At 65.5% G+C, this 52,981-nt stretch carries 64 protein-coding genes, 1 tRNA gene and 2 rRNA genes (1 of these 67 running past the window's edge); 25 read left to right on the forward strand and 42 right to left on the reverse strand.

Annotated elements, in window-relative coordinates; all coding sequences use genetic code 11:
- Positions 1-264, forward strand: partial view of a ParA family protein gene (locus tag ABIR17_RS06725; RefSeq protein ID WP_348003608.1) — the 3' end only. The gene continues 549 nt to the left of window position 1, outside the view; only the last 264 of its 813 coding nucleotides appear in the window; the start codon falls outside the window, past its left edge; its stop codon occupies positions 262-264.
- Positions 265-315: 51 nt separating this feature from the next.
- On the opposite strand, the gene ABIR17_RS06730 is transcribed toward ABIR17_RS06725, so the two are convergent.
- The 4 genes from ABIR17_RS06730 to ABIR17_RS06745 form a co-directional block, all read right to left on the reverse strand.
- The gene (locus tag ABIR17_RS06730; protein WP_348003609.1) at positions 316-879 is read right to left on the reverse strand and encodes a MerR family transcriptional regulator; all 564 of its coding nucleotides are present in this window, start codon (positions 877-879) and stop codon (positions 316-318) included.
- 212 nt (positions 880-1,091) lie between these two features.
- Positions 1,092-1,739, reverse strand: a complete 648-nt coding sequence (locus ABIR17_RS06735) for a MerR family transcriptional regulator (protein WP_348003670.1) — start codon at positions 1,737-1,739, stop codon at positions 1,092-1,094.
- Positions 1,740-1,792: 53 nt separating this feature from the next.
- Positions 1,793-2,260 (reverse strand): FHA domain-containing protein, encoded by a 468-nt coding sequence (locus tag ABIR17_RS06740; RefSeq protein ID WP_348003610.1) that lies wholly within the window; start codon positions 2,258-2,260, stop codon positions 1,793-1,795.
- A gap of 9 nt (positions 2,261-2,269) precedes the next feature.
- Positions 2,270-2,875, reverse strand: coding sequence for a CDP-alcohol phosphatidyltransferase family protein (locus ABIR17_RS06745; protein WP_348003611.1), 606 nt, complete (start codon positions 2,873-2,875; stop codon positions 2,270-2,272).
- A gap of 35 nt (positions 2,876-2,910) precedes the next feature.
- On the opposite strand from ABIR17_RS06745, the gene ABIR17_RS06750 reads away from it, so the two are divergent.
- Entirely contained in the window at positions 2,911-3,723 is an 813-nt protein-coding gene (locus ABIR17_RS06750; RefSeq protein ID WP_348003612.1) for a DUF1295 domain-containing protein, read from the forward strand.
- Positions 3,724-3,795: 72 nt separating this feature from the next.
- The gene (locus tag ABIR17_RS06755; protein ID WP_348003613.1) at positions 3,796-4,212 is read left to right on the forward strand and encodes a hypothetical protein; all 417 of its coding nucleotides are present in this window, start codon (positions 3,796-3,798) and stop codon (positions 4,210-4,212) included.
- Here the strand turns inward: ABIR17_RS06755 and ABIR17_RS06760 are convergent.
- Positions 4,186-4,680 carry an NUDIX hydrolase gene (locus tag ABIR17_RS06760; protein WP_348003614.1) on the reverse strand — a complete coding sequence of 165 codons (495 nt, stop codon included), beginning with the start codon at positions 4,678-4,680 and terminating at the stop codon, positions 4,186-4,188. The two genes, ABIR17_RS06755 and ABIR17_RS06760, sit on opposite strands and share 27 nt — an antisense overlap.
- Positions 4,681-4,718: 38 nt before the next feature.
- On the opposite strand from ABIR17_RS06760, the gene ABIR17_RS06765 reads away from it, so the two are divergent.
- Entirely contained in the window at positions 4,719-5,087 is a 369-nt protein-coding gene (locus ABIR17_RS06765) for an RNA-binding S4 domain-containing protein (RefSeq protein WP_348003615.1), read from the forward strand.
- 65 nt (positions 5,088-5,152) lie between these two features.
- Here ABIR17_RS06765 and ABIR17_RS06770 read toward each other — a convergent pair whose 3' ends face one another.
- Positions 5,153-6,142 (reverse strand): prohibitin family protein, encoded by a 990-nt coding sequence (locus tag ABIR17_RS06770; RefSeq protein WP_348003616.1) that lies wholly within the window; start codon positions 6,140-6,142, stop codon positions 5,153-5,155.
- A gap of 37 nt (positions 6,143-6,179) precedes the next feature.
- The gene (locus tag ABIR17_RS06775; protein WP_348003617.1) at positions 6,180-6,686 is read right to left on the reverse strand and encodes a glutathione peroxidase; all 507 of its coding nucleotides are present in this window, start codon (positions 6,684-6,686) and stop codon (positions 6,180-6,182) included.
- Between the two features lie 400 nt (positions 6,687-7,086).
- Here ABIR17_RS06775 and ABIR17_RS06780 point away from each other — a divergent pair, with 400 nt between their 5' ends.
- Positions 7,087-7,368, forward strand: a complete 282-nt coding sequence (locus ABIR17_RS06780; RefSeq protein WP_348003618.1) for a GNAT family N-acetyltransferase — start codon at positions 7,087-7,089, stop codon at positions 7,366-7,368.
- A gap of 6 nt (positions 7,369-7,374) precedes the next feature.
- On the opposite strand, the gene ABIR17_RS06785 is transcribed toward ABIR17_RS06780, so the two are convergent.
- A complete protein-coding gene (locus tag ABIR17_RS06785) occupies positions 7,375-7,851 on the reverse strand; it encodes a nitroreductase family deazaflavin-dependent oxidoreductase (protein ID WP_348003619.1) in 477 nt (158 codons plus the stop codon).
- 75 nt (positions 7,852-7,926) lie between these two features.
- On the opposite strand from ABIR17_RS06785, the gene ABIR17_RS06790 reads away from it, so the two are divergent.
- Genes ABIR17_RS06790 through ABIR17_RS06800 form a run of 3 tightly spaced genes read left to right on the forward strand, consistent with a single transcriptional unit; the run spans position 7,927 to position 9,848 of the window.
- Positions 7,927-8,250, forward strand: coding sequence for a metalloregulator ArsR/SmtB family transcription factor (locus ABIR17_RS06790; RefSeq protein ID WP_348003620.1), 324 nt, complete (start codon positions 7,927-7,929; stop codon positions 8,248-8,250).
- On the forward strand, positions 8,250-8,789 hold the full coding sequence (locus ABIR17_RS06795) for an SRPBCC domain-containing protein (RefSeq protein WP_348003621.1): 540 nt from the start codon (positions 8,250-8,252) through the stop codon (positions 8,787-8,789). The genes ABIR17_RS06790 and ABIR17_RS06795 overlap by 1 nt, the downstream gene beginning before the upstream one ends.
- Positions 8,790-8,834: 45 nt before the next feature.
- Positions 8,835-9,848: an LLM class flavin-dependent oxidoreductase gene (locus tag ABIR17_RS06800; RefSeq protein WP_348003622.1), complete on the forward strand. Its 1,014-nt coding sequence runs from the start codon at positions 8,835-8,837 to the stop codon at positions 9,846-9,848.
- Positions 9,849-9,851: 3 nt separating this feature from the next.
- On the opposite strand, the gene ABIR17_RS06805 is transcribed toward ABIR17_RS06800, so the two are convergent.
- The gene (locus ABIR17_RS06805) at positions 9,852-10,388 is read right to left on the reverse strand and encodes a GNAT family N-acetyltransferase (RefSeq protein ID WP_348003623.1); all 537 of its coding nucleotides are present in this window, start codon (positions 10,386-10,388) and stop codon (positions 9,852-9,854) included.
- 39 nt (positions 10,389-10,427) lie between these two features.
- On the opposite strand from ABIR17_RS06805, the gene ABIR17_RS06810 reads away from it, so the two are divergent.
- Genes ABIR17_RS06810 through ABIR17_RS06820 form a run of 3 tightly spaced genes read left to right on the forward strand, consistent with a single transcriptional unit; the run spans position 10,428 to position 12,405 of the window.
- Positions 10,428-11,615, forward strand: coding sequence for an aminotransferase class I/II-fold pyridoxal phosphate-dependent enzyme (locus ABIR17_RS06810; RefSeq protein WP_348003624.1), 1,188 nt, complete (start codon positions 10,428-10,430; stop codon positions 11,613-11,615).
- Between the two features lie 44 nt (positions 11,616-11,659).
- Positions 11,660-12,160 (forward strand): DUF2975 domain-containing protein, encoded by a 501-nt coding sequence (locus ABIR17_RS06815; RefSeq protein WP_348003625.1) that lies wholly within the window; start codon positions 11,660-11,662, stop codon positions 12,158-12,160.
- Positions 12,160-12,405, forward strand: coding sequence for a helix-turn-helix transcriptional regulator (locus ABIR17_RS06820; RefSeq protein WP_348003671.1), 246 nt, complete (start codon positions 12,160-12,162; stop codon positions 12,403-12,405). Before ABIR17_RS06815 ends, ABIR17_RS06820 begins: the two co-directional genes overlap by 1 nt.
- Here ABIR17_RS06820 and ABIR17_RS06825 read toward each other — a convergent pair.
- Complete coding sequence (locus ABIR17_RS06825) at positions 12,351-12,932, reverse strand: mismatch-specific DNA-glycosylase (protein WP_348003626.1); 582 nt, start codon at positions 12,930-12,932, stop codon at positions 12,351-12,353. The two genes, ABIR17_RS06820 and ABIR17_RS06825, sit on opposite strands and share 55 nt — an antisense overlap.
- Positions 12,929-13,540, reverse strand: coding sequence for a dTMP kinase (tmk, locus tag ABIR17_RS06830; RefSeq protein WP_348003627.1), 612 nt, complete (start codon positions 13,538-13,540; stop codon positions 12,929-12,931). The genes ABIR17_RS06825 and tmk overlap by 4 nt, the downstream gene beginning before the upstream one ends.
- A gap of 45 nt (positions 13,541-13,585) precedes the next feature.
- On the opposite strand from tmk, the gene ABIR17_RS06835 reads away from it, so the two are divergent.
- Positions 13,586-14,611: an ATP-dependent DNA ligase gene (locus ABIR17_RS06835; protein ID WP_348003628.1), complete on the forward strand. Its 1,026-nt coding sequence runs from the start codon at positions 13,586-13,588 to the stop codon at positions 14,609-14,611.
- A gap of 3 nt (positions 14,612-14,614) precedes the next feature.
- On the opposite strand, the gene ligD is transcribed toward ABIR17_RS06835, so the two are convergent.
- Positions 14,615-15,643: a non-homologous end-joining DNA ligase gene (gene ligD, locus ABIR17_RS06840; RefSeq protein ID WP_348003672.1), complete on the reverse strand. Its 1,029-nt coding sequence runs from the start codon at positions 15,641-15,643 to the stop codon at positions 14,615-14,617.
- On the reverse strand, positions 15,643-16,071 hold the full coding sequence (locus ABIR17_RS06845; RefSeq protein WP_348003629.1) for a VOC family protein: 429 nt from the start codon (positions 16,069-16,071) through the stop codon (positions 15,643-15,645). The genes ligD and ABIR17_RS06845 overlap by 1 nt, the downstream gene beginning before the upstream one ends.
- A gap of 109 nt (positions 16,072-16,180) precedes the next feature.
- On the opposite strand from ABIR17_RS06845, the gene ABIR17_RS06850 reads away from it, so the two are divergent.
- From ABIR17_RS06850 to ABIR17_RS06870, 5 genes are read left to right on the forward strand one after another with little or no spacing between them, the layout of a single operon-like run.
- Complete coding sequence (locus ABIR17_RS06850; RefSeq protein ID WP_348003630.1) at positions 16,181-16,414, forward strand: helix-turn-helix domain-containing protein; 234 nt, start codon at positions 16,181-16,183, stop codon at positions 16,412-16,414.
- Entirely contained in the window at positions 16,411-16,926 is a 516-nt protein-coding gene (locus tag ABIR17_RS06855; protein ID WP_348003631.1) for a Clp protease N-terminal domain-containing protein, read from the forward strand. Before ABIR17_RS06850 ends, ABIR17_RS06855 begins: the two co-directional genes overlap by 4 nt.
- Positions 16,923-17,903: an ATP-binding cassette domain-containing protein gene (locus tag ABIR17_RS06860; protein ID WP_348003632.1), complete on the forward strand. Its 981-nt coding sequence runs from the start codon at positions 16,923-16,925 to the stop codon at positions 17,901-17,903. The genes ABIR17_RS06855 and ABIR17_RS06860 overlap by 4 nt, the downstream gene beginning before the upstream one ends.
- Positions 17,900-18,709, forward strand: coding sequence for an ABC transporter permease (locus ABIR17_RS06865; protein WP_348003633.1), 810 nt, complete (start codon positions 17,900-17,902; stop codon positions 18,707-18,709). The genes ABIR17_RS06860 and ABIR17_RS06865 overlap by 4 nt, the downstream gene beginning before the upstream one ends.
- 50 nt (positions 18,710-18,759) lie before the next feature.
- Positions 18,760-19,686 (forward strand): 5'-3' exonuclease, encoded by a 927-nt coding sequence (locus ABIR17_RS06870; protein ID WP_348003634.1) that lies wholly within the window; start codon positions 18,760-18,762, stop codon positions 19,684-19,686.
- On the opposite strand, the gene ABIR17_RS06875 is transcribed toward ABIR17_RS06870, so the two are convergent.
- Genes ABIR17_RS06875 through ABIR17_RS06885 form a run of 3 tightly spaced genes read right to left on the reverse strand, consistent with a single transcriptional unit; the run spans position 19,668 to position 21,911 of the window.
- Positions 19,668-20,270, reverse strand: a complete 603-nt coding sequence (locus ABIR17_RS06875; protein WP_348003635.1) for a hypothetical protein — start codon at positions 20,268-20,270, stop codon at positions 19,668-19,670. The two genes, ABIR17_RS06870 and ABIR17_RS06875, sit on opposite strands and share 19 nt — an antisense overlap.
- Positions 20,271-20,301: 31 nt before the next feature.
- Entirely contained in the window at positions 20,302-21,498 is a 1,197-nt protein-coding gene (gene rlmN, locus ABIR17_RS06880) for a 23S rRNA (adenine(2503)-C(2))-methyltransferase RlmN (RefSeq protein ID WP_348003636.1), read from the reverse strand.
- A 26-nt stretch (positions 21,499-21,524) separates the two neighbouring features.
- On the reverse strand, positions 21,525-21,911 hold the full coding sequence (locus ABIR17_RS06885; protein ID WP_348003637.1) for an ACT domain-containing protein: 387 nt from the start codon (positions 21,909-21,911) through the stop codon (positions 21,525-21,527).
- A gap of 58 nt (positions 21,912-21,969) precedes the next feature.
- On the opposite strand from ABIR17_RS06885, the gene ABIR17_RS06890 reads away from it, so the two are divergent.
- Positions 21,970-23,121 carry a hypothetical protein gene (locus tag ABIR17_RS06890; protein WP_348003638.1) on the forward strand — a complete coding sequence of 384 codons (1,152 nt, stop codon included), beginning with the start codon at positions 21,970-21,972 and terminating at the stop codon, positions 23,119-23,121.
- Here the strand turns inward: ABIR17_RS06890 and mgtA are convergent.
- Genes mgtA through ABIR17_RS06905 form a run of 3 tightly spaced genes read right to left on the reverse strand, consistent with a single transcriptional unit; the run spans position 23,093 to position 27,058 of the window.
- Positions 23,093-25,681 (reverse strand): magnesium-translocating P-type ATPase, encoded by a 2,589-nt coding sequence (gene mgtA, locus ABIR17_RS06895; RefSeq protein WP_348003639.1) that lies wholly within the window; start codon positions 25,679-25,681, stop codon positions 23,093-23,095. The two genes, ABIR17_RS06890 and mgtA, sit on opposite strands and share 29 nt — an antisense overlap.
- Positions 25,682-25,710: 29 nt before the next feature.
- Complete coding sequence (locus ABIR17_RS06900; RefSeq protein ID WP_348003640.1) at positions 25,711-26,562, reverse strand: aldo/keto reductase; 852 nt, start codon at positions 26,560-26,562, stop codon at positions 25,711-25,713.
- A 34-nt stretch (positions 26,563-26,596) separates the two neighbouring features.
- Positions 26,597-27,058 (reverse strand): DUF5997 family protein, encoded by a 462-nt coding sequence (locus ABIR17_RS06905; protein WP_348003641.1) that lies wholly within the window; start codon positions 27,056-27,058, stop codon positions 26,597-26,599.
- Between the two features lie 38 nt (positions 27,059-27,096).
- Here ABIR17_RS06905 and ABIR17_RS06910 point away from each other — a divergent pair, with 38 nt between their 5' ends.
- Together ABIR17_RS06910 and ABIR17_RS06915 are read left to right on the forward strand one after the other, a co-directional pair.
- Positions 27,097-27,645 (forward strand): LysR substrate-binding domain-containing protein, encoded by a 549-nt coding sequence (locus ABIR17_RS06910; protein ID WP_348003642.1) that lies wholly within the window; start codon positions 27,097-27,099, stop codon positions 27,643-27,645.
- A gap of 9 nt (positions 27,646-27,654) precedes the next feature.
- The gene (locus tag ABIR17_RS06915; RefSeq protein WP_348003643.1) at positions 27,655-27,873 is read left to right on the forward strand and encodes a hypothetical protein; all 219 of its coding nucleotides are present in this window, start codon (positions 27,655-27,657) and stop codon (positions 27,871-27,873) included.
- 52 nt (positions 27,874-27,925) lie between these two features.
- Here ABIR17_RS06915 and ABIR17_RS06920 read toward each other — a convergent pair whose 3' ends face one another.
- The 4 genes from ABIR17_RS06920 to ABIR17_RS06935 form a co-directional block, all read right to left on the reverse strand.
- Positions 27,926-28,501, reverse strand: coding sequence for a heme-binding protein (locus tag ABIR17_RS06920; RefSeq protein ID WP_348003644.1), 576 nt, complete (start codon positions 28,499-28,501; stop codon positions 27,926-27,928).
- 124 nt (positions 28,502-28,625) lie between these two features.
- A complete protein-coding gene (locus ABIR17_RS06925) occupies positions 28,626-29,045 on the reverse strand; it encodes a hypothetical protein (protein WP_348003645.1) in 420 nt (139 codons plus the stop codon).
- 243 nt (positions 29,046-29,288) lie between these two features.
- Positions 29,289-29,885 carry a hypothetical protein gene (locus tag ABIR17_RS06930; protein WP_348003646.1) on the reverse strand — a complete coding sequence of 199 codons (597 nt, stop codon included), beginning with the start codon at positions 29,883-29,885 and terminating at the stop codon, positions 29,289-29,291.
- A 59-nt stretch (positions 29,886-29,944) separates the two neighbouring features.
- A tRNA-Pro gene (locus ABIR17_RS06935) sits at positions 29,945-30,018 on the reverse strand.
- Positions 30,019-30,105: 87 nt separating this feature from the next.
- Between ABIR17_RS06935 and ABIR17_RS06940 the strand changes: the two genes are divergently transcribed.
- The 3 genes from ABIR17_RS06940 to ABIR17_RS06950 all read left to right on the forward strand — a co-directional run bounded on the left by ABIR17_RS06940 (position 30,106) and on the right by ABIR17_RS06950 (position 34,308).
- The gene (locus ABIR17_RS06940; RefSeq protein WP_348003647.1) at positions 30,106-31,335 is read left to right on the forward strand and encodes a DUF222 domain-containing protein; all 1,230 of its coding nucleotides are present in this window, start codon (positions 30,106-30,108) and stop codon (positions 31,333-31,335) included.
- 109 nt (positions 31,336-31,444) lie between these two features.
- The gene (locus tag ABIR17_RS06945; protein WP_348003648.1) at positions 31,445-31,984 is read left to right on the forward strand and encodes a diadenosine tetraphosphate hydrolase; all 540 of its coding nucleotides are present in this window, start codon (positions 31,445-31,447) and stop codon (positions 31,982-31,984) included.
- A gap of 26 nt (positions 31,985-32,010) precedes the next feature.
- Positions 32,011-34,308 (forward strand): excinuclease ABC subunit UvrA, encoded by a 2,298-nt coding sequence (locus ABIR17_RS06950; protein WP_348003649.1) that lies wholly within the window; start codon positions 32,011-32,013, stop codon positions 34,306-34,308.
- On the opposite strand, the gene ABIR17_RS06955 is transcribed toward ABIR17_RS06950, so the two are convergent.
- Positions 34,298-34,858: an MOSC domain-containing protein gene (locus ABIR17_RS06955; RefSeq protein ID WP_348003650.1), complete on the reverse strand. Its 561-nt coding sequence runs from the start codon at positions 34,856-34,858 to the stop codon at positions 34,298-34,300. The two genes, ABIR17_RS06950 and ABIR17_RS06955, sit on opposite strands and share 11 nt — an antisense overlap.
- Before the next feature lie 23 nt (positions 34,859-34,881).
- On the opposite strand from ABIR17_RS06955, the gene ABIR17_RS06960 reads away from it, so the two are divergent.
- On the forward strand, positions 34,882-35,988 hold the full coding sequence (locus tag ABIR17_RS06960; RefSeq protein WP_348003651.1) for a 5-methyltetrahydropteroyltriglutamate--homocysteine S-methyltransferase: 1,107 nt from the start codon (positions 34,882-34,884) through the stop codon (positions 35,986-35,988).
- Positions 35,989-36,183: 195 nt separating this feature from the next.
- Positions 36,184-36,540: a hypothetical protein gene (locus ABIR17_RS06965; protein WP_348003652.1), complete on the forward strand. Its 357-nt coding sequence runs from the start codon at positions 36,184-36,186 to the stop codon at positions 36,538-36,540.
- A gap of 8 nt (positions 36,541-36,548) precedes the next feature.
- Here ABIR17_RS06965 and der read toward each other — a convergent pair whose 3' ends face one another.
- From der to ABIR17_RS07055, 18 genes are all read right to left on the reverse strand, one after another.
- The gene (gene der / locus ABIR17_RS06970; RefSeq protein WP_348003653.1) at positions 36,549-38,078 is read right to left on the reverse strand and encodes a ribosome biogenesis GTPase Der; all 1,530 of its coding nucleotides are present in this window, start codon (positions 38,076-38,078) and stop codon (positions 36,549-36,551) included.
- Positions 38,075-38,773 (reverse strand): (d)CMP kinase, encoded by a 699-nt coding sequence (cmk, locus tag ABIR17_RS06975; RefSeq protein ID WP_348003654.1) that lies wholly within the window; start codon positions 38,771-38,773, stop codon positions 38,075-38,077. Before cmk ends, der begins: the two co-directional genes overlap by 4 nt.
- Positions 38,770-39,861: a prephenate dehydrogenase gene (locus tag ABIR17_RS06980; protein ID WP_348003655.1), complete on the reverse strand. Its 1,092-nt coding sequence runs from the start codon at positions 39,859-39,861 to the stop codon at positions 38,770-38,772. The genes cmk and ABIR17_RS06980 overlap by 4 nt, the downstream gene beginning before the upstream one ends.
- 4 nt (positions 39,862-39,865) lie before the next feature.
- Complete coding sequence (locus ABIR17_RS06985) at positions 39,866-40,666, reverse strand: pseudouridine synthase (RefSeq protein WP_348003656.1); 801 nt, start codon at positions 40,664-40,666, stop codon at positions 39,866-39,868.
- Positions 40,663-41,268, reverse strand: coding sequence for an SMC-Scp complex subunit ScpB (scpB, locus tag ABIR17_RS06990; RefSeq protein WP_348003657.1), 606 nt, complete (start codon positions 41,266-41,268; stop codon positions 40,663-40,665). The genes ABIR17_RS06985 and scpB overlap by 4 nt, the downstream gene beginning before the upstream one ends.
- Before the next feature lie 4 nt (positions 41,269-41,272).
- Positions 41,273-42,088 carry a segregation/condensation protein A gene (locus ABIR17_RS06995; RefSeq protein ID WP_348003673.1) on the reverse strand — a complete coding sequence of 272 codons (816 nt, stop codon included), beginning with the start codon at positions 42,086-42,088 and terminating at the stop codon, positions 41,273-41,275.
- Positions 42,089-42,101: 13 nt separating this feature from the next.
- A complete protein-coding gene (locus ABIR17_RS07000) occupies positions 42,102-42,989 on the reverse strand; it encodes a ParA family protein (RefSeq protein WP_348003658.1) in 888 nt (295 codons plus the stop codon).
- A 111-nt stretch (positions 42,990-43,100) separates the two neighbouring features.
- A complete protein-coding gene (locus ABIR17_RS07005; RefSeq protein WP_348003659.1) occupies positions 43,101-44,108 on the reverse strand; it encodes a site-specific tyrosine recombinase XerD in 1,008 nt (335 codons plus the stop codon).
- Positions 44,095-44,673 carry an NUDIX hydrolase gene (locus ABIR17_RS07010; RefSeq protein ID WP_348003660.1) on the reverse strand — a complete coding sequence of 193 codons (579 nt, stop codon included), beginning with the start codon at positions 44,671-44,673 and terminating at the stop codon, positions 44,095-44,097. The genes ABIR17_RS07005 and ABIR17_RS07010 overlap by 14 nt, the downstream gene beginning before the upstream one ends.
- Before the next feature lie 5 nt (positions 44,674-44,678).
- Positions 44,679-46,427 carry a CTP synthase gene (locus ABIR17_RS07015; protein ID WP_348003674.1) on the reverse strand — a complete coding sequence of 583 codons (1,749 nt, stop codon included), beginning with the start codon at positions 46,425-46,427 and terminating at the stop codon, positions 44,679-44,681.
- 123 nt (positions 46,428-46,550) lie between these two features.
- Positions 46,551-48,287: a DNA repair protein RecN gene (gene recN / locus ABIR17_RS07020; RefSeq protein ID WP_348003661.1), complete on the reverse strand. Its 1,737-nt coding sequence runs from the start codon at positions 48,285-48,287 to the stop codon at positions 46,551-46,553.
- Positions 48,254-49,171, reverse strand: a complete 918-nt coding sequence (locus ABIR17_RS07025) for an NAD kinase (RefSeq protein ID WP_348003662.1) — start codon at positions 49,169-49,171, stop codon at positions 48,254-48,256. Before ABIR17_RS07025 ends, recN begins: the two co-directional genes overlap by 34 nt.
- A 45-nt stretch (positions 49,172-49,216) precedes the next feature.
- On the reverse strand, positions 49,217-50,092 hold the full coding sequence (locus ABIR17_RS07030) for a TlyA family RNA methyltransferase (RefSeq protein WP_348003663.1): 876 nt from the start codon (positions 50,090-50,092) through the stop codon (positions 49,217-49,219).
- Between the two features lie 22 nt (positions 50,093-50,114).
- A complete protein-coding gene (locus ABIR17_RS07035; protein ID WP_348003664.1) occupies positions 50,115-50,291 on the reverse strand; it encodes a hypothetical protein in 177 nt (58 codons plus the stop codon).
- Positions 50,288-51,349 carry an HAD-IIA family hydrolase gene (locus ABIR17_RS07040; protein ID WP_348003665.1) on the reverse strand — a complete coding sequence of 354 codons (1,062 nt, stop codon included), beginning with the start codon at positions 51,347-51,349 and terminating at the stop codon, positions 50,288-50,290. The genes ABIR17_RS07035 and ABIR17_RS07040 overlap by 4 nt, the downstream gene beginning before the upstream one ends.
- Positions 51,336-52,436, reverse strand: coding sequence for a hypothetical protein (locus tag ABIR17_RS07045; RefSeq protein ID WP_348003666.1), 1,101 nt, complete (start codon positions 52,434-52,436; stop codon positions 51,336-51,338). The genes ABIR17_RS07040 and ABIR17_RS07045 overlap by 14 nt, the downstream gene beginning before the upstream one ends.
- A 65-nt stretch (positions 52,437-52,501) precedes the next feature.
- Positions 52,502-52,618: ribosomal RNA gene (gene rrf, locus ABIR17_RS07050) — 5S ribosomal RNA — on the reverse strand.
- A 128-nt stretch (positions 52,619-52,746) separates the two neighbouring features.
- Positions 52,747-52,981, reverse strand: a 23S ribosomal RNA gene (locus ABIR17_RS07055); the annotation flags it as partial.

Genomic DNA, 52,981 nt, shown 5'->3' on the forward strand with positions numbered 1-52,981 from the left:
GGCATCATCGTGAACCGGGCTCGCGTGCAGTCGCTCGAGCACCAGTTCCGGATCAAAGAGCTGCGCGACATGTTCGGTCCCCTCGTGCTCTCGCCTCAGTTGCCCGAACGCACCTCACTGCAGCAGGCTCAGGGCGCTGCGAAGCCCCTGCATATCTGGCCTGGCGACGGCGCACAAGAGATGGCTCGCAACTTCGACCAACTGCTCGACCGCGTCATCCGCACCGCGCGGATGGGCGACGAAGGTTCCGACGAACCCGTCTAGCCGCTCACGTCAGGCACAGTTCACCGGCCGGGACCGGTCGCGGGGCCGCGACTAGGAAGCTGCGCGAGCTGCGCGGCGCGCCGCAAGCTCGTCTTGAGCATCCTCGGCAGGCGCTGTCTCAAAGTCGACGAGGTTTGACTCGACCTCACGCAGCACTTTGCCAACCGCAATGCCGAAGACGCCCTGACCCTGTGAGACGAGGTCGATGACTTCTTCGTCGGAGGTGCAGAGGTAGACCGAGGCACCGTCGCTCATCAGCGTGGTCTGTGCAAGATCGTTGATCCCCGACGTGCGGAGTTGCTCCACCGCGACGCGGATCTGCTGGAGCGAGATGCCGGTGTCGAGGAGTCGCTTGACGAGCTTGAGCACCAGGATGTCGCGGAAGCCGTAGAGGCGCTGCGAGCCCGATCCGGCCGCCCCCCGAACAGTCGGCTCAACGAGTTGCGTCCGCGCCCAGTAGTCGAGTTGGCGGTAACTGATCCCCGCAGCCTTTGCCGCGACAGTGCCGCGGTACCCCGCGGTCTCGTCGAGGGTGGGGAGGCCGTCCGTGAACAGCACCGGGTCGAGCCCGTAGCGAGAGTCCTCGCTCGGTGTCTCGCGCGTCAGTTCCGCCATTGCTGTTCCTCCCGAAATCCCGCTCGAACCGTTCTATCTCTAACCTTCAGGTTGAAGTTGAGATTGAAGTTCGTTCGTGGCCTCACGCTACCCCGCCCCGCGAACGCCGACAATGACATCCGGGCGTGTCGTACTGATTTTGCGCCGCCGCTTCTGCGGCGCAAGCCGCTTCGCGACCCGAGCGCGGTCGCGTCGCTGCGCTGGCGTCGTCGTTAGGACCCGAGTTTGCCCAGCGCGCTACGGATCAGACTCGATCGGACGATCTCAAGCTGCCCGGCGATCTCGCGAGCGAGGTCGACGGCTTTGGCACGGCTCGCGACATCTTTGCGTCGAGCAACCGGGATGAGCGCACTCTCGATCAAACCGAGCTCGCGTTCAGCCGCCGACCGGAAACCGCGCAAGTGACGGGGTTCGATGCCGGAACGCTGCAACTCGACCAGTGCGCGCAGTACCGCGAGAGCATCTTCGCCGTAGTGATCGCCCGCGATGATCAGGGAGGCCGAAGTCGCGTCGTTCAGCAACATCGCGTTCGCGCCCGACTCTTTGATCAACTCGGCCCGACTGAGTCGACGGTCGGAAGAGAGCATCGATGGAGCCGAGACGGTCGCACCACCGGGGAGTACCGGCTCGCGCCCGGCATCCAGATCATCCAAATAGGCGCGGATGACCTTGAGCGGCAGGTAGAAGTCGCGTTGCATCGACAACACCAGACGCAACCGGTCGAGGTCGCTCGGCGAGAACTTGCGGTAGCCCGACTCCGTCCGCGAGGGCGTGACCAGGCTGCGATCCTCGAGGAAGCGCAGTTTCGACGGCGAGAGGTCAGGGAACTCGGGGTTCAGGCGCGCAAGCACCTGCCCGATGCTGAGAAGGTTCGAACCCCCCGGCGCACGCGCCAGGGATACCGCACCCGCCACTATTTAGCCGTCGCCTTGTCGAGGCGCGACGCGTAGAACGTCAAACGGAACTTGCCAACCTGCACTTCGGCTCCATCGCTCAGAAGGGCGGATTCAATCCGGACACCGTCGAAATACGTCCCGTTGAGCGACCCGAGGTCGCGCACCTGAAACGCCGTGCCCACCCGCACGAAGTCGGCGTGACGACGTGACACGGTCACGTCATCGAGAAAGATGTCGGCGTCAGGGTGACGTCCGACCGTGGTGAAGTCAGCATCCAACAAGAAACGCGCGCCAACATTCGGACCTCGCCGCACGACGAGCAGAGCAGCCCCTGACGGCAATGCCGCGATCGCCTCGAGCTCATCGGGGGTAATCCCCGCTTCCATGGCGGCGAGCTGGGAGGCGAACTCGTCGGTGAAGTGCGCGGTCGTGTCGTTGGAGACCCCTGCATCCCCTGCAGACGGGCCCTCGTGAGACTCGACCATCCTGACCTCCTAGCGGTCCACAATATCGGATGCGTCGGCGAGCGGAACCCGCGTCGCACGGATCAACCGGGCTGCCTGGAGAGCGTAGGCGACGCCCGCCCACCAGTACAGGAATGTTCCCCAAATCGCTGCCGCCCAGCCAACCGGCGAGGCCAGCCAGTCCAGATTCGGGAAGGCCGCGCCGAGCACGAGCACCGGCATCGCGAACAGCAGCGCGAAGGTGCCCATCTTTCCGAGGTGATGAACGGGCAGCGGTCCGTGGCCGAAATTCGCCAACACGATGCCGAGCACGAGCAGGAGAACATCCCGCGCAATGATGATCGCGACGAGCCACCAGGGCAGCAGTTGCTGCCAGGCGAGCCCGAGCAGCGTCGAGAAGATAAACAGCCGATCCGCAGCCGGGTCGAGCAACTGCCCGAGCCGAGTGACCTGGTTGAAATGCCGGGCGACATAGCCGTCGACGAAGTCAGTGACTGCCGAGACCGCGAGAACCAGAAGAGCCCAGCCGAACTCGTTGACGATCAGGAGGGCAAGAAAGACCGGGATCAGGAGCAGACGGAAAAACGACAGGATGTTCGGAATCGTGACGATCCGCGTGCTAACTGGCGACGCCATCCGCTCACCTCCCGCCGACATCCTAGGCTCGATCCATGTCTCCCTTTTTCGTCGTGATCATCGTCGCATCCGCCGTCGCGGTGTTCTGTTGGGTCGCGTCTGTGATCTCTCACGACCACTCGTGGGTCGACCGACTCTGGTCGATCGTTCCGGTCGTCTACGTCTGGATCTTCGCGGGCGCAGCCGGTTTGGCAGACGCGCGCCTGGATGTCATGGCTGGGCTGGTAACTCTGTGGGGCGCCCGCCTGACCTACAACTTCGCGCGCAAGGGCGGCTATAGCGGGGTCGAAGACTACCGCTGGGCGATTCTGCGGGGACGGATGGGGCGCACGCAGTACGCGCTCTTCAACATCTTCTTCATCGTGCTGTATCAAAATGCGTTGCTCGTGCTCATCACCCTTCCGGCGCTGACCGCATTCGAACACCGCGGGACCGAACTCACCATCCTCGACTTCGTGGTCGCCCTGGTGTTCCTCCTTCTGCTGGCGGGCGAGACCACGGCCGACCAACAGCAGTGGGATTTCCAGACCTGGAAGAGCGCGGAGATCGCTGCTGGCCGCGAACCGTCACCCCGATTCCTTCAGACCGGACTGTGGAAGTACTCGCGCCACCCCAACTTCTTCTTCGAGCAGGCCCAGTGGTGGGCGTTGTTCTTCTTCGGAGCGATCGCTGCGGGTTCAGTCCTGCAGTGGACCGTGGCGGGGGCTGCGCTGCTCACCGTGCTATTTGTCGGATCGACGAGGTTCACCGAGGACATCACCCGTTCCAAATATCCGGAGTATGCGCGCTACCAGGCGCGCACCTCGGCGACCGTGCCGTTCCCGCGCCGCCGGGCGGTCGTGCAATAACTTGGTCGGGTGTCGTGCATCCGGTTCAACACCCCCGCTCAGCGCCGGCAACTCCAAGATTCGGCGCCCGCGATGCGCACCGCCGCAGAGGTCGCCGAGCACTACCGCTCCCCTGCCATGACGGCAGGCAAGGTGGAACGGCTGCGACTGCTGGCCCAGAACAGCAACCCGAAGATCCGCGAGAGCGTTGCGAGCAGCTACCACGTCCCGTCGGATGTCGTCGAGAAACTCGCCCACGATCCCGACCCCGGGGTGCGTGCCTGCCTTGCCCGCAACGAGACGATCTCGTGCGACGTGCTGCGTGAACTCGCCGGCGACGACGTCGAGACCGTGCGCGGCTGGGTCGCGGTGAACTTCTTTGTACCGGCGGATGTCATGGCGGAACTCGCGGGGGACGCAAGCCCCGTGGTCAGGAGCCTCGTGGCCTGGAAGGCCTCACTTGCTGCGGATCTCGCTGACGACTCAGCCCAGGTGCGCGTCGACGCGTAACCGCAGCGTGGGCCACGTTGCCGCGAATCCGGGATGCAGCGGCAGGGTGTCGACCTCGTCGAACGGCACCCACCTCAACGCCTCACTCTCGGCATCCCCGACCACCGGCTCGAAGATGCGCTCGGCACGCGCCAACACCGTTGTGTACGACCAGTAGCCGAGATCGAGCTCACTGACCTCGAGCACGGTGACGAGTTCCGGGGGAACGCCGGCTTCCTCGTCAGCCTCGCGGATGGCTGCCGCTTCCGCGGTCTCGTCGGCTTTGCGGGCACCCCCCGGCAAACCCCACGTTCCTCCGAGGTGGCTCCAGATGGCGCGGAGCTGAAGAAGCACCCCGACATCGGGGTGTACCAACAGCAGTCCCGCGGCCCCGAAGGTGCCCCAGTACCGACCCTGAGGTCCGTCGACCCAGGCGTCTTCCGGCCCTCTCGGACGCCGCGCATCGGGATCGTGTGTCGCGCGGGCCATGACCTCACTTTAGGTCGCAGCACTTTAGGGTCGCAGTTATGGCCGATCGGGTGGACGCTTGGATCTGGGCGGTGCGGCTCGTGAAGACCCGTTCGGCCGGCGGAGCGATGTGCAAGGCCGGCCACGTGCGGATCAACGGCGAACGCGTCAAGCCCGCGCAGCCGGTCAAGCTTGGCGACGAGGTGCGACTTCGCTTCGGCGGTGACGAACGCATTGTCGTCGTTCGACAGATTCTCGCCAAACGGGTCGGTGCGCCGCAGGCCGCCGTCGCCTACGACGATCTCACGCCACCCCCGCCGCCCAAGGCGGAACGGGTCGTCGTGGCGGCGCGCGACCGCGGAGCGGGCCGTCCCACGAAACGCGATCGCCGCAAGATCGAGGAACTGACCCACGCGGACCCCGATTGACGAGGGGGCGCTTTCGCGCCCCCTCTCGGTCCCAACGCCGACGCCCGTCTCGGGCGTCGGGTCACTCAGCGATTGACGTTGATCAGCCCGTTGAACCCGTCGGGCACGACAACGAGGTTGCCCGCTGCGGCGAGTTCCTTGAGCGTGTCGAGGTAGCGCTGCTGGAGGATCGCGGTGGTCAGGCTGGCGTTGAGGATCGCGTTGGCATCCGCTTCGGCCTGCGCCTGCACGACCTTCTGCTGAGCCGAGACCTTGGCGGCTTCGAGCTTCGCCGTCTCGGTCTGCACGTTGATGTTCGCCTCCTGCGCGGCTGCGTAGGCACCGGTCACCTGGTCGCCGTAGCGAATCTCCTGGAGGGCGACATCCTCGACGATGATGCCGTCGTCCTTCCAGCGGGCTTCGAGAGCCTCAAGGATCTTCTCCTGCACGGAGTTACGGTCGGTGAGCATCTGAATCGTCGTGAATGAGCCGGGTACCGACCGCACCACTGAACGGATGTCGTTGAAGATCAACCGGGTCTTGAGGTTCTCTTCGTTCGCGTAGGAGCTGTAAATGTCGACGACAGAATCCGGATCGAGTGAGTACCGGATCGCAATGTCGATGTTTGCGGTGACGCCTTCGGCATCCTGCACCGTGATCTGCGGGCCGTCGGGCGAACCGCCAACGTTGTCGCCCTCACCGGGCAGTTGTTCGGAGACGAACACGGCCCGCTGGTTACGCACGTCGAAGGTCACCGGATCGACCCACGGTGCCTTCCAGTGCAGGCCACTCTGGGTCTCGTAGCCGACGATGTTGCCGGCCCAGTCGCGCAACACGTTGGCCTGCCCGACGTCTTGACGGAAGAACGAGCTCAGCACCAAGAAGAGGGCTGCGAGGAAGAACAGCAAGATGGCGACCCAACGAGACGCTCGCGAGATGTTGACGTTCGTGCCACGGCGGAACGCGCTGCCGCTGGGTGTGTCACCCGCCGCCACCACACGGGCGCGAGCACTGGATGCCGCGACAAGAAGGGCGATGAGCGCCGCGATGAGGAAGATGATGCAGACGATGAACATGCCGTCAGGATAGTGACGGCTGGCGGCGTTGCGCGGACTACTTCGCGGATTCCTTCAGCCCATGCTCGATCGCGGCGATGACCTCGGGGGCATCCGGCTGCGTCTTCGGGCGGAACCGTGACACCTCACCGTCCGGCGTGATGACGAACTTCTCGAAGTTCCACGTGACTTTGCCCGCCTTGCCGTTGGGGTCGGCAACCCGTGTGAGGGCCGCGTAGAGAGGGTGCTTGCCCGTTCCGTTCACCTTGGTCTTGGCCATCAGCGGGAAGGTCACGCCGAACGTGGTGGAGCAGAACTCCTTGATATCTTCGGCCGAACCGGGCTCCTGCCCCATGAACTGGTTGCACGGGAAGCCGATGACGGTGAATCCCTGGTCGCCGTACTCCTTTTGGAGTTCCTCGAGCTTCGTGTACTGCGGGGTGAGTCCGCATTTCGAGGCAACGTTGACGACCATGATCGTCTTGTCGCCGAAGGCCTCGAGCGAGGTCGATTCACCATCGATCGTTTCGAACTTGATTTGGCGAATGCTCGCATCGATACCCATACGACGACGATACGTCGGAGGTGTCGGTGTGCGCTGGGAGCGCGGTGTGCGCGGGGAGCGCAGCACCTGTTAAACGACGAAGCCCGCTGCAGGGGGATGCAGCGGGATGCAGCGGGCTTGACTCGACAGTTCTGATGAGGACCAGTGCTGACGACAATGAGTTCTTGAAAAGAGGGGGAGGTGAGCGGGGGGCCGGTTTTGGGGGGATATCCGGCCCCCTCGCTCTCCATCGCGGCGGCGAGTCTTTGGGGAAAGAACTCTGCGGGTTCACCGCGATGTCACACGAGCCGGTTAGGGGGGTAACAACTCGTGTGATGTTTACTTTGCCGGAGCAACCTCAAGATGCAACCCCAGCGTTGCTCAAGATTTGCTCAAGATCCGGCCGTACTGTGAGGGAGTGATGGAGATCAAGCACGAACCCGAATCGCATCGCTACGCGATGCGTCAGGACGGCGAGCTGGTGAGCGTGCTCGAATACGTCGACCACGGTGCGGGCACGGTGATGCACCACACCCTCACGGTGCCGAAGTTTCGTGGGCACGGGTACGCCGCAGATCTCGTCGAGTTCGCCGTGAACGACGTCGAAGCGCGTGGAGCCGGCCCCATCATCCCGACCTGTTGGTATGTCGGTGACTGGTTCGCCGCGCACCCGGAACGTTCGGGTCTGCTCGCTTCGACGTGACCCCGGTCAGCGTGGGGTGAGGCGGAACACCCGGAGGGTGCGCCCCGCCGTCTCTTCGTACTTGCGATAGCCCGGCCAGTTGCGCTCCAACTTCGGCCAGGTCGCTTCGCGTTCTTCGTCGCCGAGCAGTTCGGCGACTACCTCGATGCGCTTCCCACGCCGGCTGACGGCGACATCGGGATGCGCGATGAGGTTCGCGGTCCACGCCGGATGCTGGTCGCGGGCGAAGTTGCTCCCGGTCACGAACATCTGCGGCCCGTCGGGGCAGTACATCAGCACGATGTCGCGCTCAAGGCCCGACTTCGCGCCGATGGTGTGCAGCACGAGGGTCGGCACGCCGAGCCCGCTCAACTGAACCCGTCCCCCGGTGATCCCCTTCATCACTTTCTCCAGCGGCGGCATGATCGTCGGCCCGACTCGGCGGAAGAGCGCGGTGCGCGAGAACCACGCGACGGGCGGCCGCAACGGCAGGGGGAGAGGCATGCCGCCATCCTGCCCCGTTCGACGCATTTTGTGGGTACCTTGACGGGTACGTACCAATACGGGTACATTCAGACCATGGATGCCGTTCTGCACGCGATCTCCGACGAGAGCCGTCGCACCATCCTCACGGTGCTGCGCGACGGCGACGCGACCGTCAACGAACTCGCCGCAGGCCTCGCCATCGCGCGTCCCGGAGTCTCCCGGCACCTGCGGGTGCTCCGAGAAGCCGGCCTCGTCGACGCGCGCAAAGACGCCCAGAAGCGTGTCTACTCACTGCGGCCCGAACCGCTCGTTGAACTCGACGACTGGCTCGCTGACTACCGCGCGCTCTGGGCACATCGCCTCGACGCACTCCACACCGAGATCGCGCGCGGCAAGCGCGCCAGGAAGGACTCATGATGAACGACACAGAACGGATCGGAACCCTCCACTACGAGGGCGACCACGGCACGGTTCGCATGGTCGAGCTCGTCGACACCGATCCCGACGACCTGTGGGCCGCCCTCACGCGACCCGAGAGGCTGTCGCGGTGGATCGGCGACGTTGAGGGCGACCTTCGCGTCGGCAGCGAGCTGCGCGCGAAATTCCGCAGCGGATGGGAGGGCACGCTGCGCGTCGAGCTCTGCGACGCCCCTCGACGCCTGCGGGTGAGCTCGACCCCCGACGACGACGACCCGACCGAGATGGAGGCGTGGCTCGAACCCGAGGGTGACCGCACTCGACTCACGATCGAGGAGCGCGGCCTCGCCGCGGCCGCACTTCACTTCCACGGCGCCGGGTGGGAGGTCCACGTCCAGGACCTGGTACAGGTCATCGCCGGCCGGACACCTCCGGAGTGGGAGCCGCGGTGGCGCGAGTTGATCCCCGTCTACGAAGTCATGCGAGACGAGAGCGGCGCTGACGAAAACCCTCAGCCGCCGACCGGTTCGGGGACATAGCCCACCTGTGGGAATGCGCGGGGCCTTCTGCGCGCTGCATCCGGTGTGAAGAGCATTGGCTTCCTGTCGTTCGGCCACTGGGCTCCGGGTAACGGGTCGAAGGTCGAGACCGCGGCCGACGCGCTGCAACAGACTCTCGAACTCGCGGTCGCTGCCGAAGAGGTCGGCGTGCGCGGTGCCTACGTGCGCGTGCACCACTTCGCCCGGCAACTCGCGTCGCCGTTTCCGCTGCTCGCCGCGATCGGTGCACGAACCTCGACGATCGAGATCGGCACAGCGGTGATCGACATGCGGTACGAGAATCCGCTCTACATGGCCGAGGATGCCGCGGCCGCCGACCTGCTCAGCGGCGGACGCCTGCAACTCGGCATCAGCCGCGGGTCACCCGAGACGGCTCTCAACGGCTACGAGTCATTCGGCTACGCACCCGCGGAGGGCGAGACGGATGCCGACCTGGCGCGCCGCCACACCGAGGTGTTCCGGGCCGCGATCGCTGGCGCACCGCTCGCGATGTCGAACCCGAAGATGACCGGCATGTCGCAGCCCCTCGCCATCCAGCCCCGCTCCCCCGGTCTTCCCGACCGCATTTGGTGGGGTGCAGGTACGCGCGCGACCGCCGTCTGGGCAGGCGAGCAGGGAATGAACTTGATGAGTTCGACCCTCCTCACGGAAGAGACCGGAGCCTCGCTGGCCGATCTTCAGGCGGAGCAGATCCAGTTGTTCCGGGAGGCCTGGGCGAAAGCCGGGCACGACCACGAGCCCCGCGTTTCGGTGAGCCGCAGCATCCTGCCGATCATCGACGACGAGACCGAGCACTACTTCGGGCTGCGGGCACAGGCCGACAGCCAGGACCAGGTCGGGCACCTCGACGGCGGGCTGGCGCGTTTCGGTCGGTCGTACATCGGAGCCCCCGACGTCATCGCGGCGGAGCTGGCTCAGGATGCCGCGGTTCAGGCGGCCGACACGGTGCTGGTCACGGTGCCGAACCAACTCGGCGTCGACTTCAACGCGCGCATCCTCGAATCGATCGTGAAGGACATCTCCCCACACCTCGGTTAGAGGTCAGAGCAATCTCGTGGTGAGCAGCGAGTCACCGTGGAGGGCATCCCGATCCACCCGGTCGGTCTCGACGAACCCGAGTTTCGCGAGAACGCGTCGTGAGGCGAGATTCCAGTCGCGTACGCCGGCCCACAGCCGTCGATAGCCCAACGCCCGTGCCCACGAGATGACCGACTGGGCGGCCTCGGTGGCGTAGCCCTGGTTCCAGGTGCGACGAAGGAACTCGAACGCCAGCTCGGGCTCTCCCGGTTGTGCACCTTCGGCTCCGTAGTCGCTGTCGATCAATCCACAGTAACCGATGACCTCCCCCGAAGCCTTCACCTCGACAGCAAGCAGCCGGGGTTGAACCCCTGCGCGCACGCGTTCCTCGAGATCGTGGAGCGTGGGGTGGCCGTGGGCGTCGATTCGGCGGTGCGGGGGGACCCGAGGGTCGCGCTCGGTCCACAGTTCGCGCTGGAGGGCCGCATCGGAAACTCGCCACAGCCTGAGCAGCAGCCGATCGGTCTCGAGCGCGAACTCCGGGTCAGGTCGCGACGCCATGGAGCGACCGTACCGCCGCCCCTCCGCTAGCGTCGAGCCGTGAACCTCGACGGCCCGTGGCAGCGCACCGCGGCCGGCGCCGGACTACTGCGTGCCGATGGTGGGATCGCCGCCTCGGTCTTCGCCGAGATGAGCGCCCTCGCCGTCGCCACGGGCGCCATCAACCTCGGGCAGGGCTTTCCCGACGAAGACGGTCCCGCCGAAGTGCTCGAGGCGGCTCGCGACGCGATCGCGGCAGGCGTCAACCAGTACCCGCCCGGCCGCGGGATGTCGGTGCTGCGCGAGGCGATCGCGCGACATCAGCAGCGCTTCTACGGACTCACGGTCGACCCGGAGTCCGAGGTGCTCGTCACTGCGGGCGCCACCGAGGCGCTCGCAGCGACGATCCTGGCGCTGGCTGGTCCTGGCGACGAGGTCGTCGTGTTCGAGCCGTATTACGACTCCTACGCTGCGATCGTGGCGCTCGCCGGTGCGCGACTGGTAACCGTGCCCCTGGATTGGCCGGCATTCGCCGCCGACCCCGAGCGCGTCCGCGCTGCCGTGAACGACCGCACCCGGATCATCCTCGTCAACGATCCGCACAACCCCACTGGCGCGGTGCTCTCGGCCGAGATGCGCGAACTGCTCGTCGAGTTGGCGATTCGCCACGACGCGCTGCTGGTCACGGATGAGGTGTACGAACACCTGCGCTTCGGCACCCCGCACGTCCCGCTCGCCACCCTGCCTGGCGCGCGCGAGCGCACCATCTCGATCTCGTCGGGCGGAAAGACCTTCTCGGCGACCGGCTGGAAGATCGGCTGGCTCACCGCACCCGCAGCCCTGGTCCCGGCGATCATGACGGTCAAGCAATATCTGACCTACGTGAACGGCGCACCGTTCCAGCCGGCGATTGCGGTCGGTCTCGACCTGCCCGACGCGTACTTCAGCGACATCGCGCACACCCTCGCCGGGAAGCGTGACCTCCTCGTCGCGGGCCTTCGTTCGGCCGGGATGGAGGTCTCGATCCCGGGCGGTTCGTACTTTGTGGTTGCCGACGCCCGCCCGCTCGGAGCGGTGGATGCTGCAGCCTTCTGCCGCCAACTCGCGACCACTGCCGGGGTGGTCGGCATCCCGGTGTCAGCGTTTGCCTCTGACGCCACCAGCTACGCCGGGCTCGTGCGGTTCGCGTTCTGCAAGAAGCCCGACGTGCTCAGCGAGGCTGCTCGACGACTAGCGGGAGCGCGCTAAGCCGATCTATTGCTTTTCGATAGATTTCTGTCGATAATCAATGGATGAGCCCTCGAAGCAACATCGCAGTTCCTCGCCCCTGGTTTCCAATCGTCGTCGCGGCGTACGCAGCGCTGGCGGTTCTGTTCGTGTGCGTCGCCTACGCACAGTACGCGCTCGTTCAGATCCCCTTGAACTACCCCGACGCATCCCCCCGCGACGCCGAGTTCCCGACTGCGCTGTACGCGTTGATGATCGGATTTGGCCTCTGCGTGCAGCTAGGGATCGTCGCAACCACCGTGCTGGTTTCGCTCGTGCGCTGGAACCGCATCCTCGAGTCGCGTTCCGTACGCTGGCTCGACGTACTCTGCATCGCGGTGGCGCTCGGCGGCCTGATGACCGGCGGGCTCGTGATCGTGAGGCTCCAGACCGGGCCGCCTGGACTGGTGCTCATTCTCGTCCTGTTCGGGTTGGCGCTGCTCGCGCTCGCTCTCGTTCTCCTCGTTCTGCGGTCCCTGTTGCGCCGCGCGATCCTGCTGCGCTCTGAATTGGACGAGGTCGTCTGATCGTGATCCGTCTCCATATCGACAGGCTTCTCGTCGAACGCGGCTTGAGCGTCGGCGACTTCGCCGAAGCCATCGGCATCACGCCAGCCAACGTGGCCGTGCTGAAGAACGGTCGGGCGAAGGCCGTGCGGTTCACGACGCTCGACGCGATGTGCCGGGTGCTCGAATGTCAGCCGGGCGAACTGCTCAGCTACGAACCAGCGGCCTCGAGCGGCAGTCCGGCCGCGCGCGCCGGCTCGGAGTAGGCGGCCGCGAGGCTCGCGACGGTGTCGTGGGCGTTGAGCCCGCTCGGGTTCGGAACGACCCACAGTTGGGAACCCGCGATCCCGTCTGGCTGACGTCCGGTCGCCGCCTTCGGGAGGGCGAAGGCGATCCGATATGCCGTGATGCCGACGATCGCGACGACAGCGGGCTGCAACCGGCGCACCTTCTCGACGAGGAGCGCACCGCCTTCGCGGAGTTGCTCGTTCGTGAGTTCATCCGCACGAGCGGAGGCCGCCGCGACGATACTCGTGACGCCGATCCCGGCCTCGGTCAGCAGAGCCGGCGCGTCAGCGTAGACGCCGTCAGTGACCTGCGGCATGCGCGGGATGATGCCGGCAGCGACGAGCGCCGGGTAGAACCGGTTGCCCGGGCGCCCGAAGTGTATCTGGGTGGCAATCGTCAGAAGTCCCGGGTTGATGCCCACGATCAGCAGCCGCAGGTTGTCCGGCACCAGATCAGGCAGCGTCCCTCCGTGGAAGGTCGCCAGCTGGGCTCGGGTGAAACTCATCCCCGGAGCGGCGCGAGTGCGTCCCAGATCGCGTCAGCCACAGCCTCACGCGACGAGTCGCCGTCGACCTCGATCAGGCGGCCGACCGGCACCTCGCTGGCAAAGGCCTGCACATATAACTCGCGGGCCTTATCAAGCGCCGATGCCTTGTCGAAGGGGCCGACGTTGAACTCGCCCCGTGCGGTCAGTCGTTCGACGCACACCGCGACGGAGGTGTCGACGAAGATCGTCGCATCGGGTTCCATCGCGCGTGAGTTCAGGGTGCGCACCCACTCAAACGGCAGACCCTGCGAGGTTTGGTAAGCGAGGGATGACGCGACGTAACGATCGCTCACCACCCAAGTGCCGGCATCCAGAAGCGCCGTGATCTCGACCGTGTGCTCGATGCGGTCAGCCGCGAAGATGAGTGCGACAGTCGCGGGCTCAAGGTGCAGCGCACCGTCGGTAAAGGCTCGGGCGATGCGGCCGATCGAGCCGTCGGTGGGCTCCTTGGTGAGTTCGACGACATAGCCGTGCTCGATGAGTCGGGTAGCGAGAAGGGCGCCCTGCGTCGTGGTGCCCGCGCCGTCGAGGCCTTCGAGCACGATGAATTTGCCCCGACCGCTCACGCCTTTCATGGTACCGGCGGCCAGGATCGGCGCGAGAATCGGAACATGCCCGATCTCGTCGCCCCGATGCTCGCCAAGGCCGTCGACGCGGTTCCGGAAGGGAACCTGCTGTATGAGCCGAAATGGGACGGCTTTCGCTGCATCGTGTCGTTCGGGCCGGACGGCGTCGAGCTGGGCAGTCGTGGTGCGAAGCCCCTCACTCGGTACTTTCCTGAACTCGTCGACGCGTTCACCCGCCTGCTGCCGGAGCCGTGTGTGCTCGACGGCGAGATCGTCGTGCGCACCGATCGCACGGGCCACGATCGCCTCGACTGGGAGTCGCTGACCCAGCGCATCCATCCGGCCGCGAGTCGGGTTGAGAGGCTCGCCGCGGAGACCCCGGCATCGTTCATCGCGTTCGACCTGATCGCGCGTGGCGATCGGGATCTGACCGGCGAACCCTTCGAAATCCGCAGGGCAGAACTCGAAAACCTACTCGGCGACCTTCCCGCGCCGATCCACCTCACGCGAACAACTCGGGATGTCGCGCTCGCCCGCCGCTGGCTCGACGAGTTCGAAGGCGCAGGCCTCGACGGCGTCGTCGCGAAACCGCTGGACGCCGTGTACCAGCCGGGCAAACGCACGATGTTCAAGATCAAGCACCACCGAACTGCGGATGTCGTGGCGGTCGGCTACCGCATCCACAAGAGCGGGCAGGGGGTCGGGTCGCTGCTTGTCGGACTCTACGGACCGCAGGGGCAGCTCGGGCCGATCGGCGGAGTGTCGGCCTTCAGCGACGCACGCCGCCTCGAACTGATCGGCGAGTTGGCTCCTCTGGTCGAGCGCACCGACGAGGGCGCCGCGGCTACGGCCGAGACCGCACGCAGCAGATTCTCGTCGTCGAAGGACGTCTCTTTCGTGCGGCTCCGACCCGAGCGAGTGCTCGAGGTGCGGTACGACCAAATGGAGGGTCAACGCTTTCGGCACACGGTTCAGTTCGAGCGCTGGCGCCCCGACCGCGACCCGACCTCGTGTACCTACGACCAGCTTGAAGTACCCGTCACCTACGACCTGGCGGACGTGCTGCAGTAACCGTCACTCGAAGGGCGGCTTCTTGGCGCGTGAGGGTTGTACGCGAGGCGGCTCCCCCGGCATCTTCGGGTAGTCGGGTGGGAACGGAAGCTCGGTAAGTCCGGCCGCAAGATCGCGCTGCCACCAGTCGAGCAGCACGTCGATCTTCCCGGGCGCGGCGGCGAAGGTCGCCCACGGGTCGCCGACGGTATCCAGTCGCGCGGGCACGGTCAGCACCGTGAACTGCTTGGGTTCGATCGATCCGAGTTCGTCCCACGTGATCGGGGTAGACACCGGAGCGTGGCCCAGAGCTCGCGGGCTATAGGCGCCGGCGATCGTGCGGTCGCGGTTGGCTTGGTTGAAGTCGACGAAGATCTTCTCGCCGCGCTCCTCCTTCCACCACGACGTCGTCACCTTGTCGGGCATCCGTCGTTCGAGTTCGCGCGCCGCGGCGATCACCGCGTGTCGCACATCGAGAAACTCGTGGGTTGGCTCGATCGGGGCATAGAGGTGGATGCCGCGGTTACCCGAGGTCTTGATCCAGCCTTCCAAGCCCGCTTCGCGCAGCACGTTGCGCATCTCGAACGCGGCGGGCACCGCATCCCCGAAGTCGGTTCCTGGTTGCGGATCGAGGTCAATGCGCAACTGGTCGGGGTTGTCGGTGTTCCCCGACCGCGACGGCCACGGATGGAAGACGATCGTGTTCATCTGAACGGCCCACACAATTCCGGCCGCCTCGTCAAGCACGAGCAGTGGATGCGACCGGGCACTGGGGAATGTCACCGGCACCGAACGCAGATAGTCGGGAGCGCCCTTCGGCGGGTTCTTGGAGAAGAAGCTCTCCCCGTCGACGCCCTCCGAGTACCGCTCCAGCGCGACCGGTCGATCGCCGTTTGCCGCGAGAAAGGCATCCGCAACGGCGATCGCGTACTTCGCGAGATCGAGTTTCGTGATGCCGACCTGCGGAAAGAGCACGCGGTCAGGGCTGGAGACCCGCACCTCCCGAACACCGGAAGGACCGGGAACCTCCAGGATGACCGCGTCGGCCGCCATCAAGCTGCCGGGGTCCCGCTGATGTTCACGAGCCACGAAACGCCGAATCTGTCGTCGAGCATCCCGAAGCTGTCGCCCCACGGGGCCAGCGTCAGCGGCTCGGTGATCGTGGCGCCGACCGCGAGTTTCTCCCAGTAGCCGCGCAGTTGGTCGCCGGAGTCGCCGCTCAACGACACCGAGAAGTTGGAGAACTTGGCGCGCGCGTCGGAGTCCATGTGGCTCGGGATGTCGGCGCCCATCAGGTTGATTCCACCGGGCGCCTCGAGCTGCGCGTGCATGATCAGGTCTTTGTCGGCATCCGCGACTTCGGCGCCGAGCTCGGTGAACGTGCTCATCGTGAGCTCTCCCCCGAAGACCGATTCGTAGAAGGTCATCGCCTCTCGAGCCGTGCCACGGAAGTTCAGGTAGGGATTCAGGATCGCGGTCATACGCCGATTATCGTCGGCGGCCACCGACACGACCAGTGTCAGTGGCCATTGTCGCGACACGCAAGCAACTCGAGTTGACAATTCAGATTAGTCAACTTATGTTGCTCATATGACTCCCATCGCACCACCGCCGCTCGGCGGTCCCGCCGACGGCCTCGCCGCCGTCGTGGCGCTGAGAGAACTTGCCGACCGGCTCGAAGACGCCCAGGTGGAGCTCGCCCTCCGCGAGGGATGGTCGTGGCCGCAAGTCGCGCAGGCTCTCGGCGTCACCCGTCAAGCGGTTCACAAAAAGCACCTGGCTCGGCTCGCCGATGCCGGGATCGAGATGCGGAGACGTTCATGAGCAACCACCAGGGGCGATCCCTCCAAGACCGTCAGACCCAAGGACGCGACCTCCGTGCCCTGGTCGACGCGGCAAACGACCTCGCTGCGCGTCGCTCGGCCGGTGCGCTTGAACCCGAGCATCTGCTGATCGCCATGGCCGCCGACACACGCAGTAGCGGCGGCCAGTTCCTGGTCGAAGCCGGACTGACGGCCGAGAAGCTCGAGCAGATGCTCGACGCCGAACGCGCGAGAAGCCTCGGCGCCGCTGGCGTCGGCACGTTCTCTGCGATCGACCTGGTTGCGACGCCCCGCCGCACCCGGCCCAAGATCGCCCGCACCTCGCGTGAAGCGTTCGACCGCGGCTTCCGGGTCGGCGGCCACGCCATCCAACCCACCACCCTCAACCTCGTCGTCGGGATTCTGATGCCCGACCTCGGAACCGTTGCCCGCATGTTTGAGATCGCCGGGCTCGACCGCCACCAACTCCTCGGTCGGGCAACGGCCGAGGTCGTGAAAGGAAAGCGCCGATGACCACCTCCACACTCGCCGTCGAGGCGACCGGACTCGTGAAAACCTTCGGCGACCAGCGCGCCGTCGACGGCATCGACCTCCAGGTCACCGCCGGCACCGTCTACGGCGTGCTCGGCCCGAACGGCGCCGGCAAGACGACGGTGATCCGGATGCTTGCCACACTCCTGAAACTCGACGGCGGGTCAGCCCGCATCTTCGGGCACGACGTCGTCAAAGAACCGCAGATCGTGCGGCAGCTGATTGGGGTGACCGGACAGTACGCGTCGGTAGATGAAACCCTTTCGGCGACCGAAAACCTGGTGGTCTTCGCGCGCCTCCTCGGCTACAGCGGAAGCGCCGCGCGCAAGAAGTCGGGCGAGCTGCTCGAGGAGTTCGGCCTCACCGAGGCCGCACGCAAACCGCTCAAAAACTTCTCCGGCGGCATGCGACGACGCCTCGACCTTGCCGCGAGCCTGCTCGCCTCTCCCCCTCTGATCTTCCTCGACGAGCCGACCACCGGCCTCGACCCCCGCACCCGTCTGCAGATGTGGGACACGGTGCGCCGACTGGTCGCAGAAGGCAGCACTGTCGTGCTGACGACCCAGTACCTCGACGAAGCCGACCAGCTCGCCGATCGCATCGCCGTGATCGACCTCGGCAAGGTTGTCGCCGAAGGGACCGCCGATGAGTTGAAGGCATCCGTGGGCAGCTCGTCGCTGCACGTCACGCTGAAGGACGTGGCCGACCTCGACCGGGCCGCAGCCGCGCTTTCCCGAGTGTTGGGATGGACTCCGGTTGTTTCGGGTGCGCGACTGACCGCGCCGCTCGCAGACGCCGACCGTGTGGCCGACTTCCTGATCGACCTGCGCGGGGCCGACATCCATCTCACCGAATTCAGCGTGAGCAAACCCTCCCTCGACGAGGTGTTCCTGGCCCTGACCGGCCACGGAGTCGAGACCGACGAGATCACCGAAGAGCAGAAAGAGGTCGCAGCATGACCACCGCCGTCCTCGCGCCGACGCGCGAACTCAAAAACCATGTGTCGCTTGTCGAGACCATCCGGCAATCACTCGTGATGGCCTACCGGGGCCTGCTCAAGATCAAGCGCACGCCCGAGCAACTGTTTGACGTGACCCTGCAACCGATCATTTTCACCGTGATGTTCACCTTCATCTTCGGCGGCGCGATTTCGGGCGACGTGAGCAGCTACCTGCCCTACTTCATTCCCGGCATCCTGGTGCAGACGGTGATCACGACCTCCGTCGTCACCGGCGTGCAGTTGCGCGAAGACATGGGCAAGGGCGTCTTCGACCGTTTCCGCAGTCTGCCGATCGCCCGCATCGCGCCACTCGCTGGAGCACTGCTGGCGGATGTCATCCGCTACGCGATCGCCACCACGATCACCTTCATCGTGGGGATGCTCATCGGCTACCGCCCGGCGGGTGGATTCGTCGGCGTTCTCCTCACCGCACTTCTCGTGATCGCTGTGGCGTGGTCGCTGTCGTGGATCTTCGCGTTCTTCGGAACCATCGCGCGCACCGCGGCGAGCGTCCAAGGCATCTCGTTCCTGGTGCTCTTCCCACTGACGTTCCTGTCGAACATCTTCGTGCCGGTCGACAGCATGCCGGCGTGGCTCCAGGCTTTTGTCAACGTCAATCCGGTTTCGTACCTCGTGACCGCGGCCCGCGATCTGTCGAACACCGGCAGCGCCGGAATCGAAGTGGTCTGGGCTCTGCTCGGCGCGCTCACCGTCGTGCTGATCTTCGCGCCGCTGACGGTTCGGGCCTACATGCGCCGCACCTGATCCACGGCCGACCGTCTCAGGCACGCGAACCGTATGACAGCATGGCGGGCATGACTGACCGCCTGATGCTGCTCGACACGGCGGGAATCTACTTCCGCGCGTTCTACGGAGTGCCGGATACCGTGACGGCACCCGACGGCACGATCGTCAACGCGGTGCGCGGCACGCTCGACATCATCGCGCGTCTGGTCGGGCAGTTTCAGCCCACCCACCTCATCGCCTGCTGGGACGACGACTGGCGTCCGCAGTGGCGGGTGGATCTCATCCCGTCGTACAAGTCCCACCGAGTCGCCGCGGAAATCGAGGTCGGGCCGGATGTCGAGGTCGTTCCCGACCCGCTGAGCGTGCAGGTGCCGCTCATCGCCGAGGCACTCGGATTGCTCGGCATCTCGATCGTCGGAGCAGCCGAGCACGAAGCCGACGACGTCATCGGAACCTTGGCGTCGACGGCTGATCTACCGGTGGATGTCGTCACCGGCGACCGCGACCTCTTCCAGCTCGTCGACGACTCGCGCAGCGTGCGGGTGATCTACACGGGCCGCGGGATGGCGAACCTCGAGATCTTGGACGACGCGGCGGTCGAAACCAAGTACGGGATCACGCCGCGCCAGTACGCGGATTTCGCCACGATGCGCGGCGACGCTTCCGACGGCCTTCCCGGAGTCGCTGGCGTTGGCGAGAAAACAGCGGCGGGGCTGCTGCGCGAGTTCGGCGACCTGAACGGGATCATTGCCGCCACGGCCGACCCCGCCACCGCGCTCTCGCCCAGCGTGCGGGCAAAGCTGCTCGCGGCATCCGACTATTTGGCCGTCGCGCCGACCGTCGTCGAGGTGGTGCGAACTCTTGACCTACCCGCGGTGGATTCCACGATCAAACGACCCGATGCCGAGCGCGCGGCGGTTCTCGCCGCGCGACTCGGACTCGGGTCGTCGATGGATCGGGTGGTCGAAGCTCTCGGTCAGGCCGCGGGGGGCTGAACCGGCGGCATCGCCTGGGTGGTCTTCGCCTGACGGAAGATGTTGAACAACACCCCGGCACACCCGAGGACACCGAACAGGAAGGTGAGCCCGGCGTTACCGAGGAGGGTCGGCAGGTACTGCGGCGATGTCAGGTCGGAGATCACGTAACCGCCCAGTCCAGGCGTCGACAGGATGTCTTGAACCGACAGACCGGTCTGAGCAGACACCGCGGCGACGTAGTCCCAGACCTCGCCCAGGACGAACGCGATGATCAGAGTCACGAGCGTGATCGCGGCGATGACGAGCCCACCCTTGATCGACACGCGCCCGCCGGAACCGAAGCGGTACAAGAAGTAGGCGGCGAACGCCACGATGAAGCCGGCGATGGAGGCGATGTAGCCGAGGTTCCAGATGATCATGTAGACCAGCACGCCAGCGGGGATCGCGAGCAGGGCGAGCAAGAGTCCGCGCGGCAGATTCTCGGGCGGAAGCGCGGCGGCCGGCGCAACAGGCGTCACGGCGGGCGGCGGCGTGAGGCCCGGCGATGGCGTCATCGACGGGGTCGTGTTGGCGGGCGTGGTGTCGTCAGTTGGTTCTGGCATGGCCCGAGTCTAGAGGAGCCCTCAGGCGGGACTAGGTCGCCGGCACCTCTTCGTCGGCCGCTGCGAGCTGCCCGCAGGCCCCGTCGATTTCCTTGCCTCGGGTGTCGCGAAGCGTGGTCGGGATGCCGGCGGCCTCCAGCCGACGCACGAATTCCCACTGCACTTCCGGCTCACTCGCCGTCCAGATCGAACCCGGAGTCGGGTTGAGCGGAATCGGGTTGACGTGCACCCAGCCGCGACCGCGGGCGTTGAGTTTTTCACCGAGCAGGTCGGCGCGCCAGCCATGGTCGTTCATGTCTTTGATCAACGCGTACTCGATCGACACCCGTCGCCCCGTCGCGTCGAAGTAGGCGCGCGCGGCATCGAGAGCCTCGTCGACCTTCCAGCGCGAGTTGACCGGGATGAGTTCGTCACGCAGCACGTCATCCGGCGCGTGCAGCGACAGGGCGAACGTGACCGGGATGTTCTCTTTCGAGAGCTTCAGGATGGCGGGCACGAGTCCGACGGTCGAAACCGTGATGCCGCGGGCGCTCATCCCGAGGCCGTCGGGTGCCGGCGCGACCATCGTGCGCACCGCCGTCATCACTCGGGCGTAGTTGGCCAGCGGCTCCCCCATGCCCATGAACACGATGTTGCTGACGCGCTCTTGGCTGTGATCGGTCTTCTTCTTACCCCCGAGTTGCCCGTCGGCGATCACGCGGTTCGCGCGCACGACCTGTTCGACAATCTCGGCAGCGGACAGGTTGCGGGTGAGCCCGGCCTGACCGGTCGCGCAGAACGGACAGTTCATGCCGCATCCTGCTTGCGACGAGACGCACAGCGTGATGCGACCGGGGTACCGCATGAGAACCGATTCGACGAGGGCGCCGTCGTTCAGTTTCCAGAGGAACTTGATCGTGTCGCCCTTGTCGGTCTCGAGGCGACGCAACTCGGTCATCAGGGGTGGCAGCAGGCCGGCGACCAACTCGTCGCGTCCGGCCGCGGGGAGGTCGGTCATCAGCGCGGGGTCGCTAGTGGAGTGGGTGAAGTAGTGGGTGGCGATCTGCTTGGCGCGGAAGGCCGGCATCCCGAGCTCGGTGAGCTTTTCGGCGCGCTGCGCGGGGGTCCAGTCGGCGAGGTGCTCGGGCGGCTTGCCACGCTTCGGCGACGCGAACTGCAGCAGCGGGCGACCGTCGGTGTCGAGCTTCTGCGCCCAACCTTCGGTCGCGGGCCGCACCTGACGAGTCATGACTCCAGGGTACGGGGCGGGCGACGTCAGAGTTCGCTGAGCGTCGCGAGCGCAGCGAGAGCGTCGTCGAGACGCTCGGCCGGAACCAGCAGGTGATCGTGGTGGAAACCCGCGAGCACGTTGCAACTGATCCCCTCGTTCGCGAGAGCTGTCGAAATCGCGGCGGTCAGCCCAACCGCCGCGAGATCGGAGTGCACAGTCAGCGTGATCCAGGCCGCGACGAAGTCGTACGGGATGCCGGCCGCATCCGCGTCGTCCCGCTTTAGCACGAGCGTGGTGCCCTCCTCCTCGCGGATCAGCGCTTCGAAGGGGATGTCGAGGTCACCCGCGACAGTCACGACGACGTACTCGCCGGGTCGCGCCTCCGGCCGCATCGAATGCAGGAGTTCATCGAGGTCGGAGATACCACTCACACATCGGACTCTACGACGCCGGTTAGGTGGATGGCACCGGGGCTGATCCAATGGCGACGTGGACATCCCGCAAAATCACGTCCGGCGACGCACCGTCGTCGCGGCCGCGGTGACACCGCTGGCGTCCATCCTCGGCTCGGGCTTGCTGATCATCGTTCCCGTTCTGGAGCGCACGCTCGGCGCCCTGGCAGTGTTCGGGGCCATCGCCATCTGCGCGGTTGCGTGGATGCTGGGCACCGTCATCCGACACAACCTGATCGTCGTCGAGGCGCGCCAGGCGGCGAAGACACTCGACCTCGCGACCGCCCGCCTCGGCCGTCTTGCAGACGCCGTCATCGTCATCGCCTACGTGATCTCGGTCGCCTTGTATGTGCGGATCATGGCCGAGTACCTGGTCGCGTTCTTCATTTCGGGTGGCTCACCAGCAGTCGAGGCGCTCGTCGCGTGCGTGTCGATCGCCGTGATCATCCTGATCGGGATGCTCCGCGGCTTTCGCGGCCTCGATCGCCTCGACCGCATCGCGCTCTCCGTTGTGCTGGTGCTGACCGCGGTGCTCGGCTCGGTGCTGATTGCGAGCGACGTCGGCGGTTTCGCCACCGGTGCGGTGACCGTGCCACCCATCCCCGCACTCCCGATCGGGCAGATCTTCATGGTGCTGGGTGGAATCGTCATCACCGTCCAAGGATTCGAGACGGTGCGCTACCTCGGCGCCGACTTTGACGTCGCCACCCGTGTCCGCGCTTCCCGTCTCGCGCAGGCGATCGCTTCGTTCATTTACATCGGTTTCGTCGCGGTCGCGACACCGCTCATGGGTTTGGGTACCGCCGCAGGAGCCGACACCACCCTCCTCGACATCACCGCCCGCGTCGCGCCGTGGCTCGCACTCCCCCTGGTGATCTCGGCCGTGCTCAGCCAGTTCAGCGCCGCTATCGCTGATACCGAGGCGGCCGACGGAAACCTCAACGGGCTCAACGCCTGGTTCCACGGGCGACGCCCGTATCTGATCACCGGTCTGGCCGCGATTGCGATTGCCGCCACGATCCCCACCCTGACGATCGTCGCGATCGCCTCGCGTGCCTTCGCCGCCTACTACGCCCTTCAGTGCGTGATCGCGCTGCGCACTTCACGCCGGTGGCCCCACAGGGTTGGCTTCGGCATCCTCGCTCTCGCGATGCTCGCGGTCACCCTATTCGCGCTGCCAGCGGGGTGACTCTGGCGTTCGACCGATGCCAGAACACGCGCTTGAGCAGCTCCGTGGCGGCGATGTAGCCGAGCGTGACGAGAAACACCAGGCCGAGCAGTTCGAGCGGGATCGGCACGAGCGAGAGCACCGGCGCGAGCGGCGAGTACGGGATGGCGACCGCCACGAGTGCGACCGCGATGCTCGAGAGCACGACCCAACGCCCGGGAGCGCTTCGGTAGAACGGTCCACGCGTGCGCAGTGCGAACAGCACTCCGACCTCGGTGAGGATCGAGGCGACGAACCAGGCGCTGCGAAATTCGGGCGCTGCTGCGTGGAAGCCGAAGTGCAGGATGGCGAAGGTCACCAGGTCAAACACCGAGCTGAGTGTGCCGAATGCCAAGAGGTAGTTGCGGATCAGGCGAACATTCCAGCGCTGAGGGGATCGCACCTGCGCGTCGTCAACGGAGTCAGTCGCGATGGTCGTCGCCGGCAGGTCGGTGAGCAGGTTGATCAACAGGATCTGCCCGGCGAGCAAAGGCAGGAAAGGCAGCAGCAGGGCCGCAAGCGCCATGCTCAGCATGTTGCCGAAGTTCGCGCTCGTGGTCATGTAGATGTACTTCATCGTGTTCGCAAAGGTCCGGCGGCCCTGTCGCACCCCGTCGAGGATGACCCTCAGGTCTTTATCGAGCAGCACGATCGCGGCCGACTGTTTGGCGACCGGTACGGCCGTGTCCACGCTGATCCCGATGTCGGCAGCGTGGAGCGGCGGCGCGTCGTTGATCCCGTCACCTAGGTAGCCGACGACCGCACCCCCGGCGCGGAACGCTCGCACGACACGTTCTTTTTGCACCGGATCGAGTTCGCTGAATACGTAAACGTTCTTGACCGCGATGGCGAGCGCGGCATCCCCGATCGCATCGATGTCGGGGCCACTGAAGACGGTCGTCGTGTCGAGCCCGACCTGTTCGGCGATATGCGCTGCGACCAGCCGGTTGTCGCCGGTCACCATGCGAACCGAGACTCCGCTCGCGGCGAGTTCGGCGAGCGTGGCTGCGGCGTCGGGTTTCGCCGGGTCAGCAAAACAGAGCAGCCCGACCAGGGTCATCTTCGACTCGTCGCCGATCCCAACTGGCCGATCACCCGCGAAGGTTCGTGTCGCGACGCCGAGCACCCGAAATCCCTGTGAGCTCAAATCGGCGAACCGTTTCTGGATGCCGACCCGCGCACGGGCGATGGGAACCAGGCCTGCTGCAGTCGCGGCATGGGTACACACCGCGATTACCGGGTCGAGGGCGCCCTTCGTGATGAGCACCGGCTTCTCGCCGGGATGGCGGCGCACCAGCACGCTCATGCGCTTACGCAAGAAGTCGTAGGGCAGCTCGCCGACGGCGACGGCGTCGGATGGGGCCGCCAGCCCCTCGACGATCGCCTGGTCGATCGGGTTGCGCCATCCGGTCTGTAGTGCTGCGTTGAGGCTGGCAAGTTCGGCTACCTCGGCGTCGGCCGTGCCGTCGAGCCTCATCGCGGTGTCGAGGTGGATCTCGCCCGCCGTCATCGTGCCGGTTTTGTCGGAACACAGCACGGTCATCGAACCGAAGTCTTCGATCGCGTCGAGGCGTCGTACGATCACCCGCTTGCGCGCCATCATCCGAGCGCCCTGAGCGAGGCTGATGCTGACGATCGCGGGCAGCAGTTGCGGGGTGAGTCCCACGGCGAGCGCGAGCGAGAACAGCGCCGAGTCGATGAGTGGGCGTTGCAGCACGAGGTTGATGATGAAAATCGCCACGACCAGCACGACCATCAGGCGACCCAGCAACAGGCCGAAGGATGTCATCCCCTTCTCGAAGCCGGTCTGCGGGGGCCGCGCCGACAGCCGCGCCGCGATCGCCGCGATCTGCGTGCTTCGCCCGGTGCGGACGACGAGAAGGGTGCCGGTGCCGCTCGACACGTGAGTGCCTAGGAACACGGCGCCGGTGCGTCCGGTCAGCACGGTTGCCGCCGGCACGACGCTCGGCTGCTTGTCGACCGGGAACGTCTCGCCGGTGAGCGCCGACTCGTCGACGGTCAACCCGTTCGCCTCGAGCACGGCACAGTCCCCCGGCACGATGTCGCCCGCCGCGACAACCGCCACGTCACCCGGCACGATCGAACCGAGCGGTACGGCCACTCGCCGACCGCCCCGAAGCACCGTGACCGTCACTTCAACGACCGCGAGCAGCGCTTTCATGGCCCGACCGGCACCGCGCTCTTGAACGAATCCGAGCAAACCTGACACGAGCAGGATGACGAGGATGATCACCGCATCGGTCCAGTCGCCGAGCACACCCGACAGAATCGTGGCGCCAATCAGGATCAACTCGATCGGACTGAGAAACTGCCGCGCGAGCAACCGCGCGATCGACACGTCGTCGCGTTCATTCAGAGTGTTCGGACCCACCTGCGTCAGCGTGGCGGCGGCTTCATCCGCGGTCAGTCCGTCAGTGCGGGAGTGCAGCGCACTCAGCAGATCTGCCGCGGGGACGCTCCAGAAGGCGTCGGGGATGTGACCGCTTGCGACCAAGCCGGCTGCCGCGCGCTGTTGAGTCATCACGGGCTAGCTTGTCAGGCACCGCCGGTCTAGGTGAGCGCCGCGAACTCGTCATCTGTCAGGTCGATGAGTGCGGCCGCCGTGTTGTCGTCGAGGTGTTCGACACTCGACGTGCCGGGAATGGGCAGCATCACCGGCGAGCGCCGCAGCAGCCAGGCGAGAGCGAGCTGCGAGGGGCTCGCGTCATGGCGTTTCGCGGCATCCCGAAGTGGCCCATCGTGCTGAGCCAGCTTCCCGGTCGCCAGCGGGAACCACGGAATAAAGGCGATCCCGTTCGCCTCGGCATAGTCAAGGACATCCTCCGAGTCGCGGTCGGCGAGGTTGTACCGGTTCTGCACCGACACCACATCCACGATCTTCTGCGACTTTCGAATCTCGTCGACCGACACCTCCGAGAGTCCGAGGTGTCGGATCTTCCCCTCCTTCTGGAGGTCACCGAGTTCGCCGAGCTGATCCTCGAGTGGCACGTGCGGGTCGATGCGGTGCAACTGCAGCAGGTCGATGCGCTCAAGTCCGAGGTGGCGGAGGTTGAGCTCCACCTGCTGGCGCAGGTACTCGGGACGACCAACGGCAACCCAGCGGCCGGGACCCTGCCGCGTAAAGCCGACCTTGGTCGCGATCACCAGGTCGTCCGCATACGGGTACAGCGCCTCCCGGATCAGGTGGTCGGCGATGAACGGACCGTACGAGTCAGCGGTGTCGATCAGCGTGATGCCGAGTTCGACAGTTCGGCGCAGAACCCGGATCGCCTCGTCGTGGTCGCGCGGTGGACCCCAGACGCCCTTACCGGGCAACTGCATCACACCGTAGCCGAGGCGGTTGACCGGCAGATCGCCGCCGATCGAGAAGGTTCCGGATGCGGGGGCGGGCTGGGCGGTCATGGTGAAGGGAACCAGCGAGGCGGTTCTGAAATTCCTATTCGTCGTCGTCGTCGTCGATGTCTGCGGGTTGGGCGCGACGATTGCTCACCGCGGGGCGTTCACCGATCGCGGTTCCGGCAATGATTCCGCTGCCAGGCAGGTGCTTCTCGCGCTCGGCGACGAGCCACGGCGGCCGGTCGGCCAAGAGGTTGCGAATCTCGGTCGTCGTCATCGAGTCGCTCACCCCCGCCCGGGCCAGTGCCGAGTTCGTGATGCCGAGCCGGTGCGAAACCTCGGCACGCGGATGCGGTCCCTCCTTACGCAGGGTCGCGAGCCACTCCGGCGGGTCCGCTTGCAGAGCCTCGACGGCATCCCGTGAGATGGGCGTGGACTGAAACTCGGCCGGTGTCGCTGGAAAGTAGACGCCGAGCTTCTGCGCGGCAGTCTCGGGCTTGAGCAGTTGCTGCTTCGGCGGCTTCGGCTGTTGGCGGCGGTCTTCGCGCGGGGCGTCGGTCATGCTCCCGAGCGTACGTGGCTCGCGATTAGCCTGGGGCCATGCCCGATCCACTCTTCGTCGCCTTTGTGCCCGGAGTGACCCCCGGCAAATGGGAGCGGGTCTGGCGGGAGCGTCGGCCGATTGGTCGCCTCGAGCTGGTGCCTCTCCCCCAGTCGGCGGCTTTCGCGGCAATTCACGACGGCCGTGCGCACATGGCGATCCTGCGCGACACCCCGGCGACCGATGACCTGAACGCGATTGAGCTCTACCGCGAGCAACCGGTCGTTGTGGCGCCGAAGGGCTCACTTGTGGCGGCGCTCGACGGCGTTGACTTGGCTGACCTCGCCGACGAGAACGTGTTGCCCATCGACCTGCTGAGCGGGAGCGGTGAGGATGCGGTCGATCTGGTCGCGGCAAATATCGGCGTCGCCGTCATGCCCCAATCGGTCGCGCGGATGCTCTCGCGCAAAGACGTCGTCGCCCGACCCTTGCGCGATGCCCCCGAAACCGCGATCTCACTCGTGTGGCCGAAAGATGGGGCGCATCCACTCTGCGAAGTGTTTGTCGGAATCGTGCGTGGCCGGACGGCGAACAGTTCCCGCGGTTAGGTTGGGCTCATGAACAACCGTGTCGGGCGCATCGCCCTGATTGTCGTCGGCGTGATCGCACTGCTCGTCGGTGCGGTGTGGATCGGCCAAGGGCTCAACCTGATCCCCGGCAGTTTCATGACCGGCAGTCAGATGTGGCTCCAGATCGGGGTGGTCGTCGCCGTGGTTGGCGCCGTCCTGGTGGTTTTCGGCGTTCGTGGGCGCAAGAAGGACCGATCAGAGAAGTAAGCACTGGCCGCAATCCGTGGCACAAGTGGCTGTGGGCGTTGACGGCGCGGCGTCAAACTTTCTCGGCGATATCGAGGACAACCTCGTTGTGTCGCAGGAACGAGGGAAGGAACGGCGGATCGAATCGAGCGAACCGCGGCTCGCCGATCGAAACCAGACCGGCTGCGGTGAGATCCCGTCTCAGGATGTCTAGATGGCGCCGGAACCGCGCCTCACTCCAGCGGCCGCTGAACCGGATAGCGGCCACCAGCGCCGCGGGGATCTCGCGGATGTGAACCGCCGGGTTGGTCGGCACCGGTGCCTGATCCAGCGTGACGTCAGCCGGAAGAACGAAGGCGACTCGATAGCCGTCCATCGAATCGCTTGTCTGCTGCACGACGGGAGCCGTCATCGCCAACTTGACGGACTCGGGGGGCGCCTCCGACTGCACAACGGGAGCGGTCATGGCGAGACTCTGACGCGCCCGATTGTCGCCGGTGATGTAGCCGAACAGGTAGCGGAAGGCGCGGTTGCCTGCGTCATCGAACGCGGCATCCACCGTTACCTCTGCCAGCACGTGCGCCGGGTACCGCCGAAGTTCGAAGGTGTCGTAGCGCTGCACCAGGTCGAACGGCTGCTGCTCGGTCATTCTTTGACGGTACTGCGGTGTGCTGTCCGCCGCCGAGCGGGCCGGAGCAGCGACTGTTGTCGCGCTGAGTAAGCCTTGGTCGGGTCTGACAGGATTTGAACCCGCGACCCGCTCGTCTGACCGCTTATGCGGCTTCGATGCTCCACAGCATTCGTTCGACGCGCTTGAAGCCGTCATGGTCATCGCTCGGCGCGGTGCCCGCCGCGATGACGAAGGATTTCTTGAAATAGAAGAAGCCGACCAAGACATCGCGTCGATCGCCATGAATGGTGGCAAACGCCTTGGGCGTGTCTCCCGCCACGGTCAGCACGGCTAGGCTCTCGGAGTTTTGCATTCCCACGCCCTTCGCCCACTCCCGAACGGCCGCCGTAATGACTTCGGGAAGCGCGTCCTTCTTTGTTCGGGCCTGATAGACAACGATGTTGATTCGTAGTCCGCTCTCATCACCGGAGCTGAGCGTGTACTCGCGTCCATCGACGGAGGTTGATCCCCAGCCATCGGGAAGCTCGATCAGGAATGCGTCGGGTACATCGATGTGCGGCAACGGTGTCTCCGGATCCCATCAGTCGAGTGCGGCTATTTCAGAATCACCCCGCTCGAGGCTGCGGTCAACTCCCACAACGGGGTGCACTTTTTGGGCGGTCGGCGCGGGCGTTGGGCGCTGGCATGGCGCAGCAACAGGGGGGGGTGATCCCTGACTGTTGTCGGGCTGACAGGATTTGGACCTGCGACCCCCTTACCCCGGCCCTGGCGGAGCGTGCCAGCGCGTGCCGGGGAATTGCCTCTTCTATCCGTCGATTCGCTTGAACGAATCGAAGAATGCCTGGCGCTCGTCCGAAGTTCCGCCGAGAGCGATGAGCGCGTAGAAGTGGTTGCCGTCGCCAGCCACAACAATCTCAGATGGCTGGCCGACGAGATCACTCGGAATCGACGAGCTGCTCCCTGCCGTAAATTCGGCGTGAGCTGCATCGAGGCCGCCGAGCGTGTAGCTGCTAGCACTGACCTGTCCAGATGGATTCATCGACGACGCCATCCCCATGACCTGGGCCTGGAGATTAGGTGTGTGGTTGAGGATCTGCCCAGTCGAAGCAAACTCGCCCGACGCCAGTTCGGCGGACGCGTAATACGCGGGCTGATCGGTTTCGTTATTCGCCAAAGGTTCGACGTCGGGTTGTTGCGGGAAGGTGACGGCGTAGCCCGAAAGTGCGTCCGTGTAGGCGAAGCCCCCGGTTGTGTCGTCGATCGTGTACGGGGATGCGGACGTCTGAGTCGGGGACGGGGACGGGGCGGCCGTGCTACATCCGGCCAGCGTCAGGAAGGCCACGATGAACGCGGCGCCGAGCGCGATTCGCGGCCCGCGATTGCCGGTCTTGGTTGATTCCATGGCCAATTCCAGATCTGTGAAGAAATATCGTTCCGGGGATTTTCGTCCCTCGGCCAGTGTCGGGCTGACAGGATTTGAACCTGCGACCCCCTGACCCCCAGTCAGGTGCGCTACCAAGCTGCGCCACAGCCCGTGGCATGCGCCGCGAACGGCACGAAGAGCGAGTCTACCGGGTTTCGGAGCGCGCTCGAATGTCGGTGGTTGGCGCTTTACTGCGTTCATGATCACCTTCCGCGACACGCTCGATCGGGGCGTCGACGACGCCTCGCCGGTGTCGCGGATGGATGCTGATTCGCGCATGATCGACGCAATCGTCGCGGCGGATCGGATGATCGCATCCCTCACTGCGGCGAAGCTCGGCCTCGTCGAATTCGCGCACACGACTCAGGTCGGCACCATGGCGCACGCCCTCGCCGAGCGGGAGTTCCGCGCGGAACTCGCAACCGCCCTCCGCATCTCTGAGCGCAGTGCCGAAGTCCTCATCGACGAGGCCGTTGTGCTGGTTCGCGAACTTCCCGCCACCCACGCGGCGCTGTCCGAGGGGCGCGTCACCCCGCGCCAGGCACGCGTTCTCGTCGACGAGTTGGCGGGGCTGGAGAGTACCGAACGGGGCGAACTCGAACAACGCGCCCTGGATGCCGCCGACCAGTCCTCGACAGCATTTGCGCGCACCGTCAAGCGACTCCGCGAAACTCGGGATGCCGACCGCACGATCGAGAGACATCACCGCGCGTGTGACTCCCGTCATGTGTCGTCGCAGCCGGGATCCGATGGCATGGCCTGGGTCGTCGCCCACCTGGCGGCATCCGACTCAGTGGCGATCGACAGCCGCCTCGACGACCTAGCCCGCGGGCTCCTCCGCCTCGGCGACGACCGCACGATGGCGCAACTGCGAGCCGACGCCCTCGTTGATGTGCTCCTCGATCGCGACACCCGCGCGTTCCGCCGGTTCGGTGACGCGCGCCCGACAGTTGTCGTCACGGTTCCCCTCGCGGTACTCACCGGCGAATCCCATGCGACCGCGGAACTCGAGGGTTACGGCCCGATCGACGCCCAGACCGCTCGCGAACTCGCTGCCGAAGCGCCGGTGCTCCGCCGCATGCTGACTGACCCGCGCGACGACACCATGATTGCCCTCGGCCGCACCCGGTATCGCGTCAGCGACGACCTCCGCCTCTGGCTCACCGTCCGCGATGGTCGATGCCGCTTCCCCGGTTGCTTCCGTCGCACGGCATCCGCCGACATCGACCATTCGCGGGCTTGGGTCGACGGCGGGGCGACGGATGCCGACAACCTCGCCCATCTCTGCCGCGGCCACCACACCCTCAAACACGAGACCCGCTGGCGGATCGAAGCCTCGCATCCCGACGGCACGATCGACTGGCTCTCCCCCACCGGCCGACGACATCGCACCCGACCCGCCCGCGCCGTCGCTACCGACCCGCCCTGATCGACCCGCCCGCGCCGTCGCTACCGACCCGCCCTGATCCGACCCGCCCTGACCTGACCTACCCTGATCCGACGGAAGCACCCCTGTGCGACGTGGATAGCCTCGGAATATGACCGGGATTACGACCGACTGGCGCGCCGACCGAATTGGATCAGCCCTTCGCGGCGAAAACCCGACAGTCATGATCGAGCTAACGAGTGGCTGGGCCGTAATCGGTGACACGCAGTTTCTGCCCGGGTATTGCGTGATGTTGAGTCGCAACATCGACGCCACGAAACTCGCCGACCTGTCCCGATCTGAACGCGTGCAATTTCTGGCTGATACCGACCTCCTCGCCACAGCGGTCGGCCATGCGTGCGCAGCGCTCGACCCCGCGTTTCGACGAACCAACATCGACATCCTCGGCAATGCGGATCCCTTCGTGCACGCCCACGTGTTTCCGCGGTACGACTGGGAACCGGCGGAGCTCATCTGGCGACCCGTCTGGCTCTACCCGATTGAGAAATGGAAGGATCCCGCGACGGCGCTCGGCCAACAGCACGATGCGTTGCGCGGCGAAATCACCGCCCAACTGGTACGTCTCGCCAGCGAACCGGGCGCGAGGATCATCGGAACAGCCGAATCAGATTCGTCCGAATCGGCCCAGTGACGGAGGACGCCTCTACCGTGGATTCCATGCCGACGACCCCCGCAGATTCCGAACACGCCGCCGACAGCCACGACCTGATCCGGGTTCAGGGCGCCCGCGTCAACAACCTCAAGAATGTGGATGTTGACCTGCCCAAGCGTCGGCTGACGGTGTTCACCGGGGTATCGGGATCGGGCAAGTCGAGCCTCGTCTTCGGCACGATCGCGGCCGAATCCCAGCGACTCATCAACGAGACGTACAGCTCCTTTGTGCAGGGGTTCATGCCCAGCCCCGGCCGCCCCGATGTTGACGTCATGGAAGGCCTGACGACGGCGATCATCGTCGATCAGGAGCGGATGGGCGCGAACTCACGCTCGACGGTGGGCACCGCGACCGATGCCAACGCGATGCTGCGGATCGTGTTCAGCCGCCTCGGCGAGCCGAGCGCCGGCCCCGCGTTCCACTATTCGTTCAACGTTCCGGCCGGGGCGTGCCCGCGCTGCGAGGGGATGGGAACAGTCAGCGATATCGACCTGTCCCAGCTCTACGACGCCACGAAGTCGCTCGCCGGCGGCGCCATCACGATTCCCGGCTACACCGCGGACGGCTGGTTGGTTCGAATCTTCACCGAATCGGGATTCCTTCCCCCCGACACACCGATCAAAGACTTCACTGCGGCGGAGCTGAACGACTTCCTCTACAAGGAACCGGTCAAAGTCAAAGTCACGAACATGAACCTGACCTACGAAGGTCTGGTTCCGAAGGTGCAGAAGTCAATGCTGTCGAAGGATGTCGACGCGCTTCAGCCGCACATCCGCGCCTTCGTCGAGCGCGCCGTGACCTTCACCGCCTGCCCGGAATGCGGCGGTGCGCGCATCAACGAAGCTGCGCGCGCATCCAAAATCGGCGGACTCAACATCGCCGACGCCTGCGCGATGCAGATCAGCGACCTCGCTGCCTGGGTTCGCGGGCTGAAAGACGACCATGTCGCTCCTCTGCTGCGCAACCTTCAGCAGACGCTCGACTCGTTCGTCTCGATCGGGCTCGGCTACCTGAGCCTCGACCGCCCCTCGGGAACGCTCTCGGGTGGTGAAGCGCAGCGCACCAAGATGATTCGGCACCTCGGGTCGAGCCTCACCGACGTCACCTACGTGTTCGATGAACCGACCGTCGGCCTGCACCCGCACGACATCCAGAACATGAACCAGCTGCTGCTGCAACTGCGCGACAAGGGCAACACGGTTCTGGTAGTCGAGCACAAGCCCGAGACGATTGAGATCGCCGATCACGTCGTCGATCTCGGCCCACGCGCCGGCGTTCACGGCGGAGAGATCCAGTTCATCGGAACCGTCGCAGGATTGCGCGCCAGCGACACCCTGACCGGACGCCACCTCGACGACCGCGCGGCCCTCAAACCGACGGTGCGAACCTCAGCGGCGAAGTTGGAGATCCGCCACGCGACCGAGAACAACCTGAAGGACGTCTCGGTCGACATCCCGCTCGGTGTGTTGTGCGTCATCACCGGCGTCGCCGGATCGGGCAAGAGTTCACTCATCCACGGTTCGATTCCGAAGAGCGCCAACGTCGTCTCGGTCGATCAGGCACCGATCCGCGGCTCGCGGCGCAGCAACCCCGCAACCTACACCGGGCTGCTCGATCCGATCCGTGCCGCCTTCGCGAAAGCCAACGGCGTCAAACCCGCGCTATTCAGCGCGAACTCAGAGGGCGCCTGCCCGGTCTGCAACGGCAACGGTGTCATCTACACGGACATGGGCGCGATGGGTGCGTCGTCATCGGTGTGCGAAGAGTGCGACGGCAAACGCTTTCTCGCGTCGGTTCTGGAGTATCGCCTCGGCGGCAAAAACATCAGCGAAGTGCTCGGGATGTCGGTTGACGACGCCGTCGAGTACTTCTCGACCGGCGACTCCAAGGTCCCGGCGGCGCACGCGATCCTCGCGAGAATGGCGGATGTCGGGCTCGGCTACCTCACGCTCGGCCAACCGTTGACCACACTGTCGGGCGGGGAGCGGCAGCGGTTGAAACTCGCCATCCACATGGCTGACAAGGGCGGCATCTACATTCTCGATGAGCCGACGACGGGTCTGCACCTGGCCGACGTTCAGCAGCTACTCGGTCTGCTCGACCGCCTGGTGGATGCCGGAAAGTCGGTCATCGTGATCGAGCACCACCAGGCCGTCATGGCTCACGCCGACTGGATCATCGACATCGGCCCGGGTGCCGGTCACGACGGTGGCTCCGTCGTATTCGAAGGCACCCCCGAAGCACTCGTCGCCGGCAAGAAGACACTCACCGGTCAGCATCTCGCCCGCTACATCAGTCGCTAGGGAGCCGGTAGTTGTCGAGGATCGTGGGCGATCCGACGGGTGCCGCCTCGACCTCGATCGGATCGCCAGCTTTCACCGTGCCGGTCTTGACCACCCGAAGGTAGGTGCCGAGTCGGCGGGCATCCGAGAAGCGTCTCACCCATCCGTTGTCGTCCTCGCCCATCCAACGGGCGAAGGTCATGCACGGGGTGCGTGGGTAGGTGACCTCGAGCACCACCGCATCCTCACCCGTTCCGATGCGCCAGCGTTCTCCGATCTGCGGAGTGCTCGCGTCGATGCCCTCGACCCGCAAATTCTCACCGAAGAGCCCGGGCGGGATGTCGCGGCCGAGCTGCTGCGCCCACCAGTCGGCATCCTCGGCGGCGTACGCGTAGACCGCCTTCTCTTCGCCGCCGTGGTTCTTGCGATCGGCCTGAACGTCGGCGTACAGACCGAGTCGACCGACCTTCACCGCGTAGTCGACCGGTCGCTTGTCGATGGCTGTCGTGCCAACACTTCCCGCGTCGGCGTGGAGCTGCACGACGACACACGGCGCGATCAGATGTCCCATATCGCCCAGCCTAAGCTGGGTGGATGCAACGTACGACACCGCCGTTCAGAGCCGACCAGGTGGGTAGCTTCCTCCGCACCTCCGCTATCAAGGAGGCTCGCGCCCAGCACGAAGCCGGGTCACTTGATACCGCTGGTCTCACAGCGATCGAAGACCGCGAGATCATCGACCTGATCCACGAGCAGGAGTCAGCGGGTCTGAAGCTCGCGACCGACGGTGAGTTCCGTCGCTCCTGGTGGCACTTCGACTTCATCGGGTTCCTCGATGGCGTCGACATCATCGAGATCGACCATGGCATCCAGTTCCACGGCGTGCAGACCAAGCCGAAGAGCCCCGCGGTCGTCGGCAAGATCGGGTTCCCCGCCGACCACCCGTTCCTCGACCACTTCCGGTTCTTGGCAGCAAACACCACTGTCACCCCGAAGATGACGATCCCGTCGCCGACCGTCGTGCACTGGCGAGCTGAGAACTCCGACATTTCATCCGAGTTCTACGCGAATCGTGACGCGATCCTCAACGATCTCGCCGCCGCCTACCGCGCCGCTGTGCAGGCGTTCTACGACGCCGGATGCCGCTACCTCCAGTTCGACGACACCACCTGGGCGTACCTCTGCTCGCAGGCCGAGATCGAGAAGGCAGCCGGCCGTGGGGTCGACGTCGAAGGCATCGGCCACAAGTACGTGAAACTCATCAACGACTCGATCCGCGACAAGCCCGCCGACATGGTCATCACGACTCACGTCTGCCGCGGCAACTTCAAGTCGACGTGGATCTCCTCGGGCGGGTACGAGCCTGTTGCCGAATACCTGCTCGCCGGCTGCAACTACGACGGCTACTTCCTGGAATACGACAGCGAACGCGCAGGCGGTTTCGAGCCGCTGCGCTTCCTGCCCAAGGGCAACAAGGTCGTGGTGCTCGGCCTGATCACCTCCAAGAGCGGCGATCTCGAAGACCCCGAAGACGTCAAGAAGCGCATCGCCGAAGCGGGCGAGTTCGTGGCGCTCGACCAGCTCGCGCTCAGCCCGCAGTGCGGGTTCGCCTCCACCGAAGAGGGCAACGTGCTGACCGAAGCCCAGGAGTGGGCGAAGGTGCGCGAAATTGTGGATCTCGCTCGCGAGGTCTGGAGCTAGATAGACCTCGCTCGCGAGGTCTGGTGCTAGATCAGCCTGTCTCAGGAGATCTGGCGCTAGATCAGCGCTTCGCGCACCGCGCGGCGCATCTGTTTACTTTCGCGAGCTACACTCGCGCTTCTGCTCATCGTGAATTTCCGATGATTGGCAGGCAAAAAGAAAGTGAACACGCCACGGCGTGAGAAAGGTGGCCGCATGGCTTCCTCGAAGAACTCCAAGCAGTCCAAGACGATCAAGAAGCTCCGATCTGAGCTGAAGGACGTTGCAAAGGTTGCCCGCAAGGCGGTCAAGCGCAGTCGCGCGGCGGCGAAAGATGCCGTCAAGGCGATCAAGGTCGCAAAGAAGAAAGCGAAGACCACGACCAGCCCGACATCGACTCGCGCGAGCGTGACGAAGCCGGTCGCTCGGAGCACGAACAGCACCGCCGCGGCTCGGGCCGAAACGGCGCCGCGCTCAACGAGTGCTTCGACGACAGCCGCACCCGCGACCACCGCGCCCGCAAACTCGACCGCTCCGGCATCGACGCCAGCTTCGACCTCGGCCGCCAGCTGAACTAGCGCCTAACGCTTGCGCTTCTCGCGCACGCGCATGTTCACGATGACCGGCGTTCCCTCGAACCCGTAGACCTCGCGAAGCCGACGTTGGATGAAGCGACGGTAGCCAGGGTCGAGGAACCCGGTGGTGAACAGCACGAACGTGGGCGGACGGGTGGCGGCCTGGGTTCCGAATAGGATCCGGGGCTGCTTCCCTCCGCGCACCGGGTGCGGGTGCTCCGCCGTGATCTCGGCGAGCAGCGCATTGAACTTGCCGGTCGGGATGCGCGTGTCCCACGATTCGAGCGCGGTTTCTAGGGCGGGCACCAACTTCTCGAGGTGACGACCCGTTCGCGCGGAGATGTTAACCCGCGGAGCCCACGCGACGTGGTCGAGGTCTTGCTCGATCTCACGTTCGAGGTAGCGCCTGCGCTCGTCGTCGAGCAGATCCCATTTGTTGAAGGCGAGCACGAGCGCACGGCCCGAGTCGAGTACCAGTTCGATGATGCGCAGATCTTGAGTCGAGACCGGCTCGGTGACATCGATCACGACGACCGCGACCTCGGCCTTTTCGAGAGCTGTCGAGGTGCGCAACGACGCGTAGAAGTCTGCCCCGTGTTGCAGGTGAACCCGCTTGCGGATTCCCGCGGTGTCGACGAAGGTCCAGATCTTGCCTGCGAGTTCGACTTGTTCGTCGACCGGGTCGCGCGTTGTGCCGGCTACTGAGTCGACGACGACGCGTTCCTCCCCCGCGGCTTTGTTGAGAAGGCTCGACTTTCCGACGTTCGGGCGACCGAGGAGCGCGACTCGCCGAGGTCCGCCGATCTCCTGTTTGGCGACGGCCGAAACCTGCGGCAGCAGCCTCATGACCTCGTCGAGAACATCCGCAACACCGCGACCATGGATGGCCGAAACGGGCCACGGTTGGCCGAGGCCGAGGCTCCAGAGTTCGGCGGCAAGTGAATCCTTGACCGCGTCGTCAGACTTGTTGGCGACCAGGATGACGGGACGTTTCGCCGCACGCAGCATCTTGACGACATGCTCGTCGGTCGAGGTTGCACCGACATTGATGTCGACAACGAAGATCACGGCATCCGCAAGATCAACAGCGATTTCGGCCTGGGCCGCAACGGACGCATTGATGCCCTGGGCATCGGGCTCCCAGCCCCCCGTGTCGACGAGCGTGAACCGGCGACCGAGCCACTCGGCCTTGTACGAGACGCGGTCGCGGGTGACACCCGGCACGTCTTCGACGACCGCTTCGCGCCGACCGAGGATGCGGTTGACGAGTGCCGACTTGCCGACGTTCGGGCGGCCGACAATTGCCAGCACCGGAAGCGCGGGCAAATAGGTGATTCCGTCGGGGCCGGCCCCAGATACTTCAAGCAGGTCGAGGTCTTCGTCGTCAAGGTCGTAGTCGGCAAGCCCTGACCGGAGCGCGGCGGCACGCTGTTCGGCGAGCTCGTCATCCAGTTCGTCGAGGCGCTGCGCGAGTTCGGGGTCGACGTCGGTGGTGACCTCGTCGTCGGGATCGGGTCCGGGAGGGGTGGTGCTCATGTGGGCGCTACTTCCGATGCTTGAGCTGCGCTAACTGCGCGAGCTGAGTTGACGAGGTCGAGCACGGCTTGCACCGTCTGCTCGAAGTCGAGGTTGGTCGAGTCGAGGGTCGTCACGCCGGGAGCTGCCGTCAGAAAGTCGACGACCGTGGCATCCCGTTTGTCGCGTTCACGCAATTGGGATGCCGTGTTCGCCGCTTCCGGGGCGAGTTCACGCGCGCGGCGTGCGATCCGCACGTCTTCGTCGGCCGTGAGCAGGATGCGCACGTGGGCATCCGGGGCGACGACCGTGGTGATATCGCGGCCCTCGGTGACGACGCCGGGTGCTGAAGTCGCCGCCATCGTGGCTCGGAACATCTCATTCAGACGCACCCGAACCTCAGGGATGCGCGCGACATCGCTCACGACCGCGGTGATGCGCGGCTCGCGGATGGCGTGGCTCACGTCAGTGCCGCGCACCAGCACGACGGTGTCGTGCTCACCCGCAACGGTCGCGTAGTCGAGGTCGTCGACCACAGCGATCACGGCATCCGCATCGGCCGGACTCAGCCCGCGTTCCAGAGTGAGCCAGGTCAGCGCTCGATAGGCGGCGCCGGTGTCAAGAAAGTCGAAGCCGAGTCGGGATGCCGCGGCTCGACTGACGCTCGACTTGCCGCTGCCGGCCGGGCCGTCGATGGCCACCACGATCGTGCTCATCGGCGGCTCTCCGCGAGTGCCCAGCCGCGACCGATCAGCGCGTCGGCGAGATCGCGAGCGACCTCGGGAAGAACCGCGATCTCGGCGAAACCGATCTGGGCGTTGGGCGAGTGCTCGAGGCGGAAGTCTTCGAGGTTGACACCCTCCTCGCCGATCTCGGTCAACAGTCGCGCCAGCTCGCCCGGCTCATCCGCAACCTGCACGACGAGCGTCGCGTACCGCGCATCACCGCCGTGCTTGCCAGGGATGCGCGCGACGCCTTGGTTGCCTCGCGTCAGCATTGCGGCGACGCGCGTCGGGGCGCCGGGCGCGTCGGGGCGCTCGAGAGCTTCGATGACGCCGTCGAGATCGTGCCGAAATTCCTCAAGAATGTGGGCGACCGGGCCAGCGTTGGCGGCGAGAATCTGGATCCACAACTCGGGATCGCTCGCCGCGATGCGCGTCGTGTCGCGCAGGCCCTGCCCGGCGAGGGCTGCCACCGCATCCTGGCCATCGAGAAGGCGAGCAGCGAGGAGCGACGCAACGACCTGGGGAACGTGCGAAACCAGGGCCACGCCACGGTCGTGGGCATCGGGCTCAAGCCGGATCGGCACCGAACCGAGGTCGAGCGCGAGGTCTTCCAGCATCCGCTCCTGCTCGACCGTCGAACCGGCGTGCGGCGCGATCACCCAGGGGCGACCGAGAAAGATGTCGGCTCGGGCAGATATCGCCCCACCTTTTTCGCGTCCCGCCATCGGATGGGATCCCAGGTAGCGCGCAACATCCGCACCCCGCGCGATGAGATCAGCCAAGATGCCGGCCTTGACGCTCGCGACGTCGGTCACCAGCGCTTCGGGATGAGCGATCAGCTCCGCGGCAACGATCTCGGCGGTCGAGTCGGGCGACACGGCGACAATCACGAGCGCCGGGGAGTCTTCGGAACTCGCCTCGCGGCCAGCCCCGTAGTCGACGGCGAGACGCAGCGCCGCGGGCGAACGGTTGGCGAGCACGACATCCACACCCTGCTCGCGCAGCGCGAGACCGATGCTGGTACCCAGCAGCCCAGTGCCGACGATGCGCACCTGGCCATTCAGGCGTGCAGCGTTCATCGGATCAATCCTGTGGTGAGAGAGGCCCCGTGGTGGGTGGCGTGCGAGATGCCAGAGTTGTTCTGGAAGCCAGTGCGAGCACCTGGCCGAGTTCGAGTTTACTCAGCTCTCGGCTGTGACCCTGCCGGAGGGTACCCAGGTGCAGCGGACCGAACTGTCGACGCACCAATTCTTCGACCGGGTGGCCCACGGCATCCATCATGCGGCGCACAATGCGATTGCGGCCGGAGTGCAGCGTGATTTCGACGATGCTGCGTCCTTTTGAGGGCTCCCCCACGAGGCGCGCGCGATCGGCGACGACCGGTCCATCGTCGAGGTCGACACCCTTGCGCAGCTTCGCGAGCGTGGCGGGCAGCACCTCGCCCCGCACCGTCGCGATGTACGTCTTCTCAACGCCGAACGAGGGATGCGACAGCACCTGCGTGATCTCGCCGTCGTTGGTCAGAATCAGCAGACCGCTCGTTTCGGCATCAAGGCGGCCGACGTTGAACAGTCGCTCCTCGAAGTCAGCGACGAACTGACTCAGGTCGGGACGACCACTTTCGTCAGCCATTGTCGAGACGATTCCGGTCGGCTTGTTCAGCATGATGTACCGCTTCGACACATCGAGCTGGATGGGGGTGCCGTCGACGGAGACCTTGTCGACGGCAGGATCGACGCGCGACCCAAGTTCGGTGACCACCTCACCGTTGACGCTCACCCGGCAGGCGACAATCAGCTGCTCAGACACCCGGCGCGAGGCCACTCCCGCGGCAGCGAGTACCTTCTGCAGGCGCTCTGAGCCGGGTGCGTCGGTGAACGTCATGCGAGGTCGTCGAACCCGTCGCTGCCGTCGGCCAGCAGCGGCGAAATCGGGGGCAGCTCGTCGAGGGAGTTGATCCCCAGCGAGGTCAACAGCAGGGGCGAGGTCTCGTAGTGGATCGCGCCGGTCTCGCTGTCGGTGTACGCCTCCTGGATCAGACCGCGCCCGAGCAGAGTGCGAACAACCGAGTCGACGTTGACGGCACGAATCGACGCCACCGCGCCCCGACTGATCGGCTGTTTGTAGGCGATGACGGCGAGAGTCTCGAGCGCCGCTTGGGACAACTTGGTCGGGTTCTGAGTCAGCACGAACTCTCTGACGATCTCGTCGTACGCGGCACGCACGTAGATGCGCCAGCCGCCGCCCACTTCGCGCAACTCAAAACCGCGAACCGCGCCGCCGTCCGCACCGTCGTAGTCGGCGACCAGCCGTTCGACCGATTGGCGCACCGCCGGGATGGGCACGCCGAGCGCAGTCGCCAGGCTGACGAGAGACTGAGGTTCGTCGGCGATCATCAGAATCGCCTCGAGCGCGCGTTCGAGGTCGGCGGGGGCGCGTGGTGCCTCGTCGACCTGAGCTTCTGCGGCGACCTGTTCTTCTGCCATGACTTCAGGCATCGTAGTCCGCTCCGAGGCTAGCCAGGCTGTCGTCGTTCCAGTGCAGCGCCGTCCACTTGAGGGTCAACTCGCCGAGCGGTTCGAGTTGCTCAAACGAAATGGCCGCCTGTCGGTACAGCTCCAGCACCGCGAGAAACCGCGCGATGATCACTCCGCGTTGGTCGGCGCCGGCGATCAACTGTCGGAACGTGACGGGAGCCCCGGGGCGCAGCAGCGAGATCACGTGAGCCGCCTGCTCCCGGATGCTGACCAGGGGTGCGTGCAGGTGGTCAAGACCGACGATCGGGATCTCGCGCGGCGTGAAAGCCAGAGCCGCGAGGGCCGCAAAGTCATCGAGATTGAGCGTCCACACCAGTTCGGGCGTCTGCTTGCGGTACTTCTCTTCCAGCCGCACCGCCCGCACGTGGCGAGTACCTTCGGCTTCAATCCCGCGGGCGAACCAGGTGGCGGCTTCTTTGAAGGCACGGTATTGAAGGAGTCGGGCGAAGAGCAGATCGCGCGCCTCGAGAAGGGCAACGTCTTCAGCATCCACGAGTTCGCCCTGCGGCAGGAGGCCGGCGACCTTGAGGTCGAGCAGCGTCGCCGCGACGACGAGAAACTCGCTCGCCTGATCGAGCTCTTCGTCGGTGTCGAGACCCCGCAGATAGGACATGAATTCGTCGGTCACCCGGCTGAGCGCGATCTCGGTGATGTCGAGTTCGTGCTTCGCGATCAGCGAGAGCAGCAGGTCGAACGGACCCGAAAAATTGGTGAGCGTCAGCGAGAAGCCGGCCGGACTCTCTTCAGCAGGAGAAGCGTCCGCCGCCAGCTCGGGCGCCGCGCTAGGCGGCGGCGCCACGTGCGATGAGTTCCCGAGCCAACTGACGGTAGGACTCGGTGACCGAATGTTCAGGCGCAAAGATCGTGATCGGCTCAGCGGCCACCGACGCATCGGGCAGTTTCACCGTGCGACCGATGACGGTTTCGAGAACCTGCGGTCCAAAGGCGTCGACAACGCGTTGGAGAACTTCGCGGGAGTGGAGGGTGCGTGCGTCGTACATCGTGGCCAGAATACCGTCCAGCCGGATGGCGGGGTTCAGCCGGTCGCGCACCTTCTCGATCGTCTCGACGAGTAGGGCGACGCCACGGAGCGCAAAGTACTCGCACTCGAGCGGGATGAGTACCCCGTGCGCGGCGGTCAAAGCATTGATGGTGAGCAGGCCAAGCGACGGCTGACAATCGATGAGGATGACGTCGTACCGGTCTTGCACCTGGCGCAGAACTCGAGCCAGGATCTGCTCACGGGCGACCTCGTTCACCAAATGCACTTCGGCTGCGGAGAGGTCGATGTTGGCCGGGATGACATCCAGCCCCGGAGTCGAAGTGTGCACGATCGTGTCGACGACCGCTGTGTTCATGCCCAACAGAAGTTCGTAGATGGTGGGCACGTCGTGGGTGGGAACGCCGAGACCCGCACTCAGAGCACCCTGCGGATCGAAGTCAACAGCGAGCACACGTCGACCGTATTCGGCGAGGGTCGCACCGAGGTTGATGGTGCTCGTCGTCTTGCCGACGCCACCCTTTTGGTTGCAGAGGGCGATGACCCGCGCCGGGCCGTGCGTGCGCAGTCGAGGCGGCTCGGCGAAGTACGTGATCGGTCGCCCGGTCGGTCCGAGATCGGGTGATTCAAGCCCCGGTAACTCGGTTACGTCTGCGCGCTGCCCCACCATGAGCCGAGTGTAGGACTGGGAATCGGCCAGGCGTCGCGGAACGCGCCCGCAGTAGACAACCTCATCTCTACCTCAAGTTGAAGGTGAGACATCCCTGATGTGAGCCGCAGCTCAGCGTGCCCGAGGATGCGCCGTGACGTACATGTCACGCAGCGCGTCGGCGGTCACCCGCGTATAGATCTGGGTCGTCGCCACACTCGCATGCCCCAGCAACTCCTGAACGACCCTGACATCGGCGCCGCCCTGCAACAGATGGGTCGCAAACGAGTGGCGCAGGCTGTGCGGAGAGATCGTGGCGTCGAGCTGGGCACGCTCCGCGACAGCGCGGATGAGCAACCACGCGTTTTGCCGCGACAGTCGAGCGCCGCGCATCCCGAGAAAGAGCGCCGGAGTCGCGCGGCCGCGTGCCGACAGCACGGGGCGAGCCTGCACGAGGTAGGCGTCGAGCGCGCTCCGCGCGTAACTCCCCACCGGCACCACTCGCTGCTTTCCGCCCTTGCCGAGAAGGCGTACCAGGTCGGTGGTGCCTGCGTCGCCCACCAGATCGTCGACGTTAAGGCCGACCGCTTCCGAGACTCGGGCACCGGTTGCGTACAGCAACTCAAGAAGCGCACGATCGCGCAACCCGGCGACGTCCGCCCCGGCTGCCCCACCCCCGGCTCCCCCCTCGACCATCGCCGCAGCCAGCAGCTGCTCGACCTGCCCAATGGTGAGCGCTTTCGGCAGCCGATCGGGCAGTTTGGGAGCGACAATCTCGGCCGCCGGGTCAACAACGATGCGACCCTCGTCGACCAGGAACCGGGTAAAACCGCGGACGCTCGACAGCATCCTGGCAACGGATGAGGCGGCGAGAGGGTCGGGCCCGTCGCGCAGAGAGCGCGCGAACGACGTGACGTGTTCGCCCTCGATCGCGGTGGCATCCCGCACCCCCGCGATGGTCAGCGAGTCGAAGAACCGACCAAGGTCCCGGCGGTAGGCCGCCAGAGTGTGCGGCGAGCGACCCCGTTCGATCCCGAGATGCCGAAGGTAGCGCTCGAGTTCGGTCGTCAGACCCGATCCGGCATCCGTCGGTTCGTCAGCGGTCGGTTCGTCAGCGGTCAATTCGTCAGCGTTGGGCATGAGCGGTCAGCACCGCGATCATCAGGATGGCATTGGTGATGTGGCCGGCAGCAACCGCGTCGAGCACTTCGGCAAGCGGCACCCAGCGAGTGACGATCTCGGCCTCTTCGTCGGTTCGGTCGTGCGGAGTCTCAGTGGCGCTCAGCCCGCGCGCCTGGAAGATGGTGATGACCTCGTTGCTGCCGCCGGGCGACGAGTGAAAACGGGTCAGCGCGGTCCATTCGGCGGCGACCAGATCTGCCTCTTCGCCGAGCTCCCGCTGTGCAGCGACGAGCGGATCTTCACCCGGGATGTCGAGCAAGCCCGCGGGGAGTTCCCACTCGCGCAACTCCAGCGGCTGGCGGTACTGGTTGATCAGAAGCACCCGATCGTGTTCGTCCAACGCGAGAACCGCGACAGCGCCGGTGTGTGCCACGTACTCACGCACCATCGGTTTGCCGCCGAAAGTCACCGTGTCGCGGACGATATCCCAGACCTTGCCGTCGAAGACCGTCTCGCGCGAAATGATCGGCGCCGGATCGGATCGGTCCTTAAGCGGGCCGGTACGAAACGCGTCGAGATCCATCCGGATCACGCCGTCGCGGGCTGCACGACGGGCTCGGGCGCGCTGCCATCGGAAGGCACGACACCCGACTCCCCCGTCTCGACGACCTCGAACAACCGGCTGGCGCGCTGCCGCTCAAGTGCCGCGCCCACGAGTCCGCGAAACAGAGGGTGAGCGCGGTTGGGCCGCGACCGCAGCTCAGGATGCGCCTGAGTGCCGACGTAGAACGGGTGCACGTCGACCGGCAATTCGACGTACTCAACCAAGTGCCCGTCGGGTGAGACACCCGAGAACACCAGGCCGGCATCGGCGATCTGGTCGCGATAGAGGTTGTTGACTTCGTAGCGGTGGCGGTGCCGCTCGGAGGCGCTTGACGCCCCATAGAGCTTCTCGACGAGCGAGCCGGGTTCGAAGACTGCCTCGTAGAGGCCCAGCCGCATCGTGCCACCCATGTCACCGCGATCGAGAATGTCGACCTGCTCAGCCATCGTTGCAATCACCGGATACACGGTGTCGGGATCGAATTCGCTTGATGATGCGCCCTCGAGACCCACGACATCCCGCGCATATTCGATCACCATGCACTGCAGTCCGAGGCAGATTCCGAGGGCCGGCAGCATGTTCTCGCGCGCGAATCGCAGAGCGCCAAGTTTGCCCTCGATGCCCCGAACGCCGAACCCGCCGGGAACCAAAATGCCGTCAACGGAACCGAGTTCGCGCGCGGCACCTTCCGGGGTCTCGCAGAGGTCGGACGCGACCCACTTCACGACCACCTTGCTCTCATGAGCGAAGCCGCCAGCCTTGAGCGCCTCGGTGACCGAGAGGTAGGCATCGGGCAGGTCGACATACTTTCCGACGAGCGCGATCGTGACCTCGTGCTTGGGATCGTGAACTGTCTTCAACAGGTCGAGCCAGCCGTCCCACTTGACCTCGCCGGCCGGCAACCCGAGCTGCTCGACAATGTAGCTGTCGAGTCCCTGGTCGTGAAGCATGGTGGGGATTTCGTAGATGCTCGGCACATCGATCGCGTTGACGACGGCGCGTTCCTCGACGTCACACATGAGGGCGATCTTGCGACGGTTGCTCTCTGAGACAGGGCGGTCGCTGCGCAACACCAGGGCATCCGGCTGGATGCCAATCGAGCGCAGGGCGGCGACCGAGTGCTGGGTGGGCTTCGTCTTCTGCTCCCCCGACGCTCCCATGTAGGGAACGAGCGAGACGTGCACGAAGAACACGTTGTTGCGCCCGAGTTCGTGGCGCACCTGACGGGCCGACTCGATGAACGGCAGACTCTCGATGTCACCGACAGTTCCGCCGATCTCGGTGATGATCACGTCGGGTGCCGCGGTGCCGTCGGTCGGCGGCTGCGCCTGCAACCGCATCCGGCGCTTGATCTCGTCGGTGATGTGGGGGATGACCTGAACCGTGTCGCCCAGATACTCACCGTGGCGCTCACGTTCGATCACCCGCGAGTAGATCTGACCGGTGGTGACGTTCGCGGCCTGGTCGAGTTCGATGTCGAGAAAACGTTCGTAGTGACCGATGTCGAGGTCGGTCTCGGCGCCATCATCGGTGACGAACACCTCACCGTGCTGGAACGGGTTCATCGTGCCCGGATCAACATTCAGATACGGGTCGAGTTTCTGCATCTTCACGAGTAGACCGCGGGCCGTGAGCAGATTGCCCAGACTGGCCGCCGTGAGGCCCTTACCGAGAGAGGAGACCACCCCGCCAGTCACGAAGATGTGCTTGGTACGAACCGGTCCCGAATTAATCACCACGCGTTGATCACCACGGGGTTTCAGCGTATCCCACGCACGGGCGGCTGCGCTGTGACACTCCGCGGCGAGTGTCGGCAATGGTGAGCATTCTGGGGAACCGGATGCGGTGCGCTCGACTCATCGCCAGGCGCCGTGGGCCTGCTCGAGCAGTTCGCGCGCGTGAGCTAGAGCGTGTTCGGAATCGGGCGATCCTGACAGAAGTCGCGCCATCTCGAGCGCACGTTCGTCGGCATGCACGAGCCGCACGTTGCTCGTCGTGACCGAGCCGTCGGTGCCCTTCTCGACGACCAGGTGATTTGTCGAGAAGGCGGCGACCTGCGCCAAGTGGGTGACGACGATGACTTGCGCGGTTTCGGCGAGTTTCGCCAGCCTCCGGCCAATTTCGGTCGCACTCGCGCCGCCGACCCCGGCATCCACCTCGTCGAAGACGAATGTCGGCACCGGATCGGACCCGGCCAGCACGACCTCGATCGCGAGCATGACGCGGGAAAGCTCGCCTCCCGAGGCACCCTTGGCGATCGGACGCGGCTCAGCTCCGGGATGCGGCTGAAGCAGCAGGCTGACCTGGTCTCGACCGGTCAACCCGAGATCCCGCGACTCAATGTCAATCGTGAGGCGAGCGTCGGGCATGGCCAGAGCGCGCAACTCGGCGGAAACTTCGCTTTCAAGGCGCCGAGCCGCCGTGCCGCGGAGGTCGCTCAATGCGGCAGCGAGTTCGTGCACCCGCGCGAGGCCCGCCTCGACCTCCAGGCTCAGCTGCTCGATGCGATCCGCGTCACTGTCGAGTTCGAGCAGTCGAGTGCTGCCGGCCTCCAGATAGTCGACGACGCCGTCAAGTCCCGGACCATAGCGGCGGATCAGGGCCGTGAGCACAGCGCGGCGCTCGTGGATGCCTTCCAGCTCACGACCGCCATCGGCATCCAGACCGCCGAGGTACGACGAGAGCAGACCCGAGATCTCGTTGAGAGCGAAGGATGCGTTGGTCAGCTGCTCGGCGATCGGCACCAGAGTCGCGTCGTGCGCGACGACACGATCGAGCGAACGACGGGCTGCGTCGAGGAGGGACGCTGCATCACCGCCGTCACCCATCTGGGCCGAGACGGCCTCGCGCGCCTCGGTCGCGGCGATGCGCAGATCTTCGAGATTGGTGAGCCGCTCGGCCTGCTCGGCGAGGGCGAGATCTTCTCCCCGTTGCGGTGCTGCCTCTTCGATCTCGGCCATTGCGAGGCGAAGTTCCTCAGCTTCACGGGTGCGCCGGTCGCGTTCCGCGGTCAGAACATCCAGTTCGCCCCGATCGGTCTGCCAGCGTTGGTAGGCGTCTTGATAGTCGCCGAGCAGGGCGGCCAGGGGTGCCCCGGCGAACCGATCAAGAGCCTCACGCTGTGCGGTACTCGACTTGAGACGCAACTGTTCGGACTGACCGTGAACCACGACGAGGTGATGGCCCAGTTCATCGAGAACGCCGACCGGGGCCGAACGGCCGCCGACGGTGGCGCGACTGCGCCCATCGCTGCCCACCGAGCGGCCAAGAATCAAGTGAGCCCGACCGCCGGATGTCGCATCGACCTCTCCCCCGGCATCCCGAACGCGCTCGGCAACGGGGCCAGCCGCGTCAACGTCCCAGTGCCCTTCGACGACCGCCATAGAGCTGCCCGAACGTACCGTTCCGCTGTCGGACCTGGCGCCGAGCAGGAGCCCCAACGCCGTCACCACCATCGTCTTTCCCGCGCCGGTTTCGCCGGTGAGTGCGGTGAATCCTGGACCGAGAGGCAGCCTGGCCTCGCCGATCACGCCAAGGTCGCGGATTGAGATCTCTTCGATCACGAGGCGACCTCGGAACCCGGACCACGCCATCCCGCGACCGGAAGCTCGAACTTCTTCACCAGGCGCTCGGCGAACGGACCCGGGCTGAGCCGAGCCAGCCGAACAGGTACCGGCGAGCGGCGTACCACGACGCGCGCACCTGACGGCAGGTCGAAAGTTCGGCGACCGTCACACCACAGCACGCCGGTACTCGGCGTTCGACGCAGCAGTTCGACCGCGAGGGCAGAGTCGGGTCCGACGACGAGCGGACGTGCAAACAGCGCGTGCGCCGACAGCGGCACCATGAGCAGCGCGTCGACTTCGGGCCAGACAACCGGCCCGCCGGCGGAGAAGGAGTAGGCGGTCGATCCGGTCGGGGTCGACATCACAACACCGTCGCACCCGAACGTCGAGATCGGGAGACCGTCAACTTCGATCGCGACCTCGAGGGAGCGCTCTCGACTCGCCTTCTCGACAGAAGCCTCGTTGAGGGCCCAGGTCTCGTAGACCACCTCGGAATCGAGCTTCACACGCACAGAGACCGTCATGCGTTCTTCGACGACGTAGTCGCGGGCAAGGGCACGTTCGACCGTGGCACGCAGGTCTTCGCGCTCGGCCTCGGCCAGGAAGCCGATATGCCCCAGGTTCACGCCCAGGAGCGGAGCATCGCAACCACGGGCGAGTTCCGCCGCCCGCAGAATCGTGCCGTCGCCCCCGAGCACGATAACCAGTTCGAGGTCGTGCTGCGCCACATCCTGACCGAGGAGTCGCGCGGTCAAGTCGGGGGCGGCCGCCAACAGAGCCGTGTGTTCGTCAGCGGACAGCACCGGAGTGATTCCGGCCGCGAGTAGCTGCCGGCAGACCTCAACGCCCGCCTTCAGCGAGTCGGGTCGCCCGGTATGCGCGACGACGAGGAGGTGTCGATCTTCAGACACGATGCTCCTGACGTCGGCCGGGTGATTGCTGTTGTCGGCATCCCGCTACGGCAGGGCGCCGATCACACCCTCCCATTGTGGTGGATGGGGTCCGACAGCGGCTCGCGCCCACAGCAGATACTCCTGATTGCCGTTAGTTCCCAGTACTGGGGAGGGGACGATGCCCCGAGTTTCGAGGCCGAGATCCCAGCCCGCCCAGACGACAGCGCTCACGGCGTCGTGTCGCAGATTCTTTTCGCGCACGATTCCCTCGCGAACGCCTTGGCGACCGACCTCGAACTGTGGTTTCACCAGCAGCACGAAATCTGCATCGGTACCCACCGTCGCGACCAGCGCTGGCAGGACTGTCGTCAAAGAGATGAAAGACAAATCCGCGACGACCAGGTCGGGGCGCTCAGTGGTTCCGGACGCTTCAGCAAGCGCCGCGGCGTCGAGCGAGCGAGCGTTGACACCTTCGACGACCCGCACTCGAGGATCAGACCTGACCACTTCCGCCAACTGTCCGTGGCCGACATCGAGCGCGATCACCTCGCGCGCACCGCGTTCAAGCAGCACTTGAGTGAAGCCGCCCGTCGAGGCTCCCACGTCCAGCGCCAGGCGGCCGCCGACTCCGACCTCGAAGACATCGAGCGCCCCAGCGAGTTTGAGTGCAGATCGACTGACGTATCGGTCTTCACCGTCGACAGCGAGCTCGGCATCCGCTCGCGTCTTTGAGGATGGCTTCGTCACCACTCGACCGTCGACCGTCACGCGACCCTGTTCGATCGCGAGAACCGCCAGCGCGCGGGACCGAACGAGACCGCGGCCTACTAGCTCGGCGTCGAGCCGCGCCTCGGTGTTTGTCAATTCGGTGTTTGTCAATTCGATGTTCGCCGACTCGGTGCTCGTCGATTCGGTGCTCGTCGATTCGGTGCTCGCCAATTCGTGCTGCCTACGTCGGAGTTCACGCCGACGGGCGAACGTCGCCCGCTTCGAGAATGGCGCGCAACTCGTCCTGAATCTGGGCGAGAGCCTCAGCCCTGGTCTCGAGCGGCTGATCTTCGATGACCTTCAGGCGCGAGAGCAGCGCATCACCATCGTCGTCGCGCGGGCGGTCGTCGCGCAGATCGTCGTCGGTCATGAGTCCCACGATATCGGCGCCGCATACAGCTCGGGTGCGACCTCGAGTGCGTAGATCGGCACACCCGCGCTCCAGACCGCGGCGGTCGCGGCCCGGAGGACGTCAATCGCCGAACCCCGCTTCTCAAGGGTCACGGCACGACCCTCGTGGCGCACGATTGCGGTGCCGACACTGACGCGTCGCCCATCTTTCGTCGTCGTGATTTCGGCGGAGGGATACGGCTCGAACAACTGCCGGAGATCGCCGAGCAGGAATGCGGGACGAAAATCGCCCTCGGCGGCAAGGACTTGTTTGGGCCCGTCGATCCCGGTCAAAACGAGAGCAGAAGACATCCCGACCCGGTTCGCTCCGACGATGTCGGTATCGAGACGGTCGCCAATAAACAGTGGATGCATTGCCCCGAACCGCCTTGCAGCGGCGTCGAAGATCGCACGCTCAGGCTTGCCTGCGACGACCGGAAGCCGACCGACCGCAGCGTGCACCGCCGACACCAAAGTGCCGTTGCCCGGGGCAACACCGCGCGCCTGCGGAATCGTCCAGTCGGTGTTCGTGGCCACCCACGGGATGCCGTCGACACCCTCGCGGGTCTGGAGAGCGTAGGCGGCTTCGGCAAGCTCGGTCCACCCGACAGCGGGCGCAAACCCCTGGATGACCGCGACCGGGTCGTCGTCGGCAGATCGCGTGATCCGGAAACCCGCGCGTTCGACCTCGGTTACCAGACCGTCGCCACCGACCACGAGGATCAGCGACAACGGTGGGACGAGGTCCTTCAGAAGAGTCACCGCGGCCTGAGGCGAAGTCACGATGTCGGTCGGCTTGACCGTCAGCCCGAGGTCTGCGAGGTGTTCGGCCACAGTGACATCGGTTCGCGACGCGTTGTTCGTCAGATAGCCGACCGCTCGATCACGTTGGGCGCGATTGATACTTTCAACCGCGTGCGGGATGGCATTTGCCCCCGCGTAAACGACCCCGTCGAGATCGAGAAGCAGGAGATCCACGCCGCCCAGCGGTGTTCCTGCGGCGTCGTGAGTTGACCTCCGGGGGTCAGTTCTCGGCATCCGGAGGCAATTCTTCGTCGATGATCTCGATCGTGTCATCGCCGTCCGGCCGGTCGGCCCGATCGAGAGCGACCGTCGCGCGGTCTGAGCGTTGCCACCATTCCTCGGCTTCCTCGGCACGACCAAGATCCTCGAGCACCGTCGCGTAGGCGTCGAACAAAGCCGGGCTCCAGGCATGGGCGCGCTCCGGGTCCAGCTGCGCGATCTGCAACTCACCCAGAGCCGCGTCAAGTTGACCGAGATCGAGGCGCGCACCAGACATCGCGATCGCAAGCGCGACCTGAACCGCGGGCTCAAGTTCGGCGCGGGGCACCGAGCGACCCAACTCGAGAGCCTTCTCGGGACGGCCGACACCCCGTTCGCTGTCGACCATGAGCGGTAACTGGTCGTTGCGTCCCGACAGGCGCCGGTAGGTACGGAACTCCCGCAGGGCGAGTTCGAACTCGCCGAGGGCGTAGGCAGTGATCCCCACCGACTCGCGAACAACCGAGACACGGCCCGCGCGGCGTCCAGCCGCGAGGGCGTGGCGGTGGGCGAGAGCCGGATCCTCCTCGATGAGGCGCCCAGCCATAACCAGGTGCCGGGCTACCCAGTCCGCGTTGTCCTTGCTCAGAGTCTTCAGTTCGGCGCGAGCAACCTTGTCGAGAAGGTTCGCTGTCACCTCTTCGGGAATCTCGGGATCGTCATGACGCGGACGGCCATCTTCATCGTCACGTGCTCGAGGTGACGACGTGCGCTCATAGGGCTTGCGATCGGCATTCGTGCGGTCGGCGCCGGGCCGGCCGTAACTCGGCCGCCCGGTGGCCGGGCGCTCTGCACTGGAGCGATCGTACGGCTTGCGCTCGCCCGGCTTGCCCGCCGCGCGGTCGTAAGGCTTGCGCTCTGACGGCTTCCCATCAGTCGGCTTGCGGTCGTAGGCCTTGCGATCGGAGGCAGCGCGATCATATGGCTTGCGCTCGCCCGCCTGACGGTCAGCAGGTTTGCCGTCAGAGGGGCGGCGGTCAGTGGGTTTACGGTCGACGGGCTTACCCGTCGGCGGCTTGCGATCGGTCCGCGGCTTTGGCCGACGTGACGACGCATCACTCATACGTAACTCCTGGTCCTTAACGAAGAAAGGGGCTACCCGGTATGGGTAACCCCTTTCTGAAAGAAGTCCGGCGGTGTCCTACTCTCCCACGAGGTCTCCCTCGCAGTACCATCGGCGCAGAAGGTCTTAGCTTCCGGGTTCGGAATGTGACCGGGCGTTTCCCCTTCGCTATGGCCGCCGTAACACTATTGACTTACGTGTCTGATTCATTAAACCAGCGAGCCCTTTCGGGCGCGCTCTCGACCGTACGTCGAGAGCTACAAGTGGACGCGAGCAGCAATCTGTCTAAACAGACCATGCAAAACTGTGTGTTATCAAGTTATCGGCTTATTAGTACAGGTCAGCTCCATGGGTCTTTAGTCCCCACTTCCACATCCTGCCTATCAACCCAGTAATCTAGCTGGGAGCCTCTCCCCCTAAGGGATGGAAATCTCATCTTGAAGCCGGCTTCCCGCTTAGATGCTTTCAGCGGTTATCCGTTCCGAACGTAGCTAATCAGCGGTGCTCCTGGCGGAACAACTGACACACCAGAGGTTCGTCCGTCC

Origin of the sequence: Pseudolysinimonas sp. (assembly GCF_039912695.1) — a bacterium.
Taxonomy (GTDB): Bacteria; Actinomycetota; Actinomycetes; order Actinomycetales; family Microbacteriaceae; genus Pseudolysinimonas_A.

Bases quoted from the DNA above. Each gene is read 5' to 3' on its own strand.
- ABIR17_RS06730 (WP_348003609.1), bottom strand. From the start codon at position 879: ATGGCGGAACTGACGCGCGAGACACCGAGCGAGGACTCTCGCTACGGG.
- ABIR17_RS06740 (WP_348003610.1), bottom strand. From the start codon at position 2,260: ATGGTCGAGTCTCACGAGGGCCCGTCTGCAGGGGATGCAGGGGTCTCC.
- ABIR17_RS06745 (WP_348003611.1), bottom strand. From the start codon at position 2,875: ATGGCGTCGCCAGTTAGCACGCGGATCGTCACGATTCCGAACATCCTG.
- ABIR17_RS06750 (WP_348003612.1), top strand. From the start codon at position 2,911: ATGTCTCCCTTTTTCGTCGTGATCATCGTCGCATCCGCCGTCGCGGTG.
- ABIR17_RS06755 (WP_348003613.1), top strand. From the start codon at position 3,796: ATGCGCACCGCCGCAGAGGTCGCCGAGCACTACCGCTCCCCTGCCATG.
- ABIR17_RS06760 (WP_348003614.1), bottom strand. From the start codon at position 4,680: ATGGCCCGCGCGACACACGATCCCGATGCGCGGCGTCCGAGAGGGCCG.
- ABIR17_RS06765 (WP_348003615.1), top strand. From the start codon at position 4,719: ATGGCCGATCGGGTGGACGCTTGGATCTGGGCGGTGCGGCTCGTGAAG.
- ABIR17_RS06770 (WP_348003616.1), bottom strand. From the start codon at position 6,142: ATGTTCATCGTCTGCATCATCTTCCTCATCGCGGCGCTCATCGCCCTT.
- ABIR17_RS06775 (WP_348003617.1), bottom strand. From the start codon at position 6,686: ATGGGTATCGATGCGAGCATTCGCCAAATCAAGTTCGAAACGATCGAT.
- ABIR17_RS06780 (WP_348003618.1), top strand. From the start codon at position 7,087: ATGGAGATCAAGCACGAACCCGAATCGCATCGCTACGCGATGCGTCAG.
- ABIR17_RS06785 (WP_348003619.1), bottom strand. From the start codon at position 7,851: ATGCCTCTCCCCCTGCCGTTGCGGCCGCCCGTCGCGTGGTTCTCGCGC.
- ABIR17_RS06790 (WP_348003620.1), top strand. From the start codon at position 7,927: ATGGATGCCGTTCTGCACGCGATCTCCGACGAGAGCCGTCGCACCATC.
- ABIR17_RS06795 (WP_348003621.1), top strand. From the start codon at position 8,250: ATGAACGACACAGAACGGATCGGAACCCTCCACTACGAGGGCGACCAC.
- ABIR17_RS06805 (WP_348003623.1), bottom strand. From the start codon at position 10,388: ATGGCGTCGCGACCTGACCCGGAGTTCGCGCTCGAGACCGATCGGCTG.
- ABIR17_RS06815 (WP_348003625.1), top strand. From the start codon at position 11,660: ATGAGCCCTCGAAGCAACATCGCAGTTCCTCGCCCCTGGTTTCCAATC.
- ABIR17_RS06825 (WP_348003626.1), bottom strand. From the start codon at position 12,932: ATGAGTTTCACCCGAGCCCAGCTGGCGACCTTCCACGGAGGGACGCTG.
- ABIR17_RS06835 (WP_348003628.1), top strand. From the start codon at position 13,586: ATGCCCGATCTCGTCGCCCCGATGCTCGCCAAGGCCGTCGACGCGGTT.
- ligD (WP_348003672.1), bottom strand. From the start codon at position 15,643: ATGGCGGCCGACGCGGTCATCCTGGAGGTTCCCGGTCCTTCCGGTGTT.
- ABIR17_RS06845 (WP_348003629.1), bottom strand. From the start codon at position 16,071: ATGACCGCGATCCTGAATCCCTACCTGAACTTCCGTGGCACGGCTCGA.
- ABIR17_RS06850 (WP_348003630.1), top strand. From the start codon at position 16,181: ATGACTCCCATCGCACCACCGCCGCTCGGCGGTCCCGCCGACGGCCTC.
- ABIR17_RS06855 (WP_348003631.1), top strand. From the start codon at position 16,411: ATGAGCAACCACCAGGGGCGATCCCTCCAAGACCGTCAGACCCAAGGA.
- ABIR17_RS06860 (WP_348003632.1), top strand. From the start codon at position 16,923: ATGACCACCTCCACACTCGCCGTCGAGGCGACCGGACTCGTGAAAACC.
- ABIR17_RS06865 (WP_348003633.1), top strand. From the start codon at position 17,900: ATGACCACCGCCGTCCTCGCGCCGACGCGCGAACTCAAAAACCATGTG.
- ABIR17_RS06870 (WP_348003634.1), top strand. From the start codon at position 18,760: ATGACTGACCGCCTGATGCTGCTCGACACGGCGGGAATCTACTTCCGC.
- ABIR17_RS06875 (WP_348003635.1), bottom strand. From the start codon at position 20,270: ATGCCAGAACCAACTGACGACACCACGCCCGCCAACACGACCCCGTCG.
- rlmN (WP_348003636.1), bottom strand. From the start codon at position 21,498: ATGACTCGTCAGGTGCGGCCCGCGACCGAAGGTTGGGCGCAGAAGCTC.
- mgtA (WP_348003639.1), bottom strand. From the start codon at position 25,681: ATGACTCAACAGCGCGCGGCAGCCGGCTTGGTCGCAAGCGGTCACATC.
- ABIR17_RS06900 (WP_348003640.1), bottom strand. From the start codon at position 26,562: ATGACCGCCCAGCCCGCCCCCGCATCCGGAACCTTCTCGATCGGCGGC.
- ABIR17_RS06905 (WP_348003641.1), bottom strand. From the start codon at position 27,058: ATGACCGACGCCCCGCGCGAAGACCGCCGCCAACAGCCGAAGCCGCCG.
- ABIR17_RS06910 (WP_348003642.1), top strand. From the start codon at position 27,097: ATGCCCGATCCACTCTTCGTCGCCTTTGTGCCCGGAGTGACCCCCGGC.
- ABIR17_RS06915 (WP_348003643.1), top strand. From the start codon at position 27,655: ATGAACAACCGTGTCGGGCGCATCGCCCTGATTGTCGTCGGCGTGATC.
- ABIR17_RS06920 (WP_348003644.1), bottom strand. From the start codon at position 28,501: ATGACCGAGCAGCAGCCGTTCGACCTGGTGCAGCGCTACGACACCTTC.
- ABIR17_RS06930 (WP_348003646.1), bottom strand. From the start codon at position 29,885: ATGGAATCAACCAAGACCGGCAATCGCGGGCCGCGAATCGCGCTCGGC.
- ABIR17_RS06940 (WP_348003647.1), top strand. From the start codon at position 30,106: ATGATCACCTTCCGCGACACGCTCGATCGGGGCGTCGACGACGCCTCG.
- ABIR17_RS06945 (WP_348003648.1), top strand. From the start codon at position 31,445: ATGACCGGGATTACGACCGACTGGCGCGCCGACCGAATTGGATCAGCC.
- ABIR17_RS06950 (WP_348003649.1), top strand. From the start codon at position 32,011: ATGCCGACGACCCCCGCAGATTCCGAACACGCCGCCGACAGCCACGAC.
- ABIR17_RS06955 (WP_348003650.1), bottom strand. From the start codon at position 34,858: ATGGGACATCTGATCGCGCCGTGTGTCGTCGTGCAGCTCCACGCCGAC.
- ABIR17_RS06960 (WP_348003651.1), top strand. From the start codon at position 34,882: ATGCAACGTACGACACCGCCGTTCAGAGCCGACCAGGTGGGTAGCTTC.
- ABIR17_RS06965 (WP_348003652.1), top strand. From the start codon at position 36,184: ATGGCTTCCTCGAAGAACTCCAAGCAGTCCAAGACGATCAAGAAGCTC.
- der (WP_348003653.1), bottom strand. From the start codon at position 38,078: ATGAGCACCACCCCTCCCGGACCCGATCCCGACGACGAGGTCACCACC.
- cmk (WP_348003654.1), bottom strand. From the start codon at position 38,773: ATGAGCACGATCGTGGTGGCCATCGACGGCCCGGCCGGCAGCGGCAAG.
- ABIR17_RS06980 (WP_348003655.1), bottom strand. From the start codon at position 39,861: ATGAACGCTGCACGCCTGAATGGCCAGGTGCGCATCGTCGGCACTGGG.
- ABIR17_RS06985 (WP_348003656.1), bottom strand. From the start codon at position 40,666: ATGACGTTCACCGACGCACCCGGCTCAGAGCGCCTGCAGAAGGTACTC.
- scpB (WP_348003657.1), bottom strand. From the start codon at position 41,268: ATGGCAGAAGAACAGGTCGCCGCAGAAGCTCAGGTCGACGAGGCACCA.
- ABIR17_RS07000 (WP_348003658.1), bottom strand. From the start codon at position 42,989: ATGGTGGGGCAGCGCGCAGACGTAACCGAGTTACCGGGGCTTGAATCA.
- ABIR17_RS07005 (WP_348003659.1), bottom strand. From the start codon at position 44,108: ATGCCCAACGCTGACGAATTGACCGCTGACGAACCGACCGCTGACGAA.
- ABIR17_RS07010 (WP_348003660.1), bottom strand. From the start codon at position 44,673: ATGGATCTCGACGCGTTTCGTACCGGCCCGCTTAAGGACCGATCCGAT.
- recN (WP_348003661.1), bottom strand. From the start codon at position 48,287: ATGGCGTGGTCCGGGTTCCGAGGTCGCCTCGTGATCGAAGAGATCTCA.
- ABIR17_RS07035 (WP_348003664.1), bottom strand. From the start codon at position 50,291: ATGACCGACGACGATCTGCGCGACGACCGCCCGCGCGACGACGATGGT.
- ABIR17_RS07040 (WP_348003665.1), bottom strand. From the start codon at position 51,349: ATGCCGAGAACTGACCCCCGGAGGTCAACTCACGACGCCGCAGGAACA.
- ABIR17_RS07045 (WP_348003666.1), bottom strand. From the start codon at position 52,436: ATGAGTGATGCGTCGTCACGTCGGCCAAAGCCGCGGACCGATCGCAAG.